General features: G+C 63.8%; 55 protein-coding genes, 1 tRNA gene and 1 pseudogene (2 of these 57 only partly in view). 35 read left to right on the top strand and 22 right to left on the bottom strand.

The window, feature by feature from the left end; translation table 11 throughout:
* Window positions 1-1,416: the 3' portion of an MFS transporter gene (locus tag ACZZZB_RS15855; protein ID WP_463530205.1), read on the top strand. Its footprint begins 9 nt before the window's first position; 1,416 of the gene's 1,425 nt are visible here — the last part of the coding sequence; its start codon lies off the left edge, out of view; it ends in the stop codon at window positions 1,414-1,416.
* A gap of 22 nt (window positions 1,417-1,438) precedes the next feature.
* Here the strand turns inward: ACZZZB_RS15855 and ACZZZB_RS15850 are convergent, their stop codons facing one another.
* Window positions 1,439-1,945, bottom strand: coding sequence for a DUF6301 family protein (locus ACZZZB_RS15850; RefSeq protein ID WP_137243527.1), 507 nt, complete (start codon window positions 1,943-1,945; stop codon window positions 1,439-1,441).
* A gap of 115 nt (window positions 1,946-2,060) precedes the next feature.
* Window positions 2,061-2,153, bottom strand: a tRNA-Thr gene (locus tag ACZZZB_RS15845).
* Window positions 2,154-2,677: 524 nt separating this feature from the next.
* Here ACZZZB_RS15845 and ACZZZB_RS15840 point away from each other — a divergent pair.
* Window positions 2,678-4,114, top strand: a complete 1,437-nt coding sequence (locus ACZZZB_RS15840; protein WP_463530204.1) for a hypothetical protein — start codon at window positions 2,678-2,680, stop codon at window positions 4,112-4,114.
* 31 nt (window positions 4,115-4,145) lie between these two features.
* On the top strand, window positions 4,146-5,018 hold the full coding sequence (locus ACZZZB_RS15835) for a DNA adenine methylase (protein ID WP_463530203.1): 873 nt from the start codon (window positions 4,146-4,148) through the stop codon (window positions 5,016-5,018).
* Window positions 5,019-5,143: 125 nt separating this feature from the next.
* Here the strand turns inward: ACZZZB_RS15835 and ACZZZB_RS15830 are convergent, their stop codons facing one another.
* The 8 genes from ACZZZB_RS15830 to ACZZZB_RS15795 all read right to left on the bottom strand — a co-directional run bounded on the left by ACZZZB_RS15830 (window position 5,144) and on the right by ACZZZB_RS15795 (window position 16,836).
* Window positions 5,144-5,848, bottom strand: a complete 705-nt coding sequence (locus ACZZZB_RS15830; protein WP_463530202.1) for a hypothetical protein — start codon at window positions 5,846-5,848, stop codon at window positions 5,144-5,146.
* 321 nt (window positions 5,849-6,169) lie between these two features.
* A complete protein-coding gene (locus tag ACZZZB_RS15825) occupies window positions 6,170-6,613 on the bottom strand; it encodes a hypothetical protein (RefSeq protein ID WP_463530201.1) in 444 nt (147 codons plus the stop codon).
* A 1,152-nt stretch (window positions 6,614-7,765) separates the two neighbouring features.
* Window positions 7,766-8,308 carry a hypothetical protein gene (locus tag ACZZZB_RS15820; protein WP_463530200.1) on the bottom strand — a complete coding sequence of 181 codons (543 nt, stop codon included), beginning with the start codon at window positions 8,306-8,308 and terminating at the stop codon, window positions 7,766-7,768.
* 125 nt (window positions 8,309-8,433) lie between these two features.
* On the bottom strand, window positions 8,434-8,565 hold the full coding sequence (locus ACZZZB_RS15815) for a hypothetical protein (protein WP_463530199.1): 132 nt from the start codon (window positions 8,563-8,565) through the stop codon (window positions 8,434-8,436).
* A 34-nt stretch (window positions 8,566-8,599) separates the two neighbouring features.
* A complete protein-coding gene (locus ACZZZB_RS15810) occupies window positions 8,600-8,965 on the bottom strand; it encodes a hypothetical protein (protein ID WP_463530198.1) in 366 nt (121 codons plus the stop codon).
* Between the two features lie 364 nt (window positions 8,966-9,329).
* A complete protein-coding gene (locus ACZZZB_RS15805) occupies window positions 9,330-9,608 on the bottom strand; it encodes a hypothetical protein (RefSeq protein WP_463530197.1) in 279 nt (92 codons plus the stop codon).
* A 161-nt stretch (window positions 9,609-9,769) separates the two neighbouring features.
* Window positions 9,770-9,976: a hypothetical protein gene (locus tag ACZZZB_RS15800; protein ID WP_138944912.1), complete on the bottom strand. Its 207-nt coding sequence runs from the start codon at window positions 9,974-9,976 to the stop codon at window positions 9,770-9,772.
* A 26-nt stretch (window positions 9,977-10,002) separates the two neighbouring features.
* Complete coding sequence (locus tag ACZZZB_RS15795) at window positions 10,003-16,836, bottom strand: PA14 domain-containing protein (protein ID WP_463530196.1); 6,834 nt, start codon at window positions 16,834-16,836, stop codon at window positions 10,003-10,005.
* A gap of 394 nt (window positions 16,837-17,230) precedes the next feature.
* On the opposite strand from ACZZZB_RS15795, the gene ACZZZB_RS15790 reads away from it, so the two are divergent.
* The gene (locus tag ACZZZB_RS15790; protein WP_463530574.1) at window positions 17,231-17,731 is read left to right on the top strand and encodes a recombinase family protein; all 501 of its coding nucleotides are present in this window, start codon (window positions 17,231-17,233) and stop codon (window positions 17,729-17,731) included.
* A 67-nt stretch (window positions 17,732-17,798) separates the two neighbouring features.
* On the opposite strand, the gene ACZZZB_RS15785 is transcribed toward ACZZZB_RS15790, so the two are convergent.
* Window positions 17,799-18,245 carry a MerR family transcriptional regulator gene (locus tag ACZZZB_RS15785; RefSeq protein ID WP_463530195.1) on the bottom strand — a complete coding sequence of 149 codons (447 nt, stop codon included), beginning with the start codon at window positions 18,243-18,245 and terminating at the stop codon, window positions 17,799-17,801.
* Window positions 18,246-18,336: 91 nt separating this feature from the next.
* On the opposite strand from ACZZZB_RS15785, the pseudogene ACZZZB_RS15780 reads away from it, so the two are divergent.
* A pseudogene (locus tag ACZZZB_RS15780) lies at window positions 18,337-19,318 on the top strand (arsenic resistance protein).
* A 126-nt stretch (window positions 19,319-19,444) separates the two neighbouring features.
* On the opposite strand, the gene ACZZZB_RS15775 reads toward ACZZZB_RS15780, so the two are convergent.
* Complete coding sequence (locus ACZZZB_RS15775; RefSeq protein WP_463530194.1) at window positions 19,445-19,750, bottom strand: winged helix-turn-helix transcriptional regulator; 306 nt, start codon at window positions 19,748-19,750, stop codon at window positions 19,445-19,447.
* Between ACZZZB_RS15775 and ACZZZB_RS15770 the strand changes: the two genes are divergently transcribed.
* Together ACZZZB_RS15770 and ACZZZB_RS15765 are read left to right on the top strand one after the other, a co-directional pair.
* Window positions 19,713-20,015, top strand: coding sequence for an iron chelate uptake ABC transporter family permease subunit (locus ACZZZB_RS15770; RefSeq protein WP_463530193.1), 303 nt, complete (start codon window positions 19,713-19,715; stop codon window positions 20,013-20,015). The two genes, ACZZZB_RS15775 and ACZZZB_RS15770, sit on opposite strands and share 38 nt — an antisense overlap.
* On the top strand, window positions 20,012-20,800 hold the full coding sequence (locus tag ACZZZB_RS15765) for an ABC transporter ATP-binding protein (RefSeq protein WP_463530192.1): 789 nt from the start codon (window positions 20,012-20,014) through the stop codon (window positions 20,798-20,800). Before ACZZZB_RS15770 ends, ACZZZB_RS15765 begins: the two co-directional genes overlap by 4 nt.
* Window positions 20,801-20,979: 179 nt before the next feature.
* Here the strand turns inward: ACZZZB_RS15765 and ACZZZB_RS15760 are convergent, their stop codons facing one another.
* Complete coding sequence (locus ACZZZB_RS15760) at window positions 20,980-21,516, bottom strand: helix-turn-helix domain-containing protein (protein WP_463530191.1); 537 nt, start codon at window positions 21,514-21,516, stop codon at window positions 20,980-20,982.
* Between the two features lie 81 nt (window positions 21,517-21,597).
* Here ACZZZB_RS15760 and ACZZZB_RS15755 point away from each other — a divergent pair, with 81 nt between their 5' ends.
* From ACZZZB_RS15755 to ACZZZB_RS15740, 4 genes are read left to right on the top strand one after another with little or no spacing between them, the layout of a single operon-like run.
* Entirely contained in the window at window positions 21,598-21,846 is a 249-nt protein-coding gene (locus ACZZZB_RS15755; protein ID WP_463530190.1) for a hypothetical protein, read from the top strand.
* A 19-nt stretch (window positions 21,847-21,865) separates the two neighbouring features.
* On the top strand, window positions 21,866-22,855 hold the full coding sequence (locus ACZZZB_RS15750; RefSeq protein WP_463530189.1) for a hypothetical protein: 990 nt from the start codon (window positions 21,866-21,868) through the stop codon (window positions 22,853-22,855).
* The gene (locus ACZZZB_RS15745; protein WP_463530188.1) at window positions 22,836-23,663 is read left to right on the top strand and encodes an RNA polymerase sigma factor; all 828 of its coding nucleotides are present in this window, start codon (window positions 22,836-22,838) and stop codon (window positions 23,661-23,663) included. The genes ACZZZB_RS15750 and ACZZZB_RS15745 overlap by 20 nt, the downstream gene beginning before the upstream one ends.
* Window positions 23,663-24,817: a hypothetical protein gene (locus ACZZZB_RS15740; protein WP_463530187.1), complete on the top strand. Its 1,155-nt coding sequence runs from the start codon at window positions 23,663-23,665 to the stop codon at window positions 24,815-24,817. The genes ACZZZB_RS15745 and ACZZZB_RS15740 overlap by 1 nt, the downstream gene beginning before the upstream one ends.
* Before the next feature lie 30 nt (window positions 24,818-24,847).
* Here ACZZZB_RS15740 and ACZZZB_RS15735 read toward each other — a convergent pair whose 3' ends face one another.
* Window positions 24,848-25,189, bottom strand: a complete 342-nt coding sequence (locus ACZZZB_RS15735; RefSeq protein ID WP_463530186.1) for a histone-like nucleoid-structuring protein Lsr2 — start codon at window positions 25,187-25,189, stop codon at window positions 24,848-24,850.
* Window positions 25,190-25,907: 718 nt separating this feature from the next.
* Here ACZZZB_RS15735 and ACZZZB_RS15730 point away from each other — a divergent pair.
* The 15 genes from ACZZZB_RS15730 (at window position 25,908) to ACZZZB_RS15660 (ending at window position 38,622) form a co-directional block, all read left to right on the top strand.
* Entirely contained in the window at window positions 25,908-26,246 is a 339-nt protein-coding gene (locus tag ACZZZB_RS15730; RefSeq protein WP_463530185.1) for a helix-turn-helix domain-containing protein, read from the top strand.
* Window positions 26,247-26,332: 86 nt separating this feature from the next.
* Complete coding sequence (locus ACZZZB_RS15725) at window positions 26,333-26,641, top strand: hypothetical protein (RefSeq protein WP_463530184.1); 309 nt, start codon at window positions 26,333-26,335, stop codon at window positions 26,639-26,641.
* A gap of 275 nt (window positions 26,642-26,916) precedes the next feature.
* Complete coding sequence (locus ACZZZB_RS15720) at window positions 26,917-27,321, top strand: hypothetical protein (protein WP_463530183.1); 405 nt, start codon at window positions 26,917-26,919, stop codon at window positions 27,319-27,321.
* A gap of 5 nt (window positions 27,322-27,326) precedes the next feature.
* Window positions 27,327-27,650, top strand: a complete 324-nt coding sequence (locus tag ACZZZB_RS15715) for a hypothetical protein (protein WP_463530182.1) — start codon at window positions 27,327-27,329, stop codon at window positions 27,648-27,650.
* The gene (locus tag ACZZZB_RS15710) at window positions 27,647-28,639 is read left to right on the top strand and encodes a hypothetical protein (protein WP_463530181.1); all 993 of its coding nucleotides are present in this window, start codon (window positions 27,647-27,649) and stop codon (window positions 28,637-28,639) included. Before ACZZZB_RS15715 ends, ACZZZB_RS15710 begins: the two co-directional genes overlap by 4 nt.
* Window positions 28,636-30,141, top strand: a complete 1,506-nt coding sequence (locus ACZZZB_RS15705; protein WP_463530180.1) for an SCO6880 family protein — start codon at window positions 28,636-28,638, stop codon at window positions 30,139-30,141. Before ACZZZB_RS15710 ends, ACZZZB_RS15705 begins: the two co-directional genes overlap by 4 nt.
* 20 nt (window positions 30,142-30,161) lie before the next feature.
* Window positions 30,162-31,538, top strand: coding sequence for a hypothetical protein (locus tag ACZZZB_RS15700; protein WP_463530179.1), 1,377 nt, complete (start codon window positions 30,162-30,164; stop codon window positions 31,536-31,538).
* A complete protein-coding gene (locus tag ACZZZB_RS15695; RefSeq protein ID WP_463530178.1) occupies window positions 31,535-33,313 on the top strand; it encodes a type IV secretory system conjugative DNA transfer family protein in 1,779 nt (592 codons plus the stop codon). Before ACZZZB_RS15700 ends, ACZZZB_RS15695 begins: the two co-directional genes overlap by 4 nt.
* Window positions 33,306-33,818, top strand: coding sequence for a hypothetical protein (locus tag ACZZZB_RS15690; protein WP_463530177.1), 513 nt, complete (start codon window positions 33,306-33,308; stop codon window positions 33,816-33,818). The genes ACZZZB_RS15695 and ACZZZB_RS15690 overlap by 8 nt, the downstream gene beginning before the upstream one ends.
* Window positions 33,818-34,522 carry a hypothetical protein gene (locus ACZZZB_RS15685; RefSeq protein ID WP_463530176.1) on the top strand — a complete coding sequence of 235 codons (705 nt, stop codon included), beginning with the start codon at window positions 33,818-33,820 and terminating at the stop codon, window positions 34,520-34,522. Before ACZZZB_RS15690 ends, ACZZZB_RS15685 begins: the two co-directional genes overlap by 1 nt.
* Before the next feature lie 127 nt (window positions 34,523-34,649).
* Entirely contained in the window at window positions 34,650-34,931 is a 282-nt protein-coding gene (locus ACZZZB_RS15680) for a hypothetical protein (RefSeq protein ID WP_463530175.1), read from the top strand.
* Between the two features lie 118 nt (window positions 34,932-35,049).
* Complete coding sequence (locus ACZZZB_RS15675; protein ID WP_463530174.1) at window positions 35,050-35,826, top strand: ParA family protein; 777 nt, start codon at window positions 35,050-35,052, stop codon at window positions 35,824-35,826.
* Window positions 35,823-36,116 (top strand): hypothetical protein, encoded by a 294-nt coding sequence (locus tag ACZZZB_RS15670; RefSeq protein WP_463530173.1) that lies wholly within the window; start codon window positions 35,823-35,825, stop codon window positions 36,114-36,116. The genes ACZZZB_RS15675 and ACZZZB_RS15670 overlap by 4 nt, the downstream gene beginning before the upstream one ends.
* A gap of 70 nt (window positions 36,117-36,186) precedes the next feature.
* Window positions 36,187-36,885, top strand: coding sequence for a DUF3800 domain-containing protein (locus ACZZZB_RS15665; protein ID WP_463530172.1), 699 nt, complete (start codon window positions 36,187-36,189; stop codon window positions 36,883-36,885).
* A gap of 234 nt (window positions 36,886-37,119) precedes the next feature.
* Complete coding sequence (locus tag ACZZZB_RS15660; protein WP_463530171.1) at window positions 37,120-38,622, top strand: P-loop ATPase, Sll1717 family; 1,503 nt, start codon at window positions 37,120-37,122, stop codon at window positions 38,620-38,622.
* A gap of 74 nt (window positions 38,623-38,696) precedes the next feature.
* On the opposite strand, the gene ACZZZB_RS15655 is transcribed toward ACZZZB_RS15660, so the two are convergent.
* The 3 genes from ACZZZB_RS15655 to ACZZZB_RS15645 all read right to left on the bottom strand — a co-directional run bounded on the left by ACZZZB_RS15655 (window position 38,697) and on the right by ACZZZB_RS15645 (window position 42,250).
* The gene (locus ACZZZB_RS15655; RefSeq protein ID WP_463530170.1) at window positions 38,697-38,969 is read right to left on the bottom strand and encodes a hypothetical protein; all 273 of its coding nucleotides are present in this window, start codon (window positions 38,967-38,969) and stop codon (window positions 38,697-38,699) included.
* A 108-nt stretch (window positions 38,970-39,077) separates the two neighbouring features.
* Entirely contained in the window at window positions 39,078-42,005 is a 2,928-nt protein-coding gene (gene dnaE, locus ACZZZB_RS15650; RefSeq protein ID WP_463530169.1) for a DNA polymerase III subunit alpha, read from the bottom strand.
* Window positions 41,978-42,250, bottom strand: coding sequence for a hypothetical protein (locus tag ACZZZB_RS15645; protein WP_079003036.1), 273 nt, complete (start codon window positions 42,248-42,250; stop codon window positions 41,978-41,980). The genes dnaE and ACZZZB_RS15645 overlap by 28 nt, the downstream gene beginning before the upstream one ends.
* A gap of 1,081 nt (window positions 42,251-43,331) precedes the next feature.
* Here ACZZZB_RS15645 and ACZZZB_RS15640 point away from each other — a divergent pair.
* Window positions 43,332-43,790, top strand: coding sequence for a hypothetical protein (locus tag ACZZZB_RS15640; protein ID WP_153303484.1), 459 nt, complete (start codon window positions 43,332-43,334; stop codon window positions 43,788-43,790).
* A gap of 551 nt (window positions 43,791-44,341) precedes the next feature.
* On the opposite strand, the gene ACZZZB_RS15635 is transcribed toward ACZZZB_RS15640, so the two are convergent.
* Window positions 44,342-47,020: an AAA family ATPase gene (locus ACZZZB_RS15635; RefSeq protein ID WP_463530168.1), complete on the bottom strand. Its 2,679-nt coding sequence runs from the start codon at window positions 47,018-47,020 to the stop codon at window positions 44,342-44,344.
* Between the two features lie 456 nt (window positions 47,021-47,476).
* Between ACZZZB_RS15635 and ACZZZB_RS15630 the strand changes: the two genes are divergently transcribed.
* The 3 genes from ACZZZB_RS15630 to ACZZZB_RS15620 are packed head-to-tail and all read left to right on the top strand — an operon-like array spanning window position 47,477 to window position 50,735.
* Window positions 47,477-48,178: a hypothetical protein gene (locus tag ACZZZB_RS15630; protein WP_463530167.1), complete on the top strand. Its 702-nt coding sequence runs from the start codon at window positions 47,477-47,479 to the stop codon at window positions 48,176-48,178.
* Window positions 48,175-49,998, top strand: coding sequence for a hypothetical protein (locus tag ACZZZB_RS15625; protein WP_463530166.1), 1,824 nt, complete (start codon window positions 48,175-48,177; stop codon window positions 49,996-49,998). The genes ACZZZB_RS15630 and ACZZZB_RS15625 overlap by 4 nt, the downstream gene beginning before the upstream one ends.
* A complete protein-coding gene (locus ACZZZB_RS15620) occupies window positions 49,995-50,735 on the top strand; it encodes a hypothetical protein (protein WP_463530165.1) in 741 nt (246 codons plus the stop codon). The genes ACZZZB_RS15625 and ACZZZB_RS15620 overlap by 4 nt, the downstream gene beginning before the upstream one ends.
* 276 nt (window positions 50,736-51,011) lie before the next feature.
* Here the strand turns inward: ACZZZB_RS15620 and ACZZZB_RS15615 are convergent, their stop codons facing one another.
* The 4 genes from ACZZZB_RS15615 to ACZZZB_RS15600 all read right to left on the bottom strand — a co-directional run bounded on the left by ACZZZB_RS15615 (window position 51,012) and on the right by ACZZZB_RS15600 (window position 52,911).
* The gene (locus ACZZZB_RS15615; protein WP_463530164.1) at window positions 51,012-51,446 is read right to left on the bottom strand and encodes a hypothetical protein; all 435 of its coding nucleotides are present in this window, start codon (window positions 51,444-51,446) and stop codon (window positions 51,012-51,014) included.
* 120 nt (window positions 51,447-51,566) lie between these two features.
* On the bottom strand, window positions 51,567-52,019 hold the full coding sequence (locus ACZZZB_RS15610; protein WP_463530163.1) for a hypothetical protein: 453 nt from the start codon (window positions 52,017-52,019) through the stop codon (window positions 51,567-51,569).
* The gene (locus ACZZZB_RS15605; protein WP_463530162.1) at window positions 52,016-52,681 is read right to left on the bottom strand and encodes a hypothetical protein; all 666 of its coding nucleotides are present in this window, start codon (window positions 52,679-52,681) and stop codon (window positions 52,016-52,018) included. The genes ACZZZB_RS15610 and ACZZZB_RS15605 overlap by 4 nt, the downstream gene beginning before the upstream one ends.
* Window positions 52,682-52,683: 2 nt before the next feature.
* Window positions 52,684-52,911, bottom strand: coding sequence for a hypothetical protein (locus ACZZZB_RS15600; protein ID WP_463530161.1), 228 nt, complete (start codon window positions 52,909-52,911; stop codon window positions 52,684-52,686).
* 186 nt (window positions 52,912-53,097) lie between these two features.
* On the opposite strand from ACZZZB_RS15600, the gene ACZZZB_RS15595 reads away from it, so the two are divergent.
* The 5 genes from ACZZZB_RS15595 to ACZZZB_RS15575 all read left to right on the top strand — a co-directional run.
* Window positions 53,098-54,120 (top strand): hypothetical protein, encoded by a 1,023-nt coding sequence (locus ACZZZB_RS15595; RefSeq protein ID WP_463530160.1) that lies wholly within the window; start codon window positions 53,098-53,100, stop codon window positions 54,118-54,120.
* Between the two features lie 22 nt (window positions 54,121-54,142).
* Window positions 54,143-54,412: a hypothetical protein gene (locus tag ACZZZB_RS15590; protein ID WP_138944964.1), complete on the top strand. Its 270-nt coding sequence runs from the start codon at window positions 54,143-54,145 to the stop codon at window positions 54,410-54,412.
* A 143-nt stretch (window positions 54,413-54,555) separates the two neighbouring features.
* Entirely contained in the window at window positions 54,556-54,897 is a 342-nt protein-coding gene (locus ACZZZB_RS15585) for a hypothetical protein (RefSeq protein WP_138944965.1), read from the top strand.
* A gap of 406 nt (window positions 54,898-55,303) precedes the next feature.
* A complete protein-coding gene (locus ACZZZB_RS15580) occupies window positions 55,304-56,272 on the top strand; it encodes a DUF2599 domain-containing protein (RefSeq protein ID WP_463530159.1) in 969 nt (322 codons plus the stop codon).
* Between the two features lie 552 nt (window positions 56,273-56,824).
* Window positions 56,825-56,990, top strand: the beginning of a protein-coding gene (locus ACZZZB_RS15575) for a hypothetical protein (protein ID WP_463530158.1). Its footprint extends 482 nt past the window's final position; only the first 166 of its 648 coding nucleotides appear in the window; it begins with the start codon at window positions 56,825-56,827; its stop codon lies off the right edge, out of view.

The following is a 56,990-nucleotide window of genomic DNA, read 5'->3' as shown; positions in this document are numbered from 1 at the left end:
GACCACGGGAACGCGGCAGCACACCGCGTGTCATCACCGACCTCGGACGATGGCCTCGCCGACCGTGCAGGCCGGAAGCCGCGACAACGCCTGACGCTGCTGCTGGCTGCGCTCGGGTTCTTCCTGATCACCCTCGACATCCTCATCGTCACCATCGCGCTCACCAGCATCGCGCGAGACCTCGGCGGAACGACGGCATCCCTGCAGTGGGTGATCGACGCCTACACGGTGCTGTTCGCGGCCCTCCTGCTCCTCGCCGGCAACCTCTCGGAGCGGTTCGGTGCGAAGCGGGCGTTCGGCGTCGGCATCACCGTCTTCCTCGTCACGTCGATCGCGTGTGCGGTGGCCCCCTCGATCGGTGTCCTCATCGCCGCTCGAGCCCTGCAGGGCGCCGGTGCGGCGTTGATGCTGCCGGCGTCCATGGCGCTCATCCGTGAGGCGTTCCCCGGTGGGCGCGAGCGCGCTCGCGCCCTGGGTGTCTGGGCGGTCGGCGGCGCGGTCGCCACCGCGCTCGGGCCGGTCCTCGGCGGCGCGTTGACGACGCTCGACTGGCGACTGGTGTTCGCGATCAACCTGCCCGTCTGCATCATGATGCTCCTCCTGCTCCGGACGGTCGCATCATCCCCGTCACGGCCCGAGCCGTTCGACTGGGCCGGACAGTTCGTCTGGCTCATCGCGTCGACGGCGCTGGTGTTCGGACTCATCGAGGGCGGGGCGGACGGGTTCGGCAGTCCCGTCGTGGTCGCAAGCCTCGGTGTCGCTCTGGTCGGCATCATCGGTTTCCTCGTCATCCAGGCCAGGGGCGCGCACCCGATGATGCCGTTGGATCTGTTCCGATCGAGCGGTATGCGCATCGCCCTCGCCGTCGGATTCGCGTTCATGGTGAGCAACTACGGGACGGTGTTCGTCCTGAGTCTGTTCCTGCAGCAGCAGCTCCGACTGCCGCCGCTGCTCGCGGGCCTGGTGTTCCTCCCGTCGGCCCTCTTCGCCGTCGTCGGCAACATCGTCAGTGGCACCATCGCCAACCGGTTCGGGGTGCGCGTCCCGATCGTGGCGGGGTTGCTCCTCATGGTGGTCGGGCTCGTCGGCACCGTCGCCACCGCGCACCTGGGGTCGCCGATCTGGGTGGGTGTCTTCGCGTGCTTCACCGCCGCGGGAGGCTCCGTGGCGATGCCGCCGGTGACCTCCGTCGTGCTCGCCAGTGTCCCGGCATCGCGCGCCGGCACCGCGAGTGCGGTTTTCAACACCTTCCGTCAACTCGGCGGTGCCGTCGCCATCGCGGTCTTCGGGGCGCTCCTCACCGGCTCGACAGGCTTCATCGCCGGGCTGCAACTCAGCCTCCTCATCGCCGCGGCGCTCATCCTCCTCACCGCGATCGCGAGCGTGTTCATCAGGCCGGCGCCCGGGTCGTCATGACGCCGCAGTCGACCAGACGGGATCAGTCAGTGTCGTCACCGATGCCCGGCGTGCGGCCGGGGTCGATGCCCAGCCGCTCCTCGGCCCGCTCCACGTCGGCGAACCGCTGCCCTTCGACGACGAGCAGCACCTTCTTGGGCACCGTCTTGAGCCAGATCCTGCCGCCGTTCGCCAGTTCCCAGTGAGGGTCTCCGCCCTGGGATCCGGCGGGCTGACCAAGGTGCCCGCTCAGCGCCGACTGCAGCTCCTGAGCGGCACTCCGCAGCGCGCCGGGGTCGTCGCTCTTGTCGGAGACCGCGATCACGACTTGGGCGATCGCTTCATCTGCGACGAGCGAACGAACAGTCGGCAGGTTCACGGGATACCCGGAACGGTGTTGGACACCGCTCGACGTCTCCAGTTTGAGCTGCCACCCGAGACGCTCCGCGAGCGCCTTGAAGTCGTCGCGACCCAGCGGCCACGACACCGACGTGAAGGCTTCGCAGACGGCATCGATCTGTGCGTCCGTGGCTCTGGCGAGTGCACCCATCCGGTCATCCTACGGCCGTCTCCGCACCGGCTTCGGCGGCGGGCGGACGAGACGCCCTGAAAACCAGAACAGCCGCTGACCTGGAGAATCCAGAGCAACGGCCGGGTGGTGCTGATGGAGCCGCCCAAGGGAATCGAACCCTTGACCTTCTCATTACGAGTGAGGGTGATGGGGTGTGTAGCGATCCGCGATAGACTGCTGATCAGGCTATTTTCAAGCCAGGGTCCGCTGAAGTTTGTCAGCGTACGTCCCGCGTTGCTGTCATCTGCGCTTCGCGAACGAAGAGACCGCCGCCGATCGCGAGCAGGGAACCCGCTTCGAGCAAGCGCTCATGAACCCCGACACTATTGCGGAGAAGGTCGTCATCGTCGCCGACGCTCGCCGTCGCAACCTGACAACTGCAGAAGCTGCGCTCGCCGAGTGGAACAGTTCGACGCCCTACCGTTCTCAATCCGGGTCCCCGCGCGAGACCCACCATCTTAGGTTTCGAGCAGCTCGGGTTCCGACAACGAGTGCTGAGCACCCGGCACAACGATTACCTCGTCGCATCACCGGACCGACTGGCGGAGGTCAGAAACAATCAATCGCCAACCCTTGACAAAGTCGACAAGCCGTAGGCCCACGGAAGGCGTCCATCGCCGTGTCAGGCTTCGAAAGTGCAACGCCGTTCCCGGCGCAGACCCTTGATCACCGATAGAGTCAGCCGGTACGTCGGATTTGGGAGGGAAACCGGTGATCGAGAAGAAAACGCTCAACGGAAGTGAGCTGTGGCGCTTCCGGCTAGATGAGAACAACCCTCGTCACGAGCCGAAGACGCAACAACAAGACATCATCGACTACCTCGCAGCTAACGAGGATGTGCTGCCCATGCTTGAGGACATTGCCGATCTCAAGTCTTTGAACCCGCTTGACCGGCTCGGCGTCCTTCGTGACGGTGAACTGTACGTCGCCCTGGAAGGCAACAGGCGCCTGTGCTCTCTGATTCTCCTGAACGACCCAGAGCTTGCGCCCGCCAAGTATCGGGAGAAAATCCGGACGGCTGCTGCGGGGTGGGATCCCGCGATCGTTGAAATTGATATTGCTGTCTTCGACCAGCGAGAGGACGCTGATCCGTGGCTTGAGCGTAGACATCAGGGTGCTCTTAACGGCAAGGGGCAAAAGGCTTGGTCGCCCGCTGCGAAAGCCCGTCACTTCAGGCAATCGCCCAACGATCTTGCGATCCGTCTACTCGACGACGGTCATGCCCTGAATCTCATTACCGCGTCCGAACGTCGTAGACGAGTGGTTACGACCGTCCGTCGATTCTCGGACAACGGCAGCTTCCGCGGCCAGTTCCTCGAAATCAGCACACCAAAGGACGATCCGAACTACGTGACCAACCTGACTGGTGACGTCTACAGCGCGAGGCTTGGTGCGTTCTTCAAGGGACTTTTCTCGGTCGACCCGACGGTGACGTCTCGGATGAACGCGAGCGAAATCGAAGCTTGGGTGCAGGCCCAGTTAGGTGGCTCAGGCACATCGGGCGGCGAGTCATCGGATGGCCGCGACACTTCGACGCCCTCATCAGCAGCCGCTGAGGACGTAGCAGGGAACAACGCCAGCGGGGACGGGTCCGAGTCAGGAGCCAGGCCGGCTACAGAAAGCGATAGCAGCACCAGCGGTAGTGCGGCTTCGCGTCCAGGCGGTTCGAGCCCGCGACCACAAGCACCAGCGAGCCGCTGGTATCTGATCGACGGCGATACGTTCTCCTTCGGAACCGGTGACTCTGTTCGACGCCAAGTGATCTACGAACTGACAAAGGTGGGCAAGAGCACGCCGATCGGAGCATCGGGTCTGGCCCGGATCTTCCTTGAGGGAATCTACGTCGACTTCTGGCAGATGACGTGCAGCGGCAAAGCTGACTCCAAGCTGCACGTCAAGGTGCTCGCGACCGTTGAGGTGATCAAGACGTGGGACCTCAACCGGGCCGAGAGAAATGCGCTTGATGCGCTACATCGGAGCGCCACCAATCCCGGTCATCTGCTGAGTCCTGCGGGTCTTGGAGCAGCGGCGCACGGAGCAACCGTTCCTGCCTGGGCAACGCTCGTGTCTGAGTGGGACACCCTCCTGCCTATCACACGACGCATCTTCGCCTTCGTCGAGGGCCTGGGTGGCCAAGAACGCCGCTGACGACTACCGTTGCAACGGGAGGCCCCAACTGATGCCCATCACGCACTCACCGCTTCGATATCCAGGCGGGAAAAGCGCCCTTTTCGCCGCTACCGCCGAGGTGATTGATAAGAACAATCTTCGCCACCACCGCTACGCAGAACCCTACGCTGGCGGAGGAGGCCTCGCACTAGCTCTTCTCTACGCGCGTCACACCCACATGATCGCGCTGAATGATCTCGACCCAGCAATCTACTCACTCTGGTGGTCCATTCTCAACGAAAACGCGGACCTTCGCGACCGGATCGCCCGAACACCCATCACAATCCCCGAGTGGCATAAGCAACGCGCTACATACTTCGCAGGCGACGCCAGCGATCCCGTGGCCCTCGGTTTCTCGGCCCTCTTCCTGAACCGCACGAACCGATCGGGTGTGATCAAGGGGGGTGTGATCGGGGGCCTCGCTCAGGCAGGTGCATATCTGATCGACTGTCGGTTCAACCGCGATCTCCTCGCGCAGAAGGTAGAACGCATCTGGAAGTACAGGGCACAAATCGAAATCAGCTCGCTCGACGGCAGGTCATTCCTCGAAGAACACGACGCACGCGCGGAGCCCACACTTTTCTTCGTGGATCCGCCGTACTTCGCAAAGGGCCAAGGTCTATATTCGAACTACTTCGAAGATGATGATCACGCGCAACTTGCCCGCAGCATTGCCGCTCTTCGAAATCCCTGGCTCTTGACCTACGACAACGCGGACGAGATTGCCAGACTCTACGCCCAACACCCGCTCTACCGGTACTCGATCAAATATTCGGCCGCGGTCAAACGCATCGGAACAGAACTACTTGCGACGTCACAGGGCCTGCACGCCAACTTCCCAAACATGACACCGGCCCGCCTACCGGAGGGGCGCCTCGCCTAATACCATGACGCAGTGGGAGCGGGACCAGTCAACGGAGCGAGAACCAAGTCGCTGCACTCAAATTGGCCCCCAAATATTAGTGATTCCAACCTGGTCGCGCCACTCAGATCCGAAACAGTTAGGGATTAAAGCGAGAGCTCATAGTCAGTTATGGGGCACTCGTCAATTCGGTTTTGAACGGCGCTGTTCGCCCGAAGCCACGATTCGAGATCGTTGTCGAGAAAGCCAGCTAGCTTGAAGACGTTTTCATGGGCGTCGCCCAGCGCTAGCCGTAGCGGATTCCCGCTGGAATCCTCGACTCCCGCGATTGGTACACCCCAGACGACGTGCTCGTGGTGCGCGATGCGGTTACGCAGTGACTGAACGTACTTCGCGACCGTCTCGACTCGCTGACGCTCCAGATCGCCCACGTTCGGGAACGCTCCCCGCACGGCTTTCTTCCAGATGTGGGTGTCGTAGATCCGCTTGGTCCGGCTAGCGCCATCGTCTCGGTAAGCGCCTCGACCAAGGAGCTTGACCCAGAATCCAAACATGAGGGTCGCCACAACCTTGCCGTGGACGAGCGCGGGGTCTGGCGACAAGTTCCATACCCGACTCCGGCGCTTCGCCTCGTCGACCAACTCGCGCGAGCTGTCGTCGAGCAGCGAGTCATCGTCGTACCACTCCAGGCCGTACTCATCGGCCAATTTGGTCGCCATTGCTGATCGCATCGCAACTTCGACGTGGCCCAGGTCATCGAAGGCAGCAAGCGCAACAGTCCTCGCCCACACGTAGAGCTCGACGCCGTCGACCTCAGTGTCGTATCGGCAGGCATGGTCGTACCGCGCCATGCGTGCGGGAGGAACGGACGCGCGAAGTCGTTGCATAGTCTCGCCTCATGATGGACCGGCCGGTTGCCGAAGTTCAGTTTGGGATCTATACTATTCACATAGCCCCCGGCGCAGCGCACTTAGGTGTGACGGCCGGGGTTCATTTTTGCCCAGGCTAGGCCCTACCCGTAGATCCGCCCAAACGGGACACACGAGCAATCCGGAAGAGGCCGTCCACCCCGCGGCCTGGATGTGGTGAAGTTGGGACTGCTGACGGTTGTGCTAGCTACGCCTCATGCGTGCTGAAGCCGGCAGTAGCAATCGCCCCGATGTCCGCCAGGCTCATCGTCCGTCCTCCAGTTCAGCGAGCGCCGCCATCCGCGATTGCGCAGCCTCGATCGTCGCTTGCTCGCCTGTCGTGAGGACCACCGAGGCGTTCTGGGCAAGCAGTACATCTTCGATCTCGATGAGGTGACGGTGCAGCAACATCTCTGGATCGTCATGGTCGATTCCCTCACGCTCACACGTTCCCGCAGGGACGACCCTTCGCCAGATCGCGTCAACGCCTCGGGCCAACTCACCAATCTGAGCTGACCGCCGGCGAGCTGAGACGCGTCGAGCGGTTGGGAGCAGCATGACGCCCACGCAGAGCAGGAGCACGGCTGCAGTCAGGAGCAGTTCGTACACGCGACCTCCGACGTATATGGCTGGCAGAGCGCCGAGGAGAATGGTCGAGATGCCGTGATCGACGAACAGCTGGAGAGCATCGACCAGGTTCTCTCCCACACCGGCGGGCCGCTCTGGCGTCCGGAGTTATACCTTCCGTTAGACGAGGTTCACGAAGCTGCGGCAGATGCCGTGCCTGCGAGCCCACAAACCACGCCGTCGACCTCCGCTTCGAGCTAGCGAAAGCCACCCCGTCTCATCGATTTGACTCCGGACGAGGACCCAGCCGCGGGATACCTTCGGGAGCTCCGCGCCAGTCGCCAACAGGCACGGGAGTCGGGCGTGTCCGAACACTTGGCAGACGCGCTGGCCGTCGATTCGAGCAGTCGATTTGCCGAACTCGCTCGGAAGCTCTCGAGGAGAGTCTACCAACCACGCTCGCAGGCTGCCTCCAACGAAGCTCATCCGCCGTATCAGCCTATATCAGGCGGAGGTCTGAAGCTTTAGTGGTCCGTTCTCCGCGCTGGGCAAGATCGACACCCCCGAAGGATCCGACAAGTGGCGGACAACCAGCGACGCTCCCCTCATCGCCTCGGGTGATGCGACCGTGCGCGGCAGCCGAGAATCTTCGTTATGTCAGTGAATGAACCTTATGCCGGTGCGGCAGCGTTCACCCGCCGACATCGAGGACAACGCCTACGCAAGGGAGAATCCTGAGGTGATGGCAAACAACCAGCTGAGGCTACCCGCTAGGCAACCAGCGACGATCTGAAACCAGAACGTACTTCTCCATCGGACCTTACGATGGTCGCTCAAGTCAACGCGAGCCCGCCTGAAGACCCTCACCGCCACAATCACGGGCAGGAGAAAGAGGATCAGCCAGCCGAACACGACTGCCGGCCTCGACTGAAGGCCTACCTCCAGGGTCGAGGTTCTCGATATGTCCGTGGCAATGTGGGTCAGCAGCGGGCGAGAAACGAGCTGGAACACGGTTACACAGATCGCCGATGCGAGGGCAAGGCTGGCAGCCGATCTCCATCCGGCTCTGGTTCCAGGAACTGTCCTGCCCTCCGAGCCTGTCACAAGAGAGACCTGACGATCATGAGCGCTGTGCCGCCACATTTTGGGACACGTTCGTGGCGTAGGACGTCGCCACCTGCGCGAGCTCAGCGCAATCTTCTCCCGGAACGACGCTCGAGCCTGCGCACCCGGCCGCGAGAGCGAGCACGAGGCCACTGAGACCGAGGGCGCCGAGAACGCGATGTGGGCGCTTCACAGGGCAATCCTCCGCCGGCGAAGCTCCGTGATGATCGCCACATCCTCCTCGAAGTGCCGAGATCGCTTGTTGGCCGAGAGAATCGTGTCCTTCCAGCCTTGGCGCATCATCTGCCGCAGAGCGAAGCCGAACGTGGAGCCGCCGAAATCAATGTCATCCCAGACTCCGACCTCCGCACGCTCCCGCGGCACGACCGCCTGGAACGTCGGATCGATGCGAATCCGGTGAGCGCTGTACCCCCGGATCGAGATCGCCCCCTCGACCCCCCTGATGTCCAGAGCCATGTCGTCCCCTTGATCAGCTTCAGCGACTCGACGCATATACATCGCACGCTCTTCCGGGTTCCTCGCAACCACTGATGTCTGAATCGTCAGATCACCGATGACCCCGGACAGCGTGACGTTGTGGAACTCACACCCGTAGATGAACAGGGAACCTTGGTCACCCGTCAACCCGCCCACCGTCACGTTCCGCAGCAACGCACCCGATAGCGAACAGCTTTTCACCCGCAGCGACGCCACCGACACGTCCTCGATCACCGGACGCGCATCAAAGTCCTCAGCAAGAACCGAATAGCAGTCGTCTAGGAGAAGATCACCGAAGGTGACTCCCCGGAAAGACTGACCCTCTCGGAGGACCGCTCCTCGAATTTTCTGTCTCATAATCACTTCCCGTAGGTCCAGATGTTGTACTCGGCGATCCGAGTCGGGTCGACGTAGGACCGCTTCAAGTGACGCGCGAGCGCGGAGAGGTTGCTCGTCGTCAGCTCGTAGAACAGGCCCGAGCTGCTCAGCACCGCCGATGTTTCCTAAGACGAGACGAGCACACTGTTACGCAAACGAGAATCCTGAGCTTATGGCGAACACCCAGCAGACACTGGCGAGCACACAAGCCGAGAGAGTCGGGAACCAGAACGTCCTCCGCCACGTGACCTTGCCGTGGTTGTGAAGGTCGGTGCGCGCCTTCTTGAAGATCCTCACCGACATGATCGCCGGCAAGAAAACGAGGAGCACCCACCCGAATGCGAGGACTCCCTCGGATTGGAGAACGGTTTCCAGTGTCGCTGACTTCATGACTTCAGCGACGATTTGGTCGAGTAGCGGACGAGAAAAGAGCTGGAATATGACCACGCAAATCGCCGATGCCAGCGCGAGGCCGACGGGCGCTCTCAGCCGGTCCTCGGGTTCGGGTCTCACTCCGTCGGTCCTCATCAAGAGAGGGACCTGAAGATCATGAGCCCCGCAAACATGACCATCGCGATACCGAGCCAGAACCACAACCTTGGACTCCAACCGCCAGACCGTGTTTCCGTTCTGCCCAGAGCTCTCCGAAAATGCGGCCCAGCGATTCGATCGAATTTTTCTCCGAAGAAGACCAAAATCAACCCAGCTACTCCCACAATCGCTGCCCCAAAGAACATCTCTACGTGCACAGTCGATCCGCTCTTACCAGGGTAAGTAAAACTGTATGGAACACAAGGCCCCGGCCCCTGCGGCCGGGCCGACTGCAGAGTCCTCCATCGGCCAACCCTGTCGAGTGGCCCGTCGCTGACCTACCGAACTAGCCCAGACGCAGGAATACCCAGCTCAACACAAAGCCGGCGCTTACCCAGGCGATCGGCGCCCAGAACGTCCACCACCACCGTATGCGTTGATGGACGAGCACATCCCGTCGTAGCACCCGAACCGTTCTGAGGAAGAGTGCCGTTGGAAAGATGAACAAGAGACTGATCCCGAACACCATGGTGATGCGGGATTCGTTTGTGTCATCGGCCGAAAAGAACTGAGTCGGCGTTGACGTGAGCCGGTCGATCGTCAGTCGGAGGATGATCTGCAGCACCAGAGCAGTGAGCCCAGCGGCCACAGCGATGGGCCACACTCGTCCCCCGCCGGAGGTGGGCTCGCTCGTTTGGGTTTCGTCTGCGTTTCCAGACGTTGGATTGGACACAATTTTCTCCTGAGCCACAGCGGTGTTGAGCTAACGTCTACGTACTATCGCTATCACCCCAGCGACCTGATCAGCATGAACGTTGCCAACACGGCAGCAAGAAATCCAAGCCATCGCCAAAGAACCGTGTCGCCGTCGGGAGAAGTCGTCTGTCGCCGGATGGTTCTCCGCAGGTGCGGGCCCGCGTACCGCTCGAAGAGCCGCGCGAAGACCATCAGGCCCAGACCTGCAACCAGCACAATGACCGATCCGATCATCATCTCAACATTCACTAGTGCTGCCCTTCCTACCAGGGGGTGACTCGCACGATCGAGCAGGCGAAACCAGCCCCGACAGTTGCGCCAACGCCCGGCGTGAACTTCGATCCACCGTCCCAGGCAAGTTCAACATAGCCCCCTCCGACCGCCGAAAAAGAACATGTGGCAACGTACTGGACGCCAGGCGGCGCCTTTCCGGCGGTTCCGGCTTGAGCACTAACTCCTGCCCCAAATCCTGCTCCAAAGCCTCGGCCCCCCGTCCCAAACGTGCCACAGACCAACGCACACCCGTTCACCGCCGCTGAGTAGCTGGCGTCCTTCCAGGTGTTCGTCTGCGGGTTGTCGAAGAACTTGGTCCAGGTCTTGTTCCAGTTGATCGGAACGTTGGCCCAGGTGCTGTTCCAGTTGTCGGCCACCCGGTCGCCGTACGATTTCGCCTTGGCTGGTTGAGGGCGTGGTGGGAGCCGTTCTCCGGTGACGCTCCCGTTCGGTCCGATTTTGAGGCCGCGACACTCTTCGTTGATGCAGGCTCGTTCGCCGCTGAGGTCGAATCGGTTGACAGGGTCTGGTGGGTAGTCGTAGTTGTTGGTGCCTCCACCTTCGACCGGGTCAACCTCGAGGAAGCGTCCGAGCTCGGGCACGTATTGCCGCTCACCCATCTCAATGGTGCTGATACTCCCACTGTGTTCGGTGAGCTTGTGGTGTTGTCCAAGCCAGCCCCAGTCGGCATCGCCGGTCAGCGTATCAGGCCCCCCGTCGTTCCCAGCGACGGTTCCGAGTGCTCCTGAGGTTGGGTCAACCGCTTGCCCGAACGGGTCGTAGCGGTGAACGCTCGGGCTTCGAGCACCTCCAGCATCGGCGGTCACGACAATGTCTCCGTGGATGTTCGGGTAAGACCACAGCTGTGCCGCGCCGCGCATGGTCACCGAAACGCCTCCTGGCAGGTTCACCATGAGCTCGAGCACTGCGTTGGCGCCGTCAAGTGTGAACGCGGCTCCACCGCTGGAGGCGGTGTGGCCGTATCTCACGACGGTCGGCGTCCCTCCCCCGTACGGTGTCTCTGTTCGCTGTACGATGCGGCCCGTGACGTCGCGGAGGTACTCGACGATTGGGCCGGCTTGGATGACCGTCTTCGTGTGGCGATCTGCGATGTCGTAGCTGATCGTCTGGTCTGCGAGTTTCGTGGTGTTGCCGTGGGCGTCGTATGCCAACGACGTCGCCGCCAGTCCTTGAGACACAGGCCCTCGAGTCGGGTCGGCTGCTCCGCTGATCTGTGAGGACGTCAGTCGGTCGGCCCAGTCGTAGCAGTACGCGGTCGAGGTGGTTCCTCCCCCGACCACCTGGTCGGTGGAGGAGGTTCGGTTGCCATTCATGCCGGCTCGAGTATTAGCGCCGCAGCCGTCTGCGTAACCGTAGCTGAGGTTGTGGCCAGGGATTGCTGCGGCAACGAGGCGGCCTGCTGTGTCGTAGGTGTAGCGGGATTCGTACGCTTCGTCCCCGTCCAGCAGTGTGTTCGAGAGAATCCTGGCCGACTGGGATCGCAGGACAGAATCGGTGACCGCTTCTCCGGTTGGGAAGGACCAGGTTTGGTCGGTGAGTGCCGCAGCGCCGTTGCGCTGGACTCCCTCGAGGGATGCCCCGTTGCTATAGCTGATCGACGCAAGTTCGCCCTGCACGTAGCTTGGCGTCGCCGAGATGCCCGCTTGTGTGACCCCGGTGAGGCGCCCATCGATGTCGAAGGTGGATTGCGACGTTTGAGCTGGTCCACTGGGGGTTTTGAGTGTCGTCGTTGTCGGTTGTCCGAGCCGGTTGTATCGAGTCTCGGTGACAGCACCCCAAACGTCGGCGTAGGTGGTGGTGCGACCGAGTAGGTCGACCGTCGTCGTGATAGCACCGGCGGAGTCCCCCGCGATCATGGTGAGGGGCGCGGTGACACTGTAATAGAACACAGCCGTTCGTGTGACCTGCTGCGCAGTCGCCGGATATTCGGTCTGAATACTGCGACCGCGCAGATCAAACATCGTGCAGGTCCAATCTGCGTCGCCGGAGCGTTTCGTCCCGACCTCTCGGCCCCACAGGTCGTACAGATACTGCGTCTCAGCCCGGGCGCCATCTGCCCCGGCTGGCGGGGTGGACTTCTTCAACGCACCGAACTGAGCGGTCGTCTTGGGGATCCCGCAGATGTGTGAGCTGGCGTCCTTCACTTGTGGATCGTCAGGCAGGGCCGCCTTGATCGTTTGGGTGTCCCCGAAGTAGCTGTAGGTGGTCCCAGCGACTGCGAGTGATTGTCCAGAGGCAACGCCCGCCGGGAGCATGCGTGAGGTGCGGCGGTTGTAGGTATCGGAGTGTCCAGCCTGGGTGCGCAGGTTCAACCCTTGTGGGTCGAGAGCTGTCTCGGTTGCGATCCCGAGCCAGGGTGATGCCCCGTACGAGGTTGTCGTCTTGCTTGCGGGGACGTCAGTGTTGTCGATGCCGGCAGGTGCACCAGGTGGTGCCGAGTCGTCCGTGATTGTGGATGTTGCCAGGTTGTATGCAGGGCTCAGGGCAGTTCCCGGGACGGCGGTGAAGGTCGTCTTGCCGGGTGCTTTCCAGTTGAGAACAAGCGCTGCTGGACCGGTGTCCTGGTAGTAGTGGATGCGAATTCGGGACACCTGGCCGGCTTCGGCGACATTGACGATGCCCACGGGTGACGGTGCCCATGCGCCGCCTCGCCAGAAGTTCACGACGAGGTTGTCGTCGACCCAGACCTGGGAGCCATCGTCAGAGTAGGTCTGGAACTCATACTTGCCCGCGGCGGGGAAGGTGATCGTTCCCGTCATGCGAGCGGACCAATTGGTTGCGGCGATCCCGGAGACCGGTGAGGCGGAACTCCAGTCTTTCTCTACAAGGCCACTCGGGACTGTGGGGATTCCTTGCGTCATAACTTTCGGGACGCCGCTCAAGGTCTGGTTGTTGTACCAGGCTGTGGAGAGGCCGCGTAGGCCCTCGTCATAGTTCGTCGACGTATGCGCCGGCGCCGTTGCACAGCTTGAGAGCGGGCGCTTGTCGGAACCGAAGCAGGACGCCGGCGCGGGCCCGTATGAATCGGTTTGGAGATCTGACTGGTTGTAGAGGTTGGTGATCATTCGACCCGTGGCGTCCGTTGTGGACAGAATCTGGTCTCGACTGCTCCACTCGACTGAGGAGCTCAGTCCCGAGGGTGTGGTCTCACTCACCCCACGCCACGCGGAATCCCATGTGACGGTTCGCGCGAGGGCGTCGGACCCGTCGTCCGCGACCGCGTTCACGATCGTCGTCCCTGCCTGATAGGTGTACTTGCGCCCGGGTTGTAGGTTCGCGCTGATGCCGTCCGGTGCGGCTAGCGTCACCGCGGCTGCCTTGCCAGCGGCGTCGTATGAAATGACTGTTTGGTTTGTGTTGCTTGCGGTTCGGGTGGGATCTGCGAGCAGCCAATCGTTCTGGGCGACGTTTCGCACGGCAGTGAGTCGGCGGTCGGCGTCGTAGCTGAAGCTGAGATTCTGGTTACCCGGATTTTGGATCCCAATTAAACGGCCGGCTGCGTCGTAGAACAGACGGGTGGTGTCGGTCGTACCGGGCCGGTGACCTGGATACACGATGCGGCACAGCAAGCCGAGGGGAGCTTCGCTGCCGCCGGGGAGGGCTGGGCAGGCGGAGTTCGCAAGGTTCGAGTCCGCGCGCGTCAACGGAGCCTCAGCTGTGTCCCCTCCGTAGAAGTACCGGATGTCCCGAGGCACCGCCGAAGTACTCAGCCGGTCATAGGTTCGTTTGACTCGCCCTTGAGCGTTGTACTCGAGCGCGGGCGCGGCCGGTTTTGCGATGTCGATCGGACTGACGACTTGGTCGATGACACCATCAGCTCGGAACGTGTGCACGATGCCGGTTGCATCGGTGAAGGTGACGAGTTTGTTGCTCGACAGGGAGACGACTCCCGTCTCCCCTGCGGGTGGCCGGTAACCGCCGTCGGCAGCCCGCGTGTAGGAGTGCGTTCCACCCTTCGAGTCAGTGAGGGTAATTGACCCCTCTTCGACACGAGCTCTCGTGTAGCTGCCGATGTCGCCGGCGAGAATCGCCGAGGTCGCCCACCCGTCAGGCAGGATCTCGGGCGACTTCGTGAACCATGACGCCGGCACGATGAAGGGTGCACCGTTCGGGCCCAGTTTCGCCCACAGCTCGATTCCTGCGGGGCCGGATGCCTCGTAGTAGTCGAACTGGAACGGTTTCGGTCCAGCTGGCAGGGTCTTTGCGGTGGTCGCGAAGACCGGTGCCGGAGTGAATGCTGTGTTCGCCCACTTGTTGATGATCGTTGTTCCGTCGATGATCAGCTTCGCCCCGTCGTCCTGTCGCGTGCCGAAGTAGTAGTCGCCGGCGACGTTCGGTGAGATGAACCCTGTCCAGCGCGCCAAGAACCGGTCCGCGGGCACGCTCGCACCCGGCGAGTCGGCGCCAGGCGACCCTGTCTCCCAGTTGAAGCTGATGAGTTTGTCCGTGCGTTGCAGCACCCGGGTGGCTGTTGCGAAGTCGTAGGTCTGGGTCTGGCCAGGCTTGGCGGTGGCGTCGAAGTACTCGGCCTTCAGTCCGGCGTTCGACTCTGTGAGCGAGTTGTAGTTGAATCCGACTCCCATCGGCCCGCCGACGGTGGAGACGGTGGGTGATGAGAACTGCACGTTCGCGTTCCCCGACGCCAGGTTTACGGCGACGGATCCGGCGACGTCGGTGGGCGAGATGCTGTCGGCCCCCAAGCGTTTATTGACGGTGAAGGTGGCAACCCAGGGAGTTGTCGACTCGACGTCGTATCCCACATCCTTCGTCAGAACGGTCCAAGAGTAGGTGGTTCCGTCCTGCAGCGATGCCGTTGGTATCTGCCACTGAGGGGCGTCCAACCAGTTCGACAACAGGATCCCTCCCGTTCTGGTGTCGGGTCCGGTCGCGATGCGGAAGCGATATTTCAACGCACGGCCTGCTGGATTTGGTGGCGCTGCGACCGCGAGGACGGGCGAGTCAGTGACTGTGATACTGCGGTCCTGTGGCTGGGAGGAAGCTTTGTCCACCACGGGGACATTGGCCGTGGTGAAAGCCCACGTGCCAACCGGTCGCGTGGTTGACGTTCCGAACACGCCGTCGTAGTTATCTCTGACGAAGGCACGCCAGTAGTACTTGCGGCCGGGGAGTAACTTGTCCGCGGGAACTTGGATCTGATCTTGGGCCAGCCATCCGGAATCCCAAACGGTGCCGACGTCCGGGTTGGGATTTTCGCTGAGACGGAAGAGGTACTGCAGCGAAGTGCCGGGCGCCGGGGTCACGCCCTTGATCTTCAGCGTCGGTGTCAGGTTCGTGTTGATGGCATTGTGTGCAGGAGCCGTCGGAGAATCGACGGTGCCACCGGTGGGGTACTCCTTCCACCAGACGTACATCTGAGACGCCTGATAGTGCTTATACGTGTAGGTGTTGGACTCCTCACCGGTGAATGTGAAATGCATCGCCGTCGTGCCAGCTCGGGTCCACGCTGCAACCTGACTGGTGAGTCGATCATCGTCGACGAGCCCGTTGCCATTGTTGTAAGTGGCGTTGCCGAGGAAGGTGCCTAGTGAGTTGTACTGGAAGCTTGTCGCAACCCACAAGCCTCCGGCCCGCACGGTGGTCGTTGAATCACGCGATTGGCCCGCCAGGCCGACCTGCACGTCGAGAACCTGCTTGCCCGAGATCGATGCCCAGTTATACAACGCCAGCGCGCGCCAGGTGCCGTTCGTGTTGGTGTTTCCGACCTGGATTCCATAATTGTGGTTGTACTGACCATTGGTCTTGTAGGTGTGAGTCTCGGCCGCTGTTGAGTAAAGGTCTGGGTCAACGAAGACTGGGTAGACGCGATCAGCGCTGTTCAGCCAGTTGCGGTCGGGTTCCAGCGAGAGAAGCCAATCCTTGCCGTCCTGCTCGACGCTGACGTCCACATTGGTTTGGGCGTTTGCCCGATCGCCCGTCTTGCTTGCCGAGTCCCACATCGTCGGACGTGGGATGGCGAGCTCTGGCACACCAAGTTCGTTCTCGAAGACGATGTCGCCGTTCCCATCGATTCGTACATCGAGTCCAGCCGTGGAAACTCGCCACTGCCATGAGGCTTTACCCGACGCGCCCGGCGCCGCCTTGAGCTCGAAGAGTTCCTTGACGCCGGCCGGGGTCACCTCGTACACGAGGTCCGTAGTCGGGAAGACGTCGTGGTAAACGGCACGTTCCTTGACATCGCTCCAGGGAAACATGTCGCGCTGCAGCGGCGATGCAGAGGCTCCCTCGAGAGTAAAAGTGATCTCCCGGAGGTTCTTCGTGATCGCAAGCAGCGGCGATTCGTCCGCTCGTCCAGCGAACACAGGAGCGAGGGGGTGCTGCACGACTTCAGCGCCGCCCTGGCCCAACCACTGGAACGGACCGCGACCTGAAAGATCTGTGGCGACCGGCTTCCACTCGCCATCGATCTTCACGTTCAGCGGCACGTCGGAGAACTTCGTGACGTTCGATCCGTCCGGCCCCTCGTACGTCTCCGAGTAGGCCTTCCGGTCAACGACCTCGGCCGACGAAGGATCCACCTCATCCACAGAGTCGAACTCGGGATCAGCATCCGGGGCGGGCGCCTCCTCCACCGGTTCCGCCGGCTGAGGAAGGCTCTCAATCTCCATCGGCACAGGTGCCTCGCCCTGTGGAAGCGCAGCGTCCTCCGAGGATCCGGTCAGCGCCGGTTCCAAAACCGACGATTCGCCGAGTTGCCCAGGCTCGTCGGGCTCGTCAGCAGCGGCAGGCTGCGCAATGGTTCCGACCAACGCTCCGACAATCGCAAAACCCAGCACCGCACGCATGAACCGTCGAGCGGCCACATATCCCCCAAAGTCAGAGCAACGAGGCCGAAGGTACGAGAAACCTGAAGATCACCGCAACATCGACTGCGTGATTTCACTTGTACGCGTGTCAGTCTTGACAAGATTGGGTCAACAACCACGGTCGCCCCAACGCTCATCATCCGGAGGCCTTCGATGCGTCAGGAACCTACAGGTTTACGAGACACCTAGCTCCTCGGCGATCCAGACCAACTCGGGCGCGAAGTGCGCGGATCTCACAGCCGGCACCCTGTCTCGTAAACTCGTCTCACCTGCTTTCGTGTCTCAACGCGCTTCACGCGGGTTTCTGAGACATGCTGATGCCATGAGGCAGATCGAGTACACCAGAGTGAGCACCGCCGGCTAAGACGCGCAGCTGCAGCCCGACGCGCTCGTCGACGCCGTCGTCCAGAAGCGCGACGTGTTCGCGGACGTGACCTCCGGCGGTAAGACTGCAATCGAGCGGCCCGGTATGACGAAGCTGCTCGAGTACGCCGAAGCCGGCGACACCGTGATCGTGTGGCGCATCGACCGACTCGGTCGGTCTCTCATCGACGTCCTCAACACCGTCGAGCTCCTGCGCGGCCGCGGGATCCACGTGCGATCACTCTCGGAAGGGATCGCCCCTGTGACATCGACAGGCCGGCGGATGCTCCAAATACTCGCCACCCCGGCCGAGTACGAGCGCGAGTTCATCATCGAACGTGTGAACGCCGGCATCGCCGCGGCACGCGAATCGGGCACCCGGTTCGGGCGCCCACCCGTGAACCCGGACATCATCGCCGAGAAGCTCGCGATCGTGGCCGAGGCCCGCGATCGCGGGCGCACCGCAGCAGAAGCCGCCGCACTCGTCGGCTGGAGCAGGGCGACGCTCTAGAGACACCAGACCGACACCACGACACGAACACCGTGACACTCCAAGGCAGGTTGCACGCATGCTCAAGTCAATCGAGCTCCTGGGGCACACCGGAAGCGTGGGTCGAGGCTGATCGCTCGGCCGGGTGAAACACGCATTCGGTTGAGCAGTGTTCGGCTCGATCTGGACAGTTCGCGAGTCCCATGTCGGCCTGGTCGAGGCGGGCGCGCAGCTCGTCGAGGCGGGCGCGTTTCTCGTCGATCTGGCGCACCCGTTCCGCCAGGAGCGGGCGGAGCTGGTCGCGAACGTCGGTGCAGGAGTCGTCCTCCAGCGACCGGAGATGCCGACCGATGTCAGCGAGTGGCAGGCCGAGTTCTTTGCTCGCTTCGATCAGGTCGAGCCGCCCGAGCACGGCGGTGTCATAGTCGCGGTAACCGTTGCGGGTGCGGCCGGGGGCGATGAGCCCGATGCTCTCGTAATAGCGCAGTGCGGTCGGTGCGACGCCGGTGCGTTTGCTGACCTCCGAGATGCGCATGCGCCGATCCTACGGCTGGGAACCCGGCTTGACCTTCCAGTGGCTCGAACGTTTACGGTTGAGCCTCGTGCCCCTCAACTCTCGGTCCCTCGTGACGGCGATCGTCCCGTGGCTGGAACGTCACCAGATCGTGCTCTACCTCGCGGCGATCGCTGCTGGCGGCGTCCTCGGCCTGCTGCTGCCTGGCGCGCATCATCTGGAAGTGGCGATCGAGCCGGTCCTCGCGCTGCTGCTGTTCGCGACGTTCCTCGGCGTGCCGTTCGCCGCGATCGGCCGCTCGCTCCGCGACGTCCGATTCCTCAGCGCGGTCGGGGTCGTGAACTTCGTCATCGTGCCGCTCGTTGCCTACGGGCTGTCGCGGTTCGTCGCGGATCAACCGGCGCTGCTGTTCGGGGTGCTCCTGGTGCTGCTGACGCCGTGCATCGACTACGTGATCGTGTTCGCCGGCCTCGCCGGAGGAGCCGCGGAGCGCCTGCTCGCGGCTGCTCCGCTGCTGATGCTCGCGCAGATCCTCTTGCTACCCGTCTACCTGCTGCTGTTCATCGGTCCCAGCGGTGTCGCGGCCGTCGAGCTCGGCCCGTTCGTGCGCGCGTTCCTGCTGCTCATCGTGCTGCCACTGACGGCGGCCGCGGCGACGCAGTGGCTTGCCAAGCGGCACCGGATCGGGCGCGGGATCGAACGCACCATGCTGGCGCTGATGGTGCCGCTGATGGTCGCCACGCTGTTCACCGTCGTAGCCTCGCAGGCGGGTGCGGTGAGTACCGCGGCCCTGCAGTTGCTCGTGCTCGTGCTCGTGCCGCTGTATGCGGCGTTCCTCGTCGTCATGGCGTTCATCGGCACGGGTGCCGGGCGCCTGTTCCGCCTCGACGTCCCGGCGACCCGTGCCCTGGTGTTCAGCGGTGCCACCCGGAACAGTCTCGTGGTCCTGCCGCTCGCGCTCGCGCTGCCCCCCCCCGTCACTGGCGCTCGCGCCCGTGGTGGTCGTTACGCAGACGCTCGTCGAGCTGGTCGGCATGGTCGTGTTCGTGCGGCTCGTCCCACGGCTGGTTCGGGAACGAACACCGGTCAGCTGAACCTCGCAAGTCGGGTTTCGACAACAAGTTCTGAGCACCCGACGTGTGTGGGACCTCGCCAACCGCACCGGACCAACAGGCGAGTGCTCCGAAACAATCGTTTCCAGCTGACGGCTACGCCCTGCGTCAGGAGTGCGTGGTCGGCTGGTAAACCACACCAGTGCACGATGCCGGGAGCGCGACAGCATCTTCTTCGTCTGCCGCGGCTGGAACGGTCAGTGCCCAGGCGTTCATGGCGTCAAGGACGGGCCGTAGGCCCTGGCCCAGTTCGGTGAGCTCGTACTCCACTCGGGGAGGGATTTCCGGGTGCGAGGTTCGGGTGACGATTCCATAGGTCTCGAAGCGACGACTCCTGCAAATCGGGACGCCGTTCGCCACGGCGCTGGGACAGAATGTGCGCGCGGTGCAGGTGTCGGCGATCGTCGTCGGCATCGGCCTCACCGCACTCGCGACGGCGACGGTCGGCCCGATCTCGTTCATCGCACTGGCGGCACCGCAGATCGCCCGGCGCCTCGTGCGCTCCGACGGACTCGCACTAGGGCCCACGGCCGCAGTAGGAGCGTTGCTGCTGTTGCTCGCGGATGTCGTCGCCCAACGCATCCACCCCGATTCGCCCCTGCCCGTCGGCATCGTCACGGTGTCGATCGGCGGACTGTACTTCCTATGGCTACTCCTGCGAGAGGGAAAGAAGAGATGACCCGACTGATCGTCGACGGCGCCGCGCTCGGCTACTCCGACAAGCTGGTCTGCGAAGACGTATCGGTGGATATCCCCGACGGAGCATTCACCGTAATCGTCGGGCCCAACGCCTGCGGCAAGTCCACTCTCCTCAAGAGCCTCACCCGACTCTTACCGCCGACGCGCGGTAGCGTGCTGCTCGACGGGCGCAGCCTGCACAAGATGCCGACCAAACAAGTGGCGCGCGAGGTGGGCCTGCTCCCACAGGGTCCCGTCGCGCCCGACGGCATCCGCGTCGTCGATCTGGTGACGCGGGGACGCTACCCACATCAGCGTCTGTTCTCACCCTGGTCGCCCGACGACGAGACCGCCGTCGCCTCAGCGATGGACTCCACCGGAGTCCGGAGGCTTTCCGGCCGCCTCGTCGACGAGCTTTCAGGCGGGCAGCGCCAGCGAGTGTGGATGGCGGTCGCACTGGCCCAGCAGACACCGATCCTGCTGCTCGACGAGCCAACCACCTATCTCGATGTCAGCCACCAGATCGAACTGCTCGAGCTGTGCCGCACACTCAACCGGGTGCAAGGCCATACGCTCGTCGCCGTCCTTCACGATCTCAACCAAGCCGCACGCTACGCCGACCACATCATCGCGATGAAAGACGGTGAGGTCGTCGACACCGGAACCCCGGCCAAGGTCATCACCGAGTCGCTTGTGTCCGAAGTGTTCGGACTCGACGCGCGTGTCATCCAGGACCCGGAATCGGGCAGTCCCCTCGTCCTGCCGCGTTGGCCGCACCCCATGTAGAGGCGTACTTCCGTTGCCGTTGCTGTGACTATCGATCATGCGCCTGCGTCGGAGCGAGACGAGAACCCAGGAGAGTGTTCCGCCCAACGTCACGCAAGGAAGGGACCCCACACGCGATCAATGACTCACGCCATAAGTCGAAGTCGACGCACTGCCGCCCGGACTGGAGGTGTAGCTACTCAGGCGATCAAATTCTGAGCCGCACTCGGCGCACCGCGGTGGGATCCTGCGCGTCGCCGCGTTTCGCCGGAGACAGCCGCCCGGGCGGGGGCTGACTCTATGCCCAGATGGTCAGGCAGGTCTCCCCTCCCAGCCCCGAAACCCGCGGGGTTTCGTGCGGTCAGCATAGGTGCGATTCGCGCATAATCATGAGTGCTCGACCTTCCCTGCGACCGCATTCGAACTATGTGCCCGGGTCGCAGCGAGGGCTCCGCTGAGTCGGTAGCACCGACGACAGGTATGCCATCCGGCGAAGACATCGCAGCGCATGAGGCTTCCGCTGCCGCGACCACCCGATGAGCTTCCACTGACAGAGCTCCTGACAAGCCATAGAGCGCGCCGATAGGAATAGCACGTTTGCCGTTGAGGTAGCGGAGCACTGTGGTGCGCACCATCCCGGCACGCCGCGCGACTTCGTCGATTGTGAGTCCTCGTGCCGCACGTTGACGGCGGAGTTCAGCGGCTACCGCGTCGTTGAAGTCGAGGGCGGTGTCCATCCGGCCACCGTAGCAAACAAACACTCGTTCACACAAATCTGATATTTGACAAGCCGACCGAATGATTCCTATGGTGACCAAATGGACACCATCCCCCTCTCCCAGCAGATCGCTCAACGCGTCCAACACGCGTTGCTCAACCATGGCCAGACGGATACTCAACTTGCGAACGCAGTCGGGATGCCGCCAGAACAGCTCCGACTGAAGCTCGCCGGTCAGCTCGACTTCACCGTGGCCGAACTCGACCGGATCGGCGCCGCCCTTGGGCTAAGAGGCTCTGAACTCCTGCCATCATCTGCAGCAGCGGCCAACGGCCCCACCAGTGTCTGAGCCCGCAGAGAAGGGGCCGATGGGTCCTCGAGAGTACTCGATCACCGAGGCAGAGTTCATCCGGCCGGAGTTCGACTTCGAGAGCGAGTTCGCCCAGTTCCGGAACTGGTGGGCGCGTGATCCACGCATCGTCGGGAACGCGTTCTCCCTGATGCTCTACCTCGTCACCCATCGACGCACGTACCGGATCACGCAGTCCCGGGCCCAGCGGGATCTCGGCCTGGGGAAGGACGCTTTCAGGGCAGCCCGACGCAAGCTCGAGGCCGCTGGTTTTCTCCGCGTCGAGGAGCACCGCCATCCAGCGGGGACTGTCGATGCCGCCGGACAATCAATCGCTGGCCATCGCCGGGTGCTGCTGATTCTCCTCGATCCCCCGCAGCCGGAATCCGGAACCGAGAGTGGCGCTGCCGACACCTTGGCGGGTTTCCCTCCCCCGCTCTTCGACGTCTGGGACGAATCCGACTCTCCATCCCTGCGCGGCACAGCGTCGGGAGCCGTCTCCGCTGCCGACCACGTCGGGTCTTCCTCACAGGCCGAACCATCGACGGTTCTCCCGCCACTTAAAGAACATCAATCCCCAGAACACCAATCTTCTTCGATATCTCCCGGCTTGGAGCTGGCGGCGCAGGCGCTGCATCCTCGGCTCAGCCTCGTCGCCGTCGAGCGGTGGCTGGCGAAGCACGCGCCATCGGTGGACGTGTCCGCGGTCGACGTTCTGGCGGCGAGCGTCGATGCGATCCACGGCTCAACCCGTCGGGTCGGCGATCCGGTCGCCTACGTCGGCCGATCCATCGCCAGAGAACCGCGTCGCTGGCCCGCGAATGCTGGTGACTCAGATGACGGAGATCTCGTCCCGCCGGGCCCCAGACGCATTGGCACCAGACCGCCGACCGTCGCTGAATGCAGCGCCGACGGCCATCGGTTCGTCGGAACCTTCCGAGAGGTGTGTGGCACCTGCGGCGAAGAGCGTCCGGACTGGAGAAAGGACCGTGACCGTGAATCAGCCTGACCTTGCACCCGCGGCGCCCACTTCAGCAGCTGCAGTCGATACATCGCTGCTCACAGCATCGTCCGATGCAATCGACCGCATCGGGCTGGATGTCTTCCTCGCCGCCATTGAGTCCACACGTGGCTACGTGACTCGCGTACTCAACCAGCACGCTCTCCACGGCGAGATCGACGCAGCAATGCAGGAGATCCGAGTCGTCGCCTGGCGACGAGCGGAGAGTTTCGACCCGACCCGGGGATCCTTCGGTCACTATGCCCAAGGCATCGCAGCCAAGATCGTGCTCGCGACGCGGCGCGAAGCTGCAATCCAGTGCGAACGGTTCACCGCGGAGTTCGATACGGACCGGTCGGCAGCAGGTGGCGACCCGTTGGACCTTCTGGTGCACCGATTCGAGCAGCGCCGGCGTATCGCGTGGGTGCGGGAGACGGTGTCAGAACGGGACTGGACGATCGCCATCGAACTGATGCTCACCGACGAGGCCCGCGCCGACGTCGCGGAACGCATCGGCGTCTCACCCCGCACGATCCGCACCGCGCGGGAGAACATCGCCGCCGCTGCCTGGACCGCCAACACCGCGCTCCGCCTCGCCGACCGTGGGTACCCGAACACTCGCCAGTCCGCGATCGAGTGCATCCCCGAGACCGACGGCCTGCGCGCGATCGCTCTCTTCCAGCCGGCCATGATGCGCGACGCTGCCGCCGTCGCTCGGATCACCGGCCTGAGCAAGCACCGGGTCCACAGCCGGATCGCTCACGTACGCAAGCTGCTGACACTCGCCGCACGCATCCTGGATGGAGAGTCCATCTGATGGCGGCGCCGATGCTCGCGGTCAAGGTCGTCCTGGCGATCGGGCCGAAGAAGATCTTGGGCGGGGCGCTCGCGCTGATGCTGGGCGGGCTCGTCGCGGCTGCAGCGCTACCCGCGATTGCCATCACGATGTTCGTCCCAACAGGGAGCGCTCTGCGGCAAGCGCACTGCGCGGCGCCCGGGTCGGTGCCGGCGGAACAGCCGACCGGCCCGCTCGTGGTCGCCGAACAGCTCCTCGTATCGGCGATCGTTGACGCGGCGGCGGCGATCACTCCGGAGCCGAAGGCCAAGCTGGCAGCACTCACCGCGGCGTACGCAGCGTCGAACATGACTGCCTCGACGACCGACACGATCACCGATGACACGCCACTCGGCGTGTACCGGCGCACCGTCCGCGGTGGATGGGGAACAGCAGAGCAGCTGCAGGACACCGCCACTGCCACCGCGCTCATCCTGACCGGGTCCAGCGCGAACCGACCAGGGATCATGAGCGACCCCGCCTGGATCGACGAACCCGCCGGGTGGTGGCTGTCGACCATCGGCATTCACGCGGAAGCTTTGACCATCGCCACCGCCGAAGCATCGGCCCGAAATGCACTCTCCGTCGTCGAACCAGAGCTCACAGACGAACAACTGATGGTGGGCGCAGCCTGCAACTACCTGCCGATCGACGGCGACAACCGTGAACTTGCCCTGCGACTGGTCGGTGCGATGGACGAAGGACGCCTGGTCGGGAGCGACTACCTCCAGCAGCTCCGCAACGTCGCGAACGGAACCGCGCTCGCCGACTGCGGCATCGACTCCCGCATCATGCAGATCCTGCTCATCGCGCTGAACACATTCGAGCAGGTAGCCGTATCTGACCTCAACCGACGCTGCACCGGCTCGCTTGAAGGCGCCGGCGAGAACTCCTCGCACTACCGCGATGGCGGCGGCATGGCCGTCGACATCTACGCACTCAACGGCAGCTCTGTGACAGGCGGTGATGGCCTGTCACTGCAGTTGTTGGCCCTCCTGGACTCCGTCGTACCGCCCGGATCACGCACCGGGCAGTCAAACTGTCGAAACAGCCCCGGATTCACTCACTTCGACGAGTTCGAGGACACGTGCAATCACGTGCACATCGACGTCGCCTATGCGAATACGGGGCTGTAGTCCACAGAACGCGGACGGGTAGGCGACCTACTACTTGGCAGCCTCACGGAACTTCTCGAGAAGTGCAGCGGGGATGCGTCCCCGATCGGAGACGTCGTGCCCATTGGCGCGCAGCCAGCTGCGCGCAGCCGCGAGCTCTTCCTTGTTGCTCCGGCTCGAGCCCGCGGAGCTGGCCGTCTTCGATCGCGATACGGTGCGAGAGGCCTTCACATAAGGCTCAAGCGCGGCGCGCAGGCTCTTCTCATTCTTCTCGGACAGGTCGATCTCATAGGTCGATCCTTCCAGGCCGAACGTGATGGTCTTGCCCTCGCCATGCTTCAGCTCGGATCCGTCGAGATCGTCGACGAGGGTGGTGATGACTTTCTGTGCCATGGGGAATCTCCTTCTTCATGTGAACGCATTCGGACCACAACCGACGATCGTCGTATGCGTATTGCCCGGCGGGGGAGGCTACGTTCAGAGCATTGACGACATTATCGATAAAGCCTGAACTCCGTCGGGAATGGGACAGCCGTAGCCGGGCCGACAGTGCTGACGCTCGACCGGCTGGAACCAAATGCCGCACCTGACGCACCGATACCGCCATCAGGCTTATGCGAGATTGACCACCGCGAATGCGCCTCCCCTCGCCCATCAATGGCGGAATCCATCAGTCGTTGGATAGCCAGCGTTTCGCAAGCCTCAATCCGCAGGACCAAGGATCTGAAGGCTGTCAGCCATCAGGGAGACAAGGACCGCATCAGAACCCTGCGACGCCGTCGTGGCACGGAGGATGTCTAACTCTCCTCGAACAGCGACCTCACTTCCGGATCTCAGCGCGCCTGCCGCCTCCGCAGTGTCGGCGGATTGGCAGATGACCTGACACCATGCAACCCGAGCTCGAACGATGAGCCCATCGTCGCTCATGGCTCGCTGATCGTCCGCCAGCACGAACGAAACAATCGGACGCTCCGCCGGGCCGGTGAGGAGGACCTCCCCATCAACGACGCCGATCACTTCAGCTCTTGCAGTCACACACCCTCGATCCTCTTAAAGCTGGTTTAACCATCTGCAAATCATGGACCAGTCCGAGACCGTGCACAATGACCCCATGCCTCGCGTCGCTCGCCCCAAGCTCTCCGACGATGCGAGGAGTGCGCTCGCGACCCTCGGTGAACCGGTGAACTTCGCGATCCTCTCGAGACTGCTGGAGCAGGGCCCCCTCACGCGCGGACGTATAGCCGAGCTCGTCGAGGTAAACCGGGTCACGGTGCAGGACCACCTGGAAACGCTGCGTGAACTGGGAGTTATCGAGGCACATCCGATCCAGGAACCCGACGGCAAACGGCACCGGTACGAGTACGTCGTCCTCGAGCAGGTTGTTTCCGAGCGCTACCGGGATCTCGGCGTCGAACTTGGCCTGGGCCGGAATCGACCAGCGTCCAAGTAGTCGGGAAGTTATCCACAGACGCCCGTCCTCGCCCGAAGCAGGGCCGCTCCCCCGCCTAGCGTCGACTGCATGACCTGGGCGAACCGATGAAACTGCGCGGCTGGATGTTCCTGCTCCCGCTGCCGTTCCTGGCGATTGTGCTCGTGGTGGTGATCCTCAGCCGTTGGGGTGGCTGGGTCATCAGCCAGGTCGTCGTCTCGCTGTTCGGAACCGCGGTCCTGCTGCACGACGCACATCACGATCCCGCGACACGCGCGTTGGTACTCGCCATCATGTGGGCGGCTGCTGCCGCGAACACGACGCTCTACATCAGACACGTCGCTCGGCGGCAGCACATTGTTCAGCCGACATCCGATACGTCCTTCGACCTCACTCCCTACTCCCGGCGGAACTAAGTCCGCAGGTCTGCCTGGATCACCTCAAGAGCGTTCGAGGACGCGCACGTCCTCGCGAACTCTCGGGAGGATCGATGCGGCGACCGCTGCTTGTAGGACTGCTTGCCGTAGGAGCCATCACTCTGACCGGGTGTGTCGATGCCGACACTGCACCCCAGTCCACAGCCTCATCCACAGACGGGACAGACCGCTCTACCGCCGCTCCGGATCAGGAGCCAGTCGCCCGCGCGGCTACCTCAGATCTCGGCGTCGCCGTCTACGAACTCGGCAGTTACGTGACGAACCAGGACTCCGGCCTCCTCCGCCAGCCCGGCGGAACGGACCGCTTTCCAGCCGGCAGCTTCGTGATCGTCATTCAGGTTTCGCTCGACGGGTTCGTTCCTTTCGGCGAACTCGACCTCACCGGCCTCACCGTCCGGGAGACGAGCTGGGCCGGCCTCGGCGACACCGCCGAACTCGACACCAATGAAGGACCGGACTTCGTCGCCGGCGCAGGCGTCCCGTGGGGATCGGCCGGCGCGCAGGGGCGCGGTCGTGACTGGTCCCTGCCGAACCACCTGAGCACGAGCTTCGCACTCGCCTACTACGTGCCCTTCGGTGTATCCGCACTGGACCTCGTCGTCGATGTGCCTTCCCAGCGCGACCCACTGACACTCTCTGTCCCGATCCACGCGGAGTGAACACTGTGGGCGAACGCATCATCACGTCCATCTGGACCACGGGCCTCGGTGGCTTGGCTTTGAAGACGATCCCCGACATCACGCCGAAGGCTGGTCCTGGATCGAAGGCGATTCAGGACCTTGCGGGCAACATCCTCTTCGTCGTCCTCATCCTCTGTGGCATCGGGGTGCTTCTCGCTGCCGCCTGCATCGCGCTCGGTTGGCTCATCAAGAACGGCGCACTGAAGTCTGTCGGGATCGCGGGGGTTCTCTGCTCAGTCGCCGCTGCCGCAATCGCGGCTGGCACCACCGCACTCATCAACTTCGGCATCGGGCTGCAGATCGTATGAGCGGCTTCCGGACTGACGACTTCGGCGTGCCCCAGTTCGGCTGCGGGCCCGCCGACATCCCCTGTCTGGCGCAGGAGTCTGCGGCACGCTTCATCGGCGGCGGCATCATCGGCCTGGGCGACTTCATGACCGACATGCTCGCAAACGCCTTCATCGGCAGCCGTCCCGGCGAGTCCAGCTGGACCATCGCCGACGGCCAGTTCTGGTTCTGGGTCGCGACGATGGGACTCGTCATCTCGATCGTGGCCTGCTTCCAGCTCGCGCCGGCGGCGATCATGCGAGACGGCCGGCGGATCGCGCAGGTCGCCGTCGGCCTGGTCGTCGCGGTGCCGTCCAGCGTCGCCGCTGTGTACGTGATGAGACAGTTCGTGACCTACGGCGGCGAGACGACCGATGCACTCGTCGCAACCGTCCAGGACCAGAGCCTCGGTAACGCGCTACTGCGCATGTTCGGATACCGCGTAGTCGCTGACGTGCCCGTCCCGACCGACGATGGCGCGATCGCCCGGGCCATGACCACCGCCAAGCTCGCCCCGAACGTGGTCATCGGCCAGTACACGGTGGTCTTCCTCATCCTCGCCATCATGGCGCTGGCCGCGCTCTTTCTCTACGCCTCGATGTCGATCCGCTCCTTCTCACTCGTCGCCCTCGCCGCGACGGCACCGATCGGCCTCATGATGATCGGTCAACCGAAGTTCGCCGTCTGGGCGACGAGGTGGGCGAACCTGACGATCGGCCTCATCATCGCCGAACCATTGGCCGCGGCGATCCTCGTCCTCTCGATCCAACTGGTCACGGACTCCACCGACCTCGGCGTCGTGATCGTCGCGGCTGGAGTGGTCTTCGCAGCAGCCTTCGCTCCTCTGTGGGCGGTCCGCCTGGTGTCGTTCGCCGGTGATGAGGTCCGCAACTCCCTGCAGCCCCGGCCACATGTCTCGAACAAGGCCCAGAACGCCATGCGCCTCCTCGGACGGATTCTCGCGAAATGACCAACTCGCCGACCCTCCCCCGCGTCCGCTTTGCACAGCGCGAGCGACGCGGTGCCTTCCTCGGTCTGAGCTGGCCTCAGCTCACCGTTATCTGTGCCACGGCCGCGGCCTCCGTCATGTGGCTCCTGATCGATTGGGACGGCTACTGGCGCATCGGGATCTGGCCCGCCGCGATTTCGATCGCCGTCGGCAGCTGGACCTGGCATCGCGAGTCCGGTCTCGCGCTCATCTGGCGCGTGCTCACGTACGCCGCTCGACGTCATCGCCTCCAGACGAGGTTCAGGCGGGACGTGTGGGACTCACGAAAGGACGAACCCATGAAGATCGGAATGAAGCGGCGCGGGACGGAAAGCCCGCGCGAGTTCCATCGCCATCGTCTCCCCGGCGCGCACGGATCGCTGCGCTTCGTCCAAGTCCCGGGTCGGGGCGGCTTCATCCTGGACCCGAAACGATCGGTCGTCTCGTTCTCGGTCAACGTTCTGAGTTCCGCGTGGCCGCTGCTCGATGAAGGCGTCCAGCAGGCGGCCTACGACGGCTTCGTCGGATGGATGAGCGGGCTCGAGGCGGTCCCGGGACTGGTCGATGCGACGGCACGCATCCGCGTCGACGCCAAACCCGCCGACGAACTCGCGCGCTACGCAGCGGAACGCGATCGGACCGATCCGTCGACCGTGAGCCCAGCGGTCCGAGCGGAGTACGACACGCTGATCACCGCGGGTGCTGATCGATCGATGCAGTTCACCAACACGGTGACCGTCACCTGCGACCTGCGCTCGCTCCGGTCGGCGGTCAAGCACTCTGGCGGTGGCCTCGTCGGCATCGCTGCCATCGTGACCGACCTTGTCGAGCAGATGCGTGACTCGCTCGAAGCCATCGGCGTCGAGCTCCGGAACTGGCTCGACATCGAAGCGATCGACGAGATGCTCGCACTCGCCATGAACCCGACGAGCTTTGCAGCAGAGTCGCGGAATGACGGCCCGAACCGACTCGCTCCGGTGATGGGCATCGAGGAGCACTGGGACCACGTGCAGATCGATGGTTCGGTCCACCGCACGTACTGGATCGCCGAGTGGCCTCGCTCCGAAATCAGCGTGGGGTTCCTGGACAAGTTGCTCTATTCAGGCGAAGCGACGCGGGTGCTCACCCTCAGCGTGCGGCCGGTACCGATCCACAAGGCTCTGAGTCAGGTGGGGCGAGCGAAGGTCGACCTCGAGGTCGCACGAGGCTTGCGTCAGCGACGCGGGATGATCACCACCCGTGAGCAGGATCGCGAATACGAGGATCTCGGCGAACGCGAGGATGACATCGTCGACGGGTTCACCGACATGGAGTTCCGCGGGTTCGTAACCGTCTCGGCCGCCGACGTCGACGGCCTCACCCGCGCATCGGCCTCCATCCTGCAGGCAGCGCAGCCGGCCCGGGTCACGCTCGCTGCGATGTACTTCCAACAGGCCGCGGCGTTCATGTCGACCGCACTCCCGACTCCGGTGGGCAAGCGATGAGCCGGCTTCGATCCGGAACCGTGTCGAGTCTGAGCGCATGGCGCGACACAATCGCCGAGGACGCGCTTCCGGCGAGTTCGATGCCTGCCGGCGGCTGGAAAGCACCGCACAACCTCCGCGCGCGGCCAGGCGTCGTCGCGCCGGTCCACCGCGCCTCCTCACGCACCCTCGGAGCCGCGCTGCCCTTCCTTGCCGAGAGCGGCGAACCGATGGCCGGCGCATACATCGGCCCGAACCTGCTCTCTCGGTCCACGTTCTGCTTCGACCCGTGGGAGGCCTACGCCGCGGGTGTCGTTCGCTCGCACTCGATCGCGGTCTTCGGGGTGAAGGGCAGCGGCAAGTCCGTGCTCGCGAAGGCACTCAGCACTCGCCTGTGTCGGCTAGGCCGGAAGGTCGCGGTGCCGCACGATCCGAACGGCGAGTGGACGCGCGTCGCCGCCTACGTCGGAGGTGTGACGATGCGCCTGGGTCCTGGTCAGGCCGCGCGGATCAACCCACTCGATCCGGGATCCCGCCGCACTGACGTGAGCGATGCCGATTGGACGCAGGAAGTCCTGCAGTTCCAGCGGGCCAAGGTCCGCGCCATGGTCGCAATTCTCCGGAACACGACGGAGCTCAGCGAGATCGAGCACACGGCTATCGATCTCGCGCTTGAGCAGGTGCATCGGTCGAACTCGACCGCGCTGGTGCCGATGGTGTGGGAAGCGCTGCGTCATCCCGAGTCCCACATCGCCGAGGAAATCGGTGCGGGCGGCCAGATGCTCGCCCACACCCTTCGTCGCGTCACGGTCGGCGATCTCGCCGACCTCATGGATCGCCCGTCGACAGTGGCTTTCGACGCGAACACACCGATGCTGACGGTCGACACCTCAGAGCTCCTGCGCGCGAGTGCGGAGACGAAAGCGCTTCTCCGCCTGGCGACGACCGACTGGATCGAGCGGGGCACCCCAGCCGGTCCTGGCCAGGCGCGGCTGATCGTGCACGAGGAGGCAGCCGTCGCGCTGCTCAACGAGGTCGCGGGCGGCGGCAACCTCGTCGGACGAGTGAGCGACGAGAAGACCGCTCGTCACAAGAGGCGGTCGAACTGCTACCTCATCCACCGCATCAACGACTTCGACGCACTTGGCGATCGCGGGTCCGCCTTGCACGCTCAAGCCCTCGGGCTCTTGGCGGACTGCGACACGCGCGTCAACTACGCGCAGCACACGGGAGAACTCGAGCGCAGTTCGCAAGTCCTCGGATGGAACCGGACGCAGACCGAGCTCGTCCGCAAACTCCGCCGCGGCGAAGGCTTCTGGCAGATCGGGCCGGAGCGGGTAGCCAAGGTCCGCAACGACTGCACGCCTGGCGAACTAGCCGTATTCCGCACCGACGGCCCCGGAGCGGGACCCCGATGACCGACCGACTCGTGCTCGTTCTCCTGGGCATCATCGCCATCGCGGCGACCGTAATCGGCATCGCCGGCGCCGTGGTGATGGTCTTCGTGCTGCTGACCTGCGGAGAGATGCCGGCTGGACTCGGTCCGTTCGCCGCGGCTGGGCTGCTGGTCGCCAGCGGTTCGGTTCCCGCAACACCGGGTGGGGGCTGCATCGTCTCCACGGATGGTGCCCGTTGGACGGTCATCGGTGTGGTGGTCCTGCTCACGATCGTCGCCGCGCTGTGCCTTGCCGGATGGTTGTCGTTCCGTGAATCTGACCGCTGGTTCCGGTCACAGCTCCTGCGGCGCAGTGGGTTGGCGGGACGCAGCGAGGTGCGGCGGCAAGTCTCCGAGCGAGCACTCCGACGCCGGGCGGGAACCCTTCGTCCGACGCTCGCGGATCCCACCGCCGATGATGTCGGCTGGCGGATCGGCACCTCGCGTGGCCTCGACGTCTACGTCTCGATCGAAGACTCTCTCCTCCTCGATGGTCCGCCCCGGTCCGGCAAGGGCTGGCGAGTCATCATCTCGGCGATCCTCGATTGGAACGGCCCGCTGGTCACGACCTCCACCCGCAACGACAACCTCGCCGCGACGATGGCACACCGCGCACAACGGGGAACCGTCACGGTCTTCGACCCGCAGCAGCTCTCAGGCGTCCGCTCCGCCCTCCGGATCTCACCGGTGACCGGATGCGCTGACCCGCTTGTCGCCGAGCAACGAGCCCGGACGATCATCGCCGGCAGTGCACTCGGACGCTCCTCCACCAACCAAGAGTGGGCCGGCGCCTCGGGTACGCTCCTCGCTGCCCTGCTGCATGCGGCAGCGCTCAGCGGCGGTGGCACGACAGCGCTCCGTGACTGGGGCATGAGCCCGGTGTTGGCGGGGCGTGCTGTTGATGTGCTCGCTGACTCTGGCGCGCCGGGGTGGGCCATGGGTCTCGCGGATGTGATCGAGGGTGATGCGAAGCTGCTGGGATCGAAGTGGTTCGGCGTCGCCGAGGCACTGCGTCCGCTCGCTATCCCGTCCGTCTTCGAGTCGATGAATCCGGGATCCGACGAGGCGCTCGACGTCGACGAGTTTCTCGCCGGCTCGAACACGATCTACCTCATCGGCACTGGAACCGGCGCGGGGGCGGTCGGCGGGTTTCTCGGCGCGGTACTGGACGACATCGTCGAGTCCGCTCGTCGGAAGGCGCTGGCCTCGCCCGGAAACCGACTCGATCCTCCACTCGGGCTGATCCTCGACGAGATCGCGAACATGTTCGCCTGGCCGCAGCTGCCGACGATCCTCTCGGATGGTGGCGGTATCGGGATCTCGACGATGGTCGTGCTCCAGTCGCTGTCGCAGGCGAAGTCCGCCTGGTCGGAGAGCGAGGCGGACACGATCTGGAACTCCGCCATCGCCAAGCTCATGCTTGGCGGGTCGTCCAACATCAAGCATCTGCAGGACGTGTCGAGCATGCTCGGCCAACGGCAGGTGAACCGTGGATCCGTCAGCCGCAGCGAGACGGGGACGACCCGCTCCGAGCAGCGACAGCTCGAGCCGGTGCTGACGGTCGATGAACTCCGCCGACTCCCTGAAGGCATGGGTCTGCTGAGCTACCGCAATCGACGGGGTGTCCTCCTCGACGTCGAGGGATGGACCACACGACGCGACGCTCGCGAGATCGTCGCGGGCAAGCGAGCGACGGAGGCTGCCCAGCGGCAGGTCTTCAACGAGCAGTCCGAAGCCCGGCGGAAGACGCATGGCTGAGACTGGTGGATGGCGTCAGGCCGCGGAGCGTGAGTTCCGGGCTCCGTTCGCGCTGGATGACGCGGACGAGGTCGGCGATGGATTCGACACCTGGCCGGCACTGCCCGAGCCCGAGTACTTCGGCGTCATCAACTGGCGGTCCTTGCCGGACGAACGCGAGCCAGAGGTCTGGCGGCTGCTCACAGAATGGGTCTCCTGGCTCTGCACTCGGTACACGATCCCGGCCCGGCTCATCCCGGACTGCTGGTATCTCCACGACGGCATTGTGGAGGAACTCTCCGCGCTCTTCAGCAGCTGGGAGGTGTCGTTCGAAGAAGCCGACAGCGGCGGGCACGGTCCCCTCGGTTGGCACGAGCGATTCGAGTACTTCCGCTCCCGCCTTCGCCATTACAAGCCCGAGGGCTGCGCGAACGGGCACCTGGAAGCGGTGAGCAGGACCATGACGGAAGGACCTGAGCTCCGCGCGCGCATCGCCGGCGCCGACCGAGACGGACCGGTGCCCTGATGCTCGTCGCGGCTCCCAAGACCCTCGACTACCAGGCCGAGGCGAAGGCGTTCTTCAAGGGGCTGAAGACGGCGAGCCCCGAGCGTCTGCAAGCACTGCTGAATGAGGGCGCTTATGACGTCAAGCTCAGCTTCGTGCTCTGGGAGTCGCGCGACTGGATCGCTCGCGAGCACATCCGCGAAGCGCGCGGGCTCGGGTACGGGAGGGAGAAGGCCCTCGCGAAACAGCGCACCCAGTCGTTGCTCGGCCTCTACCGCGAGGACGCCAAGCGGAACTACGTGCCGCTGCCGACGCGGGTATTGCTCCCGCCGCCCCGCCTCCACGAGACAACGGGGGCGGAACAGCGACTCGCGGAGCAGCGTGCCAAGAGCTTCTTCTCCGCGTTGAGTCGGGCAAGCCCTGGCCGGCTTGAGGCGCTCTACCAGGAGCGACGTGGTGGCGAACAACTGTGGAGGCTCCTCCATCCCGAACCAGGCCGGCCGACGGCCGAGGAGCGGAAGAAGATCTTCGAGTCTCGTTCACGGATCGATCCCGCAATGCGCCCCGCGCCGACGACCGGACCCTACAAGCGTGGGAAGGTCACCCCAGTTGGAATGACCCGCGCACGCGCACTCCAGCTGGCCGTCGAAGCGGAGAAGCGCCGGGAAGCCGAGCAACTCGCTCGCCGCGCCAGCAGGGGTCGAAACGGTCCGGCGATGAGCTGACGCGATCCACATGGGTCTCAGCGCAGAAGTTATCCACAGTCCGACACCTGCCACCCCGCGGCCGGTGTCGCCGTCCCTACGTTCGAAGCAACGACGGACAGGACACCGAATGACTCGCTTCACCCGCATGATGCTCACCACCTTCGACGACACCGGGCTGCCATCCGAGAGAGCGGCCGAGTGGCAGTGGATCAATCTGGACCACGTCGAGCGAATCCACGAACACGTCCACGAGGAGCCCGTGCGCGAGAATCCGCATCGCCCTGACCGGCCTCGATACCTCGCGTTCCTCGTACTGACGTTCTGCAGCGGCGCACTCCTCGCGCTCCCGGCAGGCAGATACGACTCAGACGACGCCGCCCTCGACGGCTTGATCCACGTCCGGCAAACACAACTCGGCGCAGGCTGACGCGTTCGCCGCCTCGAGCGCGGCAGCTCAACCGGTCAATACGTCATGACGTATTGAAGGACGGCCGCCCATCACTCCATCCGCCCTTCCGACAAACCATACGAATGGACGTCAACACATGCCTCACAAAGAAGCCATCGGCTCCCGCAAGGGCGGTGTCGGCAAGACAACGGTCGTCCTCGGTCGAGCAGACGCCCTCGCCCAAGCGGGGCGAAAAGTCCTCGTCGTCGACCTCGACCCGCAGTCCGATGCGACAACCGTCCTCGGGAGACACGGTGAGTACACCGCCTTCGATGTCCTCTACGCGGGCGACGCAGGAACACTCGGCGCAGCAGCGGCACCGACCGATTGGAAGAACGTCGACCTCATCGCCGGGTCCCCGGATCTCGCGCGGATCGAGTCGGAGTCACTCCTGACGCCTGAGTTGCGGCTCAAAACGTCCGCCTGGGGAAGCGCGCAGCTCGACGCCTACGACGACATCCTGATCGACACGCCGCCAGCGCTCGGACGACTCACGCTCAATGCGCTGCTCTGGTCGGACAGCACCATCGTCGTCACCGACCCCACCGCCTTCGGCCTCACCGGCGTCGGACAGTACCTCGAGACGGTGGCGAAGGTTCGGGCACTACCCCACCTGAACCCCTCCCTGCGATTCGCCGGCATCGTCGTCAACCGAGTCACACCCCGACTGACCTCAGAGCACCGATACCGCCTGGAGGAGCTCGAGGCCACTTACGGCGGAGTCCTGCTCCGCCCGTTCCTGCCGGAACGCACGGCGATGCAGGATGCGGAGAGCCGCCGTCGGCCGCTCAGCTCGTTGACGACTCCCGGTGCACTGGTGCTGACCGAGCGATTCGCTGAACTCACTGAGGTGCTGCACGGAGTGGCAACATGAGCGCGGCCGACCGTCATCCCGCGCTCAGGAAAGCGCCGGCGGTCGACGACCTCACCGCACTGACCTCGCCGGCAGGTCGCTCAGGCGGCGTGGGCCCGTCCGATGACCTCGCATCCCGTCGGCCGGGACCGGGCCGACCACGCGGTCGCCGCCGGATGGAACCGTTCTCATCGAAGATCGAGATCTCCCTCCGGGACGACCTCGACCGCTACCTCGCGATCCACGACATCAGCATCGTCGACTTCCTCGACGAGGCGATTCGCGACCGCCTCAACCGCAATCCGTCATGACAGACGGAAAGACGCACAGACGGGCAGCCGGCTATCTCGCTGACTGTCCTGATCGACAGACAGACAGCGCATGCTGATCGCGTACCTCGATGAGTCCTACACGCGTGACTACTACTACATCGCTGCCGTGGTCATCGATGCGGAGCACGAGGACCGACTCCGAGAGGTGATCGTGCGCGCGGCGGGCATTGCCGAGGCGTTCGGTCTCCCCCGTGACGTCGAACTGCACGCACACGAGATGACCGCGGGCAAAGGCGCATGGTCACCTCTCCGTGGTCGCCATCGAGCGGTCGCGACCATCTACCGGCGAGCGCTCGAACTGCTCGTCGAGGTTCCCGTCGAAGTCTTCGTCCGGGGACTGGACGTGGCACGGCTGCACGCGCGGTACCGCTACCCCCGCCGACCGCACGAGGTCGTCCTGCAGCACATCCTCGAAGAACTCAGCGACCACGCTGTTGAGCGAGGCACATGGCTGACCGTCATCGCAGATGAACTGCCCGACCAGACCGCCCTGCACACACTCGTTCGCCGATTCCGCGACAGCGGAACGCCAGGCTATGCCTCGTCGATGCTCACAGGAATCGAGCTGCCCCTGAACTTCCGAGCGTCGCGCGGCACTCCTGGCATCCAGGCGGCAGACCTGGTCGCCTACCTGTACCACCGGTTGGACGGACACCCCGAAGGAGACGCACGCGCCCGCCGGTCCGCGGAGCGCTTGTGGGCCGCGATCGAGCCGGCAGTCGTCCACGTCTGGGTCTGGCGCCCCTAAGCACGAAAGCCCCGCGAGGCGGGGCATCCGGCGAACAACGTCCTGGTGACCAGCCCGTCGTCCCTTCAGGATACCCCAGGAGGGGGCACAACTATGTATCGATTTCGCAACTCTGCAGAACCGGAGAGACGTCGCTGGCCGGGTCGAGTAGAACTGTGGTGCTTGCCCTACTACCAAACGAACGCCCGTCGGGTAGCGTCCTCGATCAACCGGACCTTTGCTACTGGGAGAACAATGACGCGACCGCAGTTCAAGGACCTATATTTCGGCAAGAGTGACTCAAAAAACGAAATAGCTGGCGATAGGGATGACTTCATTCGGAGTTTTGTCGATCTGAACAGGATCACTGAAGATGTCATCAGTGGAAACAAGACTCTCGTCCTGGGCCCGAAAGGGACGGGAAAGTCTGCCCTGGCTTGGTTCCTTCAAGCATCACAACACGAAAACAACTACCTTTGCACTGTTCTCGAGGCAGCCGACTTGCCCCTGGCAGACATACCGAGGCTCGAAACTGGTCAACCTGCCGGTACTGACCGCACCGTTTCCACCTGGAAGTTCATCCTCCTCTGCAACTATCTAGCGCTATTGCTCAAGGATCAGAGTTGCGAGATCCCGAATCGGAGCGAAGTCGATCGCGTCACCAAGCTACTTAAACGCTATGGCTTGATTGGTGATATTACGGGGCGCGCGATCCTCGACATATCCAAGACGACCATCGAAATTCCCATTCCAAAGGTCGGATCGATTTACCGACGCGAGTCCCAGTCCAAGCTAAATATATACTCCCTGCTTCCCTATCTGGAGGACTGGGCGGCAAATGCACGATCGGGTAATCGGCACATCATGATGCTGGACGGTCTCGACTCAATTTTCTTGAACGATGAAAAGTACGATGAGAGTCTTGCTTCATTGGTTCAAGCCGCCTACTCCATAAACCAGCGTCTCGCCAGCATCGGGGCAACAGGCACGATTGTCCTGCTCCTCCGGCACGACGTCTTCAATCGCGTGTCACTCGTTTTGCCTGACTCGCAAAAGATGCGAGATGACTTCGCAGTCGAACTAGACTGGAGAGTTCTGTCTGGAGCAGCGGGCCGCAACGCGCCGCTTGTACGTCTCGTAAACGAGAAGGCAGCACGCGCACTCGAAGTCAACTCAGTAGACGTACTCAGCTACCTACCCAAGCGCATTCGCATTGGCGGCGGGCGCAACGGCACGGGTCCACGATTCATGGATCCGCTTCAGTATCTGTTGAGCTTCACCCGTCACACGCCTCGCGACCTACTTCGCCTCTTCGAGGAGATCAGGCTTGTCGAAGCGTCTGGGATCTTCGAAGCGGGACACAACGAACTACATGCCGATGTGGTGCGCGAGGGCGTACTCCAGTACTCGACCAAGTACTTCCCGGGCGCCATTCGCAATGAGTTCGCTGGATATCAGTATGGTGCCACTGAAGCACAACTCGCGCTGGATTCATTGAGAAGCATGCAGCGGCAGCGTTTTGATCGACAGATGTTCGTCACGCAGCTCCGAGAAGCGGGCGACGATCGACCCGAGGTCGCAGACAGACTCCTGCGGCTCCTATTCTTCGCGGGCGCAATCGGCAATGAGGTATTCATACCAGGTGGCAGTTACCTGCAGTTCTATCACCGTCGAGACGATTCTGGCGTGTACGTGAAAGGCAACTTCATCTTGCATAATGCGCTGTGTCACGCCTGGAACATTCCGTTCTCCACATGAATAACACGCCGCAGGCCCGGCCGCGGTGGGTCGACCCTTCGAGAAGCTGAGAGCGCCACGGGAAGCGACGTGAGTCATGCTCTACGAAGGAGAGGGTTGATATCCCGAAGTGCGGCACCGTGTTGCTCGACCTCGCGCTGAACGTTGAGCAAGTCCCAGGCGGCGGCACCGGTGATTGAGACTCCGCGAGCCCCTGAGCGACGCGTCGTCCCACCGACAAGCATGTAATGAGTCTGAAAGACTCCCGAGCCGATCCGCTCCTGGACATCGTGGAAGAACACGACGTTGGAGACCGGGCCAGTGCCGTCGTCGAGGGATACGAAGACGACGCGCTTACCCCCGCGCATCGGCGGCGTGTTCGTTGCTCGGCGGACGCCAGCGATGAGGACCTCTGTTCCTCCGGGTAGATCTACGAGGTCACGCGCCGGCGTGACGCCGAGTTGCCGGAAGAGCGGTTAGAACCGTTCCATCTGGTGGCGGTTCACGGCCAGGCGCATCTCCTGCAGCTCGAGGTCGGTCTGAGTGCGACCACGCAGCTCGAGCGAGGTGATCGTGCTGCGCTCGGGAACAGGCAGGTCGAGTTCGAAGGCAAGCTGTTCATCTGCGATGAGCTGGGCGCTCGTAGTGACTCCCGCGAGGTGGGCGAGAAGTTCGTGGCGTCGTCTAGGAATGTAGTCGATGAACGCGTCGAGAGCACCCACACGAGCCAGCGCCTCGAAGGTGCGGCGGCGCGGCCGGACCCGGTCACGGAAGTCCTGAAGCGATGAGAACGGCTGATGCCTCGCGATGCGGGCTCGTTCTTTCTCGGTACTTCCCTTCATCTCGACCAGCGACATCCGCACGCCCAGCCGGCTGTCGGGCGCGATCTCGACGACGTACTCCAGTCCCGAGCGCTGCACGTCGATCGGGAGCACCGGCACGTCGAGGTGGCGGGCTTCAGCGAGGATCAGGTCCTTCGGCCACATGCCCGGGTCGTGGGTGAGTAGCCCGGCCATGAACTCGGCCGGGTGATGCCGTTTCAACCAGGCCGACTGGAACGTCGGCAAAGCAAAGGCTGCCCCGTGCGCCTTCGCGAACCCGAAGGACCCGAAGCCAGCAAGGATGGTCCAGGCTTTGTCGATCACGGCTGGCCGGAATCCGCGCGCCATAGCGCGGTCGCGCACGAAGGTTTCGATTCCGGCGAGGCGCCCGCGGTCCGCGAGCTGTCGGCGGATGACGTCGGCGGGACCGAGCCCACAGCCGGTGAGTTCGTCGATGATCCGCATGACCTGCTCGTGGAAGACGACCACGCCGCGCGTCTCTCGGAGAATGGGCCGAAGTCTCGGGTCGATGTAGTCAGGCATCGTCTCGCCGTGCCGCACCTGAAGGTACTGCAGCGGCATGTCGTTCTGCATCGGCCCCGGGCGGAACAGTGAGATTTCCACCGTGAGGTCGTTGAAGACCTCTGGTTGCAGCTTGCCGACCAGTTCCATCTGCCCGGGCGACTCGAGCTGGAAGACACCGAGCGTGCGCGTGGAACGTAGCAGTTCATACGTGGGTTCATCGTCGAGCGGCAGGGCATCGAGTTCGATGGTCTCGCCGGTCAAGCGTTCGTGCTCGCTGACGGCGTGCGCCATCGCCGATTGCATCCGCACGCCGAGGATGTCGAGCTTGATGAGGCCCATGTTGTCCATGTCGTGCTTGTCGTACTGCGACATCGGAAGGCCCATGCCCGACAGCTGCGTCGGCGTGCGGTTCAGCAGGGACGTATCGGACAGAATCACGCCGCAGGGGTGGACGCTGATGTGACGCGGCAGGCGATCGAGACGCTCGGTGACGTCCACGAGCAGGTCGAGTTCGCGGGACTCGCGCACGGCGTCGGCGAGGTCGGCCAGCTCTGGCTTGTCGCGAAGGGCGTCGCGGAACTCGCGGGCGTTGAACCGCCACATCTGCTTCGCGATCATGTCGATCATCGACTCGTCCATGCCGAGCGCGAGGCCGGCGTCGCGGACTGCTCCCCGCGAGCGGTAGGCGTTCGTCATCGACATGAGCGTCACGCGGTCTGAGCCGAAGCGGGCGAACACCTCGCGATAGACGTCGTGACGGCGGGCGGACTCGACGTCGAGGTCGATGTCGGGCAGGTTGGTGCGTTCCGGCGAGAGGAAGCGTTCGAAGATGAGCCCGTTGCTGATTGGCTCGACCGACGACGTGTGGAGGGCGTAGTTGAGGACGGACCCGACGCCCGAGCCACGCGCTTGAATGCGGATCCCCATCTCGCGGATGATGTCGGCGACCTTGGCGACCGTCAGGAAGTAGGACGGCATGCCGAGCTGCTCAACGATCCGCATCTCGTGTTCGAGAGCCCGGTGCGCGTCTTCCAATGGAGGCATCCCCGTCCGCGCGTACCGTTCATCGACGCCGGCACGTGCCCGCTCCCAGAGCGCGCGGTGCGGGTCGCCTCTGATGCCGATCACCGACGCTTCCGGCATGCGCAGCTGCTTCCAGCCGACATCGGACACCGGGTCGAGGGAGCATCGTTCCGCGAGGCGCTCGGTCTCTGTCAGTAGTCGTTGCACCGCCCCGTCATCGTGTGTGCCGGCGCCGACGATCATCCTAGCGATCTGACGCATCTGCTTTGCGGGCTTCAACCAGGCCTGTCCGTTCACCTGCAGCTCGTTCAGGTCGTCGAGCTCTGCCAGCGGACGCAAGAATCTCGCGGCGTCCGCCAAGTCTGCGGTGGCGGCCTCGTCCGGAAGCCCGTATCGAACGGCGTTGGTGAGCACCGCAGGGATGCCGGCGGACTCCGCGAGGCTGAGCATCCGAGTTGCGGCCGCGACGTTGCCCCGAACCCCTTGGTCGGTGAGATGACAGACGACCTCGATCACGAGATGACGCGCTGGTAGCCGTTCCCGCCACCGATCGAGAGCCGCACCGGCGCTGGCATGATCCCGTCGCTCGATTGCCTGCCCGACATCGGACTCAGGCCCGAGCATCACCGTCAGTGCGGGATCGTCGGCGAGGATCACGGCGAGTTCATCGCGAAGGATCGCCGGTCTCTCGCGGCGACCATGCGCCGCGCTGACCGCCCGGCACAGTTGAGCGAACCCAGCTCCGCGGTTCTGACCATGCGCGAGCAGGACGACCCGGCCGATCGGCTCCTGATGTTCGTCGAGGACAGCGAGGTCGGTCCCCAGCCCCGGTGAGATGCCCGCAGCCAGGCACGCTCCGACGTGCTTCGGTCCTCCGTAGAGCCCGTCGCGGTCGGTCAGGGCGAGGAACGACGCTCCATCTTCCGCTGCGAGGCCGGCCAGGGCGGCGCTCGACGTGACACCGTAGTGCGCGGAGAGGTGGGAGGCGACGTGGAGGTGGGAGAAGCTCACGTCCAGGCGACCGCGAGCGTCCATCTGCCGGTGGTGTCGCGGCGGAGGTCGTAGCGGGTGGGCTCCTCGTCGCCTCGCGCCGCGTCGACCCGCCACGTCTCGATATCGATGCGGGCTGGCGACGAGTCGCCTGTCCACCAGGCTTGGCGGGAGAACAGCGCTTGCGGCTGGCCGATGACCCGGTGTTCGAATCGTTTCCACACGAACGCCAGCGGATCGCCGTCCGCCGCGAGATCAACATCCACTGCTTCGTCAACGATCGTCGCCATGTCGCACCTCCGAGATTCGAACACGTGTTCGATTAAGCGAGTGTACGTGATGGTAACGACAGTGGCACGACTGGGACTCGACAGCCGCTGCGTGCGGCGGCGTCGGCGGCCGTTCTGGGACGCCAATGATTCCGTTCATTCCCGCTCCAGCGCTTGCCCACGGCGGATTGAATCGGCTTATCACGTGTCGAACGGGATAGCCGCCTGATCAATTGAATTGACAAGCGACTGGAATACCACTATTTACCGCCCCGCGCAGGCAAGAGAAACACCAGCAAGGAGGACGCCCGCCCCTCGGCGCCCCGATAGCCTGCGCGTCCGCCGAATCGACGCCTCCCCCATTCAGGGGCGGACAGGGCTGGGTGGAAGACGATACGTTGATAGTCAATAGCTCACTACCAACAGGGATCACCGCCTTTGCCATAAAGGAGCATACGTGACCCTAATGCGAAATGAGGATGCAATGAAAACCAAGCTTTCGTTTTCGATCATCGCGGCTGCTGCGACTATCGCACTCACGATTCCAACCTCTGCACATGCAGTGACAACTCCCCCACCCTCACCGACCGACGATGCATCTACGATGATTGTCGAGAAGGTGCAGATCATGCCTGAGACTGACGCAGAAAGTAAGTCATCCTCCAGCGCTCAGGCTATTTGCGAAGCTTACGGTATCGTCGACTACCCACACATTTCTACAAGCAATCCGTCAAGTGCTCGAGCGACGCAAGCGCACGGTGGCTGGAATCAAGGCAACTGCAGTGCGACACACGCGGACGTGACCACTCAACTTGATCGAATGAATCCGATCGGTCTCTATCAAGCTGTAGGCACACAGGGTCGCGCAGTCCTCCCCTCGCAGGCAGATATGGGTCTCCCCAGCTCCAATCGAGTGACAGCGCGGTACGAGTGCAATGGGACCGCAGCCGCATCATTCCGGGCCTGGACGAGTTTCGATATGGTCGGAATCGCCGACACGCACACTCCGACCTACTCGCCCGGTACAGACATCACTTGCGGCTAGCGGCTTAACTGATAGAAATCGCTAGTATGAATAGTGGAATGACAAGCCGAGGTCAGCATGAAGTTCAAGTCTCATCTCATCGTTTCTGCGCTCGCATCGGCAGCATTGTTGAGTGCTTGCTCTTCGCCACAGACTTCTCCGGAAGAGCCAGTCGAGACAACGGTCAGCTTTGTGAAGAGCTATGACCATTGGGCCCAGAGTGGGTACGCCGATCCGATCCCGGATGCTCTGCTCGACCTTGCGTCCACGGAGATGCGCGACGTCTTGGAAGAGGATCAAGACTGGTATCTGACGGGCCAGGTTCAACAACACGGCGACGTCGAGATCACAGGGACTGAATTGATCGAATCGAACAATGATCACGCCGTCGTCCGCGTCACCCTGGATGCATCCAACGTGTCGGTAACCGCCGAAGGTCAGGAGACGTGGGTGGACTACTCCAAACCCATCGTTTCAGAATTCACTTTGGAAAAGAGCAAAGCCTGGCGAGTAGTATCCGCTGCGAGCGCCAAGTAGCGCGGCGCGATGTAAACGGTCGCAAGAGTGATCAGCTAGGCGGACAGTTGCGAGCTTATTGACGATTCCTGGATGCCACAAATTCCGGAAAATCGACCGGCCCTATCCCGCCGGGGGCATAGAAGTGGTGGACAAAAGCGGCGACTTTTGCCCGCAGCTCTTCCGTCGAGAACTCAGTGGATGGAGAAGTCGACCCAATGGTGAATCCGTAAGGAGGTTCACTGGGCCCGTTGATCCATGAGAAGTCATACACTCGACGTCCGCCTGGTCCCAGGCGCACCTCTACAGAGAAGCGGTCGCCCTCAACGTCAATCAACATTGACGACCATGGTACGCCCTATCTGCGAGCGAACAACCCCGGCACGACGAAGTTCGCGTTCGACTGTACTGCACGCTCGGCGTTACCGAAGGAGTTCGCCCGTGTCAGCAGCCAAGCGACGCCCGTACACCGTTCGGCTGCCCGGAGTGGGCGGCCGGGCTGACCATTCTGGGCGAGCGAAACCGTTAGACGATTGATGTCCGTAGCGATCTGCACAACGAGCTCGCGTCATTCAGAGTGCCGGTTGAGCAGCGTCTGCCTCTCGTGCGGTGCGGGTCAAGTCGACGCGAGCCGCGGCCTGTGTCCGATTGACTGTCGGTTCTCCGGGATCAAGCGCTAGCAACTCGGCAATCTGCTCACGGAGGTCGAAGACTCTCGCCGGGAGCACCAGGGTGTTCTGGAGCCTTCCACGAGTGAGCCCGACGTAGATGGCCGCACCGTTCACTGCGCCGGAGGTGTAGCTGACGTCCGCTGTGTCGCCCTGGGCACCATGGGTGGTGGATGCGTAGGCCAGGTGTACGTACTCAGCGATGTAGCTCGCTGGTACGTTCCGGACGCGGCTTGAGTCCGAAACGGATTCGAGGGAGGCGTGCCCACCGGTGATGCTGCGGACTCGCCAGAGCTGACGGTTGCTCACGCCCAGGTTCTTCTCGTTGGCTCGGCTCTGGACGAGGTCCCCCTCATAGATGGGTTGCGAGTCCTGCGCGAAGAGCACGGAACGTGGCTGCAGCTCGCCTCGCGAGAGTCGGAGTCGCTGGATCGTGTCATTGATGCGCTGCGCCTCCTCGTTCGTCGCCGTCACCAACGCAACACGCAGCCCTGCTGCAGTGTCTGCGAGATACCGTTCAGCGAGGTAGGCCGTCGGATCCTGACCAGGCTCCAACTCGACGACATGGCCGCCGGCGATAAGACGATCGGCCACGGCAAGCCGATCATCTTCGCTCCGTGCATCGCGCAGCGCGACCGTGAGCTGCGCGTAATCGCGGTCGATCGCTCCGTCCGGTTTGCGGAAGCGGTGCACGTCCTCGAGATCGACGCGTGCTGTCGTGGCCTCGGTCGCCAACAGCATCGCGCCAGAGTGTCCAACTGGGCGCAACTGCATCGGGTCGCCGACGAAGGCCAGGTCGATGCCGGTTTGCTCTGCGGTGATGCAGAGCGCGCGTGCGGCCTCGAGGTCGAGCATGCCGGCCTCGTCGACGATGACGCGGTCGTTGCGGCGGAGTCGGTGGCGGCGAGCGATCGGGTTCGTTGGACGTTCCCACGTCCAGACATCGCGGCCGGCGTCATCCGTATACCAAGTCCAGCCGTGGGCTCGGAGCAGCTCATGCACGCTCGTTGCATCTGCGCCGGTCTCGGCACCAGCCACCTGCGCGGCCTTCCGCGTCGGCGCAAGCAGGAGCGGGCGACGGCCGTTGCGGCGGAGTAGGTCGCAAGCGACGCGCAGCATGGTCGTCTTGCCTGTTCCGGCGGGGCCGGTCACGGTGACGAGCCGATCGCTGCCAGCCAGCACTGCGGCGGCGGCTCGTTGACCCTCATCGAGCGAGCGACCTGTCGGGAGGGACGCGCGCTCGGCGCGGGAGACCGCCTCTTCGGTCAGAGACCGTCCGGGGGGCGCGAGTTCGGCCATGCGGCGCTCAACTTCCCGTTTGAGTGTCGCGGTGTGATTCGAGAGGTAGCCCTTCACCTGTGGCGGCACTTCTTCTGCGCCGAGCAGGTCCGTGCAGCCCGCGTCGACGGCGCGCTGAATCACCAGCTCGATCAGTGGCTCGAGCTGGGATCGTTCAACGACAACGTCCGTTGTGGCGAGTGCCCGGAGCACCCCGGCGCGGACATCGAATCGGCTGAATCGTCCTCCACTCGGCGTCGAGCGTTGGTCAGCATCGGCGACCGCCCGTCTCGCGAGCAGATCGACATCGAGATCATCGAGGCGGCTCACCAACGGCGCGAGGTGGGCCCGCTTCTCAGCGAGCCTCGGATCGAGTTCGATGATCTCCTCTCGCACCAGATTCAGCCAGTCGGCTTCGTTGATCGCGACAGGCTTTGCCGGGCGCTCGTGTGCGTAGGCCCACTGGTCGATGGCGGTCAGGTCCTGCGGCGTTGGTTCAGCGCCGGGGTGTTCGAGCCGCCACTCATCCAGCCGGTTGGCGCGGTTCCGCTCGATCTGACGCGACCGCTTCGACAACGGCCGCACGATGTGAGCGAGCTGCTCGATCTCGCCGTCATCGCCGATACTGAAACCCCTCCTGGCGAGGGCGGCGATCCATTCCGGGTCCGTCCTCGCGGCGAGGTCGCCCTCCGCGTTGATGACGGTCTGGAAACGCAGGGCCACTCGGGAGTCGATGTTGCTCCAACGCCCGTCCTCTCCGAGCACCTTGATGTTGAGCCACAGGTGCCGGTGCTGGTGGGGATCAAGTGCGCGCGAGCGAGCATGGCGGAGCTCCACGATCTCGATGCGCGTCAGCGGCATACGGCGGTGGCCGGCTTTCCCACGACGGGCATTGAGCTCACGCTGCCAGGCCAGAATGATGCGTTCGCGGAGGCGATCCTGAAGTGCGTCGTAGGCTGCCGCGACCTCCGGATCGAGGATCGACGCGATGGAGAACGATTTCGACGCGTTGATGGTCGCATCCAAGAGGAGATCTGCTCGAGGGGACGGATTCCGGACGCCACGCATGGCTTCGGTGTCGGGATCGCGGCCGGCGACCCAGGCTGCGAGCTTCTGTCGGTCGAGCTGATCGGCGGTGATCTGTTCGTTCTCGACGATGAAGCGGGTGACAGTCTCAGGTGCATAGCCGAGCGCGCGGGCAATGCCTGCGGGGGTGCCGACAGTTGCATCACAGGAACCACCGAGCGCATAGTCGACGGCCTGCCGGAGCCCCTGCGAGGCCAGGCCTCGCTTCCATCTGACCATCCCACCGCGCAAGAGCGTCTCCTTGGCAAAAGGCGGTAGTTCCGCCTCGCTAGCTCTTGTGGCTGGTCGACAACCCGAGCGGACTTGGCCATCCCGGTGCCTGCGTGCATCCCTGACTCGACACCCCAGTCCATGTGCCGGGGCGGGGGCATGTGCCCTCGCCCCTCCGTCATTGACGGCCCGTCATCGATGCCCATCGCTGGTCGCCTGGTGCCAACCCTCTGAGCTATGGCGGCCGTTCGAGGGCAAGGCGAGCGGAGCGAGGCGCGGCAGCCCGAATGCGGGACTGGGGTGTGCTCGCGCGCCGCCAGCCTCGAAGGCGTTGGGGGGATGAGCCGACGCCGAACAGCGGCTGGAGTCTTCAAGACGCGTCCGCCTGATTGTCGGGCCCTCCACAAGAGCAGGAGGTGACGCACGAGCGTTCACCTCAACTCGCGCAAGCGACGGAAGGACAACATGGCACTGCCCCTCTCCCTGCAGCTCGCGGCGACCGCGTTGAGTGCGACCGCGCTCGGTACGACCGGTCCGGCGATCGCCCTCGACGCGCCAGCACTCGCTGCCGTTACGGCCTCGGGTTCCGCAAGCCCGTCGGTAGCGGAAGTGGGCGACTGCGTCGGCTTCGCACTCGACGTCACTGGGACCCAGGACGGCATCGCGATCGAACCGATCACAGCAGCGCTCACCGGACCCTACGACGGCTGGCCCCCGGTCGGCTCGGTCGCCGACGCTGCGACGGTCGGCTCATTTTCTGCGACCTGGACGGGCTCCGAGTGGAGCTACGACGACGACTGCGTGAGCGTCTCGGCCGCCGGTGGGTACGCCTGGACGCTCGACAACCCGAACGATCCGGAGGGTCTCGACTTGATCATCCACGAGTCGTCCATCGTCGATGTCACCGAACCGGCCGTTGTCGACCCGGAGGACGGCGACGGGACCGAGCCACCCGTCGAGGACGAGGGCGGCGGGACCGTCATTGATGTCGTTGCAGACCGCTCTGGCGGGACCGTTGGGACCAAACGTCCGCAGCTCGCCCTCACCGGCGCGAACGAAGAACTCCTCATCGCCGGCGCTGCGGGAGGCCCTCTCGCGATCGCGGCGGGGGTGACCCTCGCCGTGCGGAGCCGACGAAGCCGCGCTCGGGTGGAGGAGGCCGCATGAGCCGCCGCATCCTGAGCGCGGCCGGCGCATCGATTCTGCTTGCCACCACGCTGAGCTTGCCTGCCCTTTCGGCGAGCGCTTCGGTTCCCGCCGCGGAGGACACGTCGGCCGCTGCGGACAGCACCACTCCATCCCCTCGAGCCACCACCGCCTATGGCTGGGGCCAGCTCGTGAACTACGTCACCCCGGACGGCTCTCTTGCGTACTGCATCGACGTCCAAGCCGACTGGCCATCAGGTGCGACCGGCGGCGGAACGCTCGTCGGCGGGATCGGAGCAACAGCCGGGACGCGCGACGTCGGCGGCACGGAACTCGCAATGCTCAACGCGGGCCTCTCCCAGTTCGGGCAGACCACGGACAACGACACCGCAGCAGCCGTCGCCGCGTTCGTCTACGCCTTCACCTCGCAGAACCACCCCGGCTACGACGGCGCCATCCACTACATCAGCCAGAAAGCCGACGGCCACGACGCCACCGTGACCGCAGCGTTCAACAGCATCTGGGCATGGGTCGGCGAGAACTGGGCTGCCGCAGCCGGCTCGAACACGGCGACCACAGCCATCACGATGACCGACAGCACCACCGGATACATCGACGTAACCGTCGACCCCGCCGCCGCTGCCGGCACGCTCACCCTCACCGGCGCGCACCAGACCAGCACCGGCGCGACCTCGGTGGCTGTCGGCAATGGATCCCGCATCGACATCACCGGCGATCCCGCCGACGGCATTGCGGACTACGACATCCGCGCCGACGGTTCCTGGAGCACGCCCGGCGGCTACGCCTCCGAGGCCTGGATGTACGAGACGCCCGGCCAACAGCGCCTCGCCCGCGGCAGCGAGAACCGCTCCCCTATCCCGTTCACCTCTGCTGCCAGCATCACCGCCTCGACGATCTTCCAGCCGATCGTGACGAGCGAGATGCAGCAGACCCTCGTCCCCGTCGGCGGCACCATCGTCGATCACGCCACCTGCGACCTCTCCCCCGACAGCACCAGCACCACCTGGCGGCGCAACCGGGACGGCGAAGGCGTCGACGTCATCTGGGACGTCGCAATCTACGCCAAGCTCCCCGGCGAAGACAGCCTCCCCGAGGTCCCAGAGGGCCGCCCCGCGCTCGGCACGGCCACCGCCACCTGCGACGAGGTCGGCGACGTCATGGAAGCCAGCTTCCCCCGCCCCGACGAGGCCGACGGCCCAATCACCGCAGTGTGGTCACTCGACCTCGAGAAGCAGTCCGACACGGCCAAGTCCGTCCTGCAGGGACCGTGGCACGACGCGTTCGGGCTGCCCGACGAGACCACGGTCATCCCCCGTGTCACGACGAAGGCTGTGCCGGAGGTGATGGAGGGAGAGCAGTACGGCGACACCGCCCACCACGAAGATGTCGCCCTCTACCCCGACACCGCCGTGCAGACCTTCACCGCCTATCGGATCACCGACGGCCAGGCCCTCTGCGATGCCACGACTGAATATTCGCCGGAGTCGGCGCCGATCCTGGTCAGCGGGCGCACGGATGTTCCCGGGCCGACCTTCACCGCCACCCGCGACATGGGCAACGGGGTCAACTGGATCGAACGCACCTACGCCGACGACACGAAGCAGATGCTCCTCAGCGAAGGTGTCTGTGGGCAGGAAGGTGAGCAGACACGCTTCATCGACCGCCCCGGACAGAAGCTCGCAAGCACCGGCTTCGACGGCGCCACCCTCGCCGCAAGCGCTGCCGCCACGATGCTCCTCGGGGCCTCGCCCTTCGTCGTTCGCGGTGTCATGCGGCGTCGAGCAAGCCTGACTGACTCCGCCAAGGGGCTCGCAGGATGAGCGAAGAACAGACAGGCCCCTCGTCGGACCTGAGCCAGGACCAGAACGAATGGGTGGCGATGTATCGCCACGGGTTACGATTCCGCAAGCCACAGCCGGACTATGACGACGTGCGCGACGACTACGAGGACATTCACGGCGACGACCCTCGGATGGAGGAGGAAATTCAACTCAGGATCGTTGAGACTCAGATGGACCTGCTCCTCCGTTTCACCGGGGCATCGGACTACGACATCCACCCAGACCCTGACTCCTGGCTAGAGACGTACTATGCCTTGGCAGGCAAGTGGCTCGGTCGAGATGCAGGGATCGACGAACAGCTCGAGAGCGTCGACCGAGTCCTTTCGCAGACCGGCGGGCCACTTTGGCGCCCGGACCTGTACCTCCCGTTGGACCAGGTTCACCAAGCTGCGGTAGATGCCGTGCCTGCGAGCCCACAAACCGCGCCGTCGACCTCCGCTTCTAGCTGGCGAGAGCCTCCCCGTCTTATCGACTGGACTCCGGACGAGGACCCAGCCGCGGGCTACCTCCGGGAGCTCCACACCAATCGCCAACAAGCACGGGAGTTGGGTCTGCCCGAGCGTTCCGAAAACGCGCAGCCGCAGAATTCGAGGGGACCGCTAACCATGTTGGCTCGGAAGCTCTCAAGCAGAGTCCTCCGACCGCGCTCAGACGATACCCACCGCGACGCTCACCCGCCGCATCAGTCCGTGTTCGGGGGCAGTCTGGAGCTCTAGCGATCCATTCCCCGCAAAGACCAGAATGGACGCTCCTCAGGATCCGACCCGCCGTCCACGACAAGCGGCGCTTCCGCGCATCGTCTCGGGTGACGACCGAACACGGCAGTTAAGAATCTCCGTTATTTCACGAAGCCTTTTCGAATGGTCCGCGCCTCAAGCGTTCACGGCCATGGCGCTGTCGTCACGTCGACGTCATGGACACCTCGTTTGCGCACACTGGTTGGGTGCGCGTTGCCGAGCTGCCTGGTGCCCTGGGAGGAACGTGGTCGAGTGCTAGAGCGCCGCCCAGCAGTACATGTGTTCGCCACGATCGCGTGCCGTTCGGGCAAGCGCCGCCCACTCTTGGAGCATTGACTGCAGCTCCACCGCGTCACCATTACCCCAAAACTCTTCAGTCTCCGACCACGGGGTGGCCACCTCAACGAGGCGGTCGTCACTCGAGGTGGCAAGTGCTTCGGTGAAGGTATCGGGCATGGCAATGACCCAAGCGGAATCATGGTCCGGCGAGGAGACGAGTCGCGACCACGAAGGATCATCGGTGATCGATTCATACGTCGCGCCAGAGAGCAGCGCCAGCAACGTGCCGGCCTCCACCGTCGCGCCGACCGCCTCAACAACCGGAGAGCGCACCCCGACAGGACCGTCGTCAACGACAGCGGCCGCAGCCGCGTCATCCGGCGCGATGAAGTAGGTGTTGAACATGCCCATGACCTCATTCTTGCAGTATCCCGGGTTGCTTTCCTCGAGAGTTCTCCAGCTGTCGCCCTGACGTCACGTCGATGTCATCGACACTTTGCTTGCGCACACCTGCTGGTCGGTGTTGTGGAGCTACCTGGTGCTCGACGGGGCGGGGGTGGGCGATTCGGTGGCAGCGCAGGATTCAATCAGCGGCGGAAGGGCCTCACTGAACGAGGTGACTGCGGTCTCGAGGGCGGCTCGAGATTGATCGGTCAGCCCAGAGTCCGAGATGCCTTGTGCAGCATCGGAAATCCCATCGACCAGAACCTGGATCTTGGCGGTCACGTCCTGTTCTCCGCCGATGTCGTTCGTCGCGGCGCGAAAGAGCTCGCCGGCTGCCGAGAGCTGTGCTGCACCGACGGCGGGGTCGGTTTCCAGGGTTGTCAGATTTTCGGACACGTTCGTGGCGTAGGACGTCGCCACCTGGGCCAGCTCCGCGCAATCCTCTCCCGCAACGACGCTCGGGGCTGCGCACCCGGCCACGAGAGCGAGCACAAGGCCGCCGAGGCCGAGCGCGCCGAGGACGCGATGTGGGCGCTTCACAGGGCAATCCCCCGCCGGCGAAGCTCCGTGATGATCTGCACCTCATGCTCGAAGTGCCGTGATCGCTTGTTGGCCGAGAGAATCGTGTCCTTCCAACCTCGCTTCACCACATCCTGGAGCGCAATCTCCAACGTGGACTCGCCGAAATCGATGTCGTCCCAGACCCCGGCTACCGCACGCTCCCGCGTCACGACGGCTTGGAAGGTCGGATCGATCCGAATCCGGTGAGCGCTGTACCCCCGGATCGACAGATCCCCCTCCACCCCTCTGATGTCCAGGCCAATATCGTCACCTTGGTCAGCTTCCCTGACTCGACGTTCGTACATCGCGAGCTCCTCCGGGGTTCTCGCGGTCACAAACGTCTGAATCGTCAGATCACCGATGACCCCGGACAGCGTGACGTTGTGAAACTCACACCCGCTGATGAACAGGGAACCTTGGTCGCCCGTCAACCCACCCACCGTCACATTCCGCAGCAACGCACCCGATAGCGAGCAGCTTTTCACGCGCAGCGACGCCACCGACACATCCTCGATCACCGGACGCGCATCGAAATCCTCAGCAAGACGCGTGCGGCAGTCGTCTAGGAGAAGATCACCGAAGGTGACTCCCCCGAGAGACTGCCCCTCTCGGAGGACGGCACCTCGAATTTTCTGTCGCATATTCACTTCCCGTAGAACCACATGTTGTACTTGGCGATCCGACTTGGGTCGACGTAGGACCGCTTCAAGTGACGCGCGAGCGTGGAGAGGTTGCTCGTCGTCAGCTCGTAGAACAGGCCCGAGCTGCGACTGATGAAGTCAGGGGCGTTCGGTCTGCCACGATGCTTGAACAGTTGATCGATCAGAGGGTTTTCTGCGAGTCGCCGTTCCATCGCTTTGCCTTTGGTCATTCTCTCAATTCGCCGGTACGTTCTGGACTGCCGCCTGGATGGCCGATGGCGACGCCGGCCTGAACCAACCCAGTCGATTCTTGGACGAGGGAAAACCCCCGAATCATCACTGATCCCTCGACACTTTACTTGAGGTAAGGGTACCCTCACAAAACAGCACAGGTGGCGCTACTGATCGGAGGATGAATGTCGAACCTGAGACGTACCATCGGTATCGCTGAGGTCGGGGCGCTGTGCGCTTCAGCGCTTCTGGGAGGATCATCTGCAGCCTTTGCCGAGGACCAGCTGCCGTACTCTGATGTGCTCGCTGCAGTGGAGGCCGTCGTGCCGGAGACGCTGGATGCGGCAGCGCCGGCAAGCAGCACTGACGCCGACGCTGCGCAGTACTCGGCAGAGGGAACCACGGTCACGGTTCCTTGGGATGCAAGTCGTGCAGCCACCCTCAACTCCGCAAGCCAGGAGCTCACCGTTTCCCTGCCGTTCGCCCAGCAGGCCAGTGACGGGGTGTTGTTGCATGACGGTGTGACGGCGTTCGACAACGGCAACGCGTCGACGACCGTCCCGGTGGTCCGCGAGGACGGCAGCCTTCAGATCATCACCGTGATCGACGGTGCTCAGGCGCCAACGCGCTATGACTACGACTTCTCCGTTCCAGAGGGCGGAGCACTGACGATCCGGGAAGACGGCGTTGTGATTATCACCGACGCCAGCGGCGGGTTCTCCGGTGGCGTCGCGCCAGCGTGGGCGAAGGATGCTACCGGTGCACCCGTCTCGACCTGGTATGAAGTCTCTGGCAACACCCTGACCCAGGTCATCGACCACAGCGCGGAGACCGCGTACCCCGTCGTCGCTGACCCATGGGCTGGCATTACTCTGTTCCAGAACTTCAAGCGAGACAGCTACAAGGGCGACTACCGTTACAGTGCCTGGGTGACCCCGCTCGGAGCGGTCGTGCTCAGTGGCGGCGGTGGCGTTGGCGGATACATCTCTGGTCAAGCCGTCTTCAACGGCGCAGGCTGGGATGAGTGGAAGTCTAGGTTCGGTGCGACCGCGATGACGAACAAGGCCACACTCAAGCACCAGTACAACTGCCACGTCGCCGCCAGCGTCTACGGCCTCCCCTTCACCCAGGACTACAACCTGGAACGCTTCCGCACCAACCGGTCCAACTGGCCCGCCGGTGTCGTCACCCACCGATGCAACTGGTAGCCATCACCCAGGAGTCATGCCCGTGAAGAAAGTCATCATCGCTTCAGCCATCCTGGCCACCGTCGGGGCGATCACCGTCATCGTGTTCTTCATCATTTCGGGACTGCAGTATCGCGCTCAGGAGGACCAGGGGCTGGAACCTGGCTACACCCCGGCCCCCATCGTGCTCGGCATCGACATCGGACTCTGGGCATTGGGTATCGGCCTGACAGTGTTCGTCGTCGCGGGGACACTCACCCTAGCCAGACGACGAACACGCCCAAGCACCACACCATCACCATCCGAGGATTGACCTCGCCAAGCACGTCACACAACCACAGCCGCGCCCCGAACCAACACAGCCGGGGCGCAGCTGCGACACCACCACACGGGTGACCGCGAGGGGACGACGCAGTCGGAGTCCGTCAGCTCCAAGCGCACAACGCATGGCTCGACGTGACCATGCAGCTCGGGCTGGTCGGTGCAATCGTCTTCCTGGTCCTCATCGTCCAGACCACTCACGGGACACTGTCGCTCCTCCCCAACCGATTGACCAGGTCAACACTCAGCACCTTCTTCGCGGCCGCCGCGCCGTTCTCGCTGCTCCTGCTCCTGGTGCTGCAGAGCTTGACTGAGAGCCGCCCGCTCATCGAGTCGGGATGGGTGCTCTTGGCGATCCTCGCCGTCAAGCCACGCATGTTCGACAATCCGCTGCCGGGTGGGCGTGCCGATGCGGAGACGGCACGCCCACGCGCAATCAGCAGGCTGCGTAGCCGTTTGGCACGTACCAGTTGGTGACGTTGTTGATGATGGCCGCGCCAGGCTGGATCGTCCGACATGCCGTCGTGGAGCCACTCTGCAAGCCGGCGATCCTGAATTTGCCTTTGATGGGGTAGCTGCACTTGTTGCGCAGCGTCTGCGTGTAGGTGGGATTCGGTAGTCGCAAATACTGCAACAATTTAGCTGAAAATATACCTTATGTAAGTAGGCCTGTTTGCGTGACCCGCCGTTCGGTGTGCTATTTCCGCCACGTGGCGGGTGTTCATTCCGCTGATCGTCCAAGAGGCTTTCAGCAGTGGCGTCGAGGAGCGTCACAACATCGCAGAGCTCAGCGGCGCTTCACTGAAGCCTGATTCCGTTCGGCCGGGGGTCGCGGATGCAGACCTTCGAGTGCGACCGTGACCACACTATCGAGGGGAAAGACTTGCGCATCACCATGAAACTCGTTGCTACCGTTGGAGCCGCGCTTCTGGCGGCGGGATTGGCTGTTCCTGCTCATGCCGCAGAATCCGAGCCTGACCTGCTGGCTGCCATCGCTGCGGCAGCCCCGGAGGTATTGACCGGCGTCGCGGACGCTTCGGTTGACCTTTCTGATAGGTCAGCAGTCGAAGCAAGCACCTCCGAAGCCTCCGCGATCCTTCCAACTAAGGCGGCCGACGGAGTGACACTGACCGATTCTGGAGGCACCGAGATCACTGTGGGTTTGCCGAACGCCACGAATGCGGAGAATGCCATCGCCGAGGCAGATGGGATCGTGTCTTACGACAACAACGACGGCTCGACAACCGTCCCCGTGCTGAAAGAGGATGCCTCGGTGCAGATCACTACCGTGATTGACGGTGCCCACGCGCCGACCCGCTACGCCTACCCGCTGCAGGTACCCGCGGACGCGACGGTTACCCTGGACCCGGCGAGCGGCGCTGTCGTGATCGTCGACGCAGAAGGCAAATTCCTCGCTGGAGTGGCGTCAGCTTGGGCAAAGGACGCGAACGGCACCGACATCGCTACGCATTACGAGCTCGACGGGACCACCCTCACCCAGGTGGTTGAACACGCAGAAGGTAGCGCATACCCGATTGTCGCCGATCCGTGGCTCGGCATCGCCCTGGTCGACCGCACGAAATGGTCTGGTAAAACGCTGCAGGTCTATCCGTCATCCTGGGCACGAGTGAACCCGTGGGCTAGCGCCGGTGTGGCCGCACGGTGGGCGGGGTGGGACGAAGTCCTCAACAAGACACCGGGGAGCCGGGAGAACACCCCGTCTATGCGAGACCAGTACTACTGCCACTTCGACTTCGTTCGATTCCGCGCACCCAACAAGGTGAGCTGGAACCTCGACCTCGGCCGACCTGCGTACGACTACTGGACGCTGATCCAAAGGCAGTGCAACTGATGCGTGCCCTCGCCGGCGGGGCGGCTATCGCCTCTGCAGCCGGGGTACTCACAGCCGTTGGCACACTCATTTACCTCGGGATAATCCTCGGAGACCGCGGCCTTACAGCTGACGCCAACGGAACATCGGGCTACACCACAGCCACCGAGACCACCTTGCTCATCGGTAGCTTTATCGCGATCCCACTCCTGGGCGTTCTCGGAGCGACAAGCCTGGTGTTCTGGATCGCCCGGTACCGGGCCGACCGAACCAGCAACTCGAGTACAACGCCCTAAACCAGGGCTGACGTCAACGCGCAAGCTCGGAGCAACTCACAGGGCCCCGGCCAGTTGGCCGAGGCCCTGTCTGCTGCAAGCGATCGCCGTCGGCAGCACCCGTCCATGCGCTTGATCGGAGGAGGTTGCCCAACAGGCCGACGATCAAGTCGTCCCCACTCTGCCCCCGCTGATTGGCCTGCCGGACCCCCTGGACAACAATTCTGCGAACCCGGTCGCCTACGGCACGATTGAGACGGTACGGGCCGGGCATGCAGCACAGCGACCGTTCGCAGACGTGCTCAACGACGCCGTCGCGGCGCTCACCGAGGCTGGACGGTGGCGCCGCCCGCGCCTGCAGCAGACACCCACCGGCAAGGTCGAGCCACATCCGACTGAGACTGACCCTGCCGACTGGGCTGAGTTCGTCACCCTGGCCCTCGCCGGCGCTGCGGCGAATCTCG

Source organism: Plantibacter sp. AC185, from assembly GCF_979258065.1.
This window is presented reverse-complemented; position numbering and strand designations above follow the sequence as displayed.

Excerpts from the sequence above, each read along its gene's own strand:
- ACZZZB_RS15725 (WP_463530184.1), top strand. The coding sequence starts at position 26,333 with ATGAAACTGCGCGGCTGGATGTTCCTGCTCCCGCTGCCGTTCCTGGCG.
- ACZZZB_RS15595 (WP_463530160.1), top strand. The coding sequence starts at position 53,098 with ATGTCGAACCTGAGACGTACCATCGGTATCGCTGAGGTCGGGGCGCTG.
- ACZZZB_RS15625 (WP_463530166.1), top strand. The coding sequence starts at position 48,175 with ATGAGCCGCCGCATCCTGAGCGCGGCCGGCGCATCGATTCTGCTTGCC.
- ACZZZB_RS15830 (WP_463530202.1), bottom strand. The coding sequence starts at position 5,848 with ATGGCGCGGTACGACCATGCCTGCCGATACGACACTGAGGTCGACGGC.
- ACZZZB_RS15775 (WP_463530194.1), bottom strand. The coding sequence starts at position 19,750 with ATGCCGACGACGATCGCCGACACCTGCACCGCGCGCACATTCTGTCCC.
- ACZZZB_RS15850 (WP_137243527.1), bottom strand. The coding sequence starts at position 1,945 with ATGGGTGCACTCGCCAGAGCCACGGACGCACAGATCGATGCCGTCTGC.
- ACZZZB_RS15765 (WP_463530192.1), top strand. The coding sequence starts at position 20,012 with ATGACCCGACTGATCGTCGACGGCGCCGCGCTCGGCTACTCCGACAAG.
- ACZZZB_RS15615 (WP_463530164.1), bottom strand. The coding sequence starts at position 51,446 with ATGGGCATGTTCAACACCTACTTCATCGCGCCGGATGACGCGGCTGCG.
- ACZZZB_RS15730 (WP_463530185.1), top strand. The coding sequence starts at position 25,908 with ATGCCTCGCGTCGCTCGCCCCAAGCTCTCCGACGATGCGAGGAGTGCG.
- ACZZZB_RS15630 (WP_463530167.1), top strand. The coding sequence starts at position 47,477 with ATGGCACTGCCCCTCTCCCTGCAGCTCGCGGCGACCGCGTTGAGTGCG.
- dnaE (WP_463530169.1), bottom strand. The coding sequence starts at position 42,005 with ATGGACGCTCGCGGTCGCCTGGACGTGAGCTTCTCCCACCTCCACGTC.
- ACZZZB_RS15705 (WP_463530180.1), top strand. The coding sequence starts at position 28,636 with ATGACCAACTCGCCGACCCTCCCCCGCGTCCGCTTTGCACAGCGCGAG.
- ACZZZB_RS15680 (WP_463530175.1), top strand. The coding sequence starts at position 34,650 with ATGATGCTCACCACCTTCGACGACACCGGGCTGCCATCCGAGAGAGCG.
- ACZZZB_RS15600 (WP_463530161.1), bottom strand. The coding sequence starts at position 52,911 with ATGACCAAAGGCAAAGCGATGGAACGGCGACTCGCAGAAAACCCTCTG.
- ACZZZB_RS15785 (WP_463530195.1), bottom strand. The coding sequence starts at position 18,245 with ATGCGCATCTCGGAGGTCAGCAAACGCACCGGCGTCGCACCGACCGCA.
- ACZZZB_RS15735 (WP_463530186.1), bottom strand. The coding sequence starts at position 25,189 with ATGGCACAGAAAGTCATCACCACCCTCGTCGACGATCTCGACGGATCC.
- ACZZZB_RS15635 (WP_463530168.1), bottom strand. The coding sequence starts at position 47,020 with ATGGTCAGATGGAAGCGAGGCCTGGCCTCGCAGGGGCTCCGGCAGGCC.
- ACZZZB_RS15605 (WP_463530162.1), bottom strand. The coding sequence starts at position 52,681 with ATGCGACAGAAAATTCGAGGTGCCGTCCTCCGAGAGGGGCAGTCTCTC.
- ACZZZB_RS15710 (WP_463530181.1), top strand. The coding sequence starts at position 27,647 with ATGAGCGGCTTCCGGACTGACGACTTCGGCGTGCCCCAGTTCGGCTGC.
- ACZZZB_RS15685 (WP_463530176.1), top strand. The coding sequence starts at position 33,818 with ATGCTCGTCGCGGCTCCCAAGACCCTCGACTACCAGGCCGAGGCGAAG.
- ACZZZB_RS15695 (WP_463530178.1), top strand. The coding sequence starts at position 31,535 with ATGACCGACCGACTCGTGCTCGTTCTCCTGGGCATCATCGCCATCGCG.
- ACZZZB_RS15800 (WP_138944912.1), bottom strand. The coding sequence starts at position 9,976 with ATGATGATCGGATCGGTCATTGTGCTGGTTGCAGGTCTGGGCCTGATG.
- ACZZZB_RS15645 (WP_079003036.1), bottom strand. The coding sequence starts at position 42,250 with ATGGCGACGATCGTTGACGAAGCAGTGGATGTTGATCTCGCGGCGGAC.
- ACZZZB_RS15750 (WP_463530189.1), top strand. The coding sequence starts at position 21,866 with ATGGGTCCTCGAGAGTACTCGATCACCGAGGCAGAGTTCATCCGGCCG.
- ACZZZB_RS15655 (WP_463530170.1), bottom strand. The coding sequence starts at position 38,969 with ATGCGCGGGGGTAAGCGCGTCGTCTTCGTATCCCTCGACGACGGCACT.
- ACZZZB_RS15740 (WP_463530187.1), top strand. The coding sequence starts at position 23,663 with ATGGCGGCGCCGATGCTCGCGGTCAAGGTCGTCCTGGCGATCGGGCCG.
- ACZZZB_RS15670 (WP_463530173.1), top strand. The coding sequence starts at position 35,823 with ATGAGCGCGGCCGACCGTCATCCCGCGCTCAGGAAAGCGCCGGCGGTC.
- ACZZZB_RS15760 (WP_463530191.1), bottom strand. The coding sequence starts at position 21,516 with ATGGACACCGCCCTCGACTTCAACGACGCGGTAGCCGCTGAACTCCGC.
- ACZZZB_RS15795 (WP_463530196.1), bottom strand. The coding sequence starts at position 16,836 with ATGCGTGCGGTGCTGGGTTTTGCGATTGTCGGAGCGTTGGTCGGAACC.
- ACZZZB_RS15640 (WP_153303484.1), top strand. The coding sequence starts at position 43,332 with ATGAAGTTCAAGTCTCATCTCATCGTTTCTGCGCTCGCATCGGCAGCA.
- ACZZZB_RS15755 (WP_463530190.1), top strand. The coding sequence starts at position 21,598 with ATGGACACCATCCCCCTCTCCCAGCAGATCGCTCAACGCGTCCAACAC.
- ACZZZB_RS15665 (WP_463530172.1), top strand. The coding sequence starts at position 36,187 with ATGCTGATCGCGTACCTCGATGAGTCCTACACGCGTGACTACTACTAC.
- ACZZZB_RS15835 (WP_463530203.1), top strand. The coding sequence starts at position 4,146 with ATGCCCATCACGCACTCACCGCTTCGATATCCAGGCGGGAAAAGCGCC.
- ACZZZB_RS15660 (WP_463530171.1), top strand. The coding sequence starts at position 37,120 with ATGACGCGACCGCAGTTCAAGGACCTATATTTCGGCAAGAGTGACTCA.
- ACZZZB_RS15620 (WP_463530165.1), top strand. The coding sequence starts at position 49,995 with ATGAGCGAAGAACAGACAGGCCCCTCGTCGGACCTGAGCCAGGACCAG.
- ACZZZB_RS15690 (WP_463530177.1), top strand. The coding sequence starts at position 33,306 with ATGGCTGAGACTGGTGGATGGCGTCAGGCCGCGGAGCGTGAGTTCCGG.
- ACZZZB_RS15675 (WP_463530174.1), top strand. The coding sequence starts at position 35,050 with ATGCCTCACAAAGAAGCCATCGGCTCCCGCAAGGGCGGTGTCGGCAAG.